Source organism: Synechococcus sp. N19, assembly GCF_900474045.1.
In the GTDB taxonomy this organism is placed as follows: Bacteria; Cyanobacteriota; Cyanobacteriia; order PCC-6307; family Cyanobiaceae; genus Parasynechococcus.
The window spans coordinates 1-56,764 of record NZ_UCNR01000010.1; the positions used below are offsets into that span (position 1 = coordinate 1).

The window sequence follows — 56,764 nt, forward strand, 5'->3', positions numbered from 1 at the left end:
GAGCAGCCTTGGCGATCGTCGCCATCAACAGCACCATCTGTTCATCGGTCAGGGGCCTGGTGATCTTGTCAGCGTGAAGAAGCGATCGAGGCGGCATCGGGTTACGCGGCACCCCCGTGACCGCTGAGCGGCTTGGTTCAGCCGCCCATCGGTACAGGGAACTGATGGCAGCGATCCGGCGATTGAACGTCCGGGGCTTCATGAGGCCGGCGTCCACTTGTTCCCGCAGGAGGGACACCCAGTCCTGACAGAAGGCGGGGTTGATCTCCCGCAGATGCAGATGTGGATGGTGTCGATCACGCCAGCGCGTGAACTTGCGGATCTCAAAGCGGTAGCCGTCCTGAGTGGCCTTGCTGCCGGTGCGACTGCATTGACTGATGAACCGCTTGATCAGCAGGGCATCGCCCCACACAGCAGCACTAGCCTGGGCGGCATCAAAAAGACGGGAGACATAAGCAAGCGCCTCCGCCTTATCCATGCCGTCCAAAACAGGCGGCAGATTTTTGCGAACGGTTTTGCGAATGGCCCCATTTTGGGCCTCCGTCTTAAAACCAAGATCGGTTGCGGTGGAATGGTTGAGGGGGGCTTCCACCCCCAAGCAGTCATTTGGGTGATAGCACTGAAACAGCTCCAGTGGCCGCAACGACTTTCAGCTCAAACCCAAGCTGGCACAGGGATTCTTGAAAGTAGTCAGTTGCATCTGAGAGCATCCGGAACTAGTTTTATCCGCAGATTTATCCGCAAGCCTTGCCCCGGCAGTCCAAAAAGCAGCCCTGGGAGAAAGCTCTGCAAGCCACTGCTCCATGGCGCGGATGGACCGTTTGCAACGAGAGGGGCAAGGTCCGCATCAAGCTCCAGTTCCCCCCTGGTGCGTGCATAGCCAACGCATCGGCAAGCCTTCCCTACGAGTGGGCTGAAAGCAGCAGACAGCCCGTCTATGCACTGCTGCTGAAGATCTACGAGCCGGTGATGGAAGGCGGCATCACCCTGAAGGCAGCCATCGCCGATGCGCTCGCCATCAGCGACCACAAGAGCCAGGAGGTTGTGACGCCATGGCCCGGCATCGTGGCCGCCTTCCGGGAGCACAAGCTCACCCTCGACAACCGCATCGCCGAGAAGACATTCGAGGCCAGCTACGGGCGTTATTTGAACGTGGCCCTGCTGCACCTCGACGGGCGCAATGCAGCCCAGACAGGGAAGGCGCTGATGGAAAAGGTTCTGACCCATCAGCGGGTCAACCAGAAGCCAGGCAAGAAACACGGCGAGGCTCTCAAGCCTTGGGTCGAGATGCCGAAGAGCCGGCTGGAGTGCTGCCTGGCGCTGAAGAAATTTCTGGAATACGCCGTCGCCGAACACCGGCAACCTCAATCGTTCCTGGTCCCCGAGGCGGACTACCTGAAGATCCGCGGCGCTGATGCCAAGAGCAGGAAGAAGGCTGTTCTCACTGATGCCGAGGTGCTGGAGCTGATCCGACTGCTCCCGGAGACCTGGGCCAACGTGATCAAGATCTGCCGAGTGTTTGGTGTCCGCTCCTGGGAGGTGGCGTTCATCACCCGGGCCACCAACGACGACGGCGAGCCCCAGCTCCGTGTCACCAAGGGCAAGACCTACAACACCCGCGGCGGGGTGAAGGAAGAGACCGATCCCCGCTGGCTTGAGGCCGTGGCTGTCGACGGCAGCACCTTTGGGCTGGTGGAGAGCTGGGACCAGCTCAAGCTGCCCCCCACCGTGACCGGGAAGTCCCTCGGGGCCGTGCTGCGGCGTCTGCCCTACTGGCAGCAGCTGATGGCTGAATACGAAGCCCGAGGCGAGTGGCTGCGGCCGTACTCACTGCGGGACACTTTCAGCGTCCGGGCTCACGGGATCGTGCAAGACGACACCTTGATCGCCGCGGCCATGGGGCACACGGTCGAGGTGCATCACCGCAGCTATCGGACGTCAGAGTGGAGAAGCGTACGGACTGCCTTCGCTGAAGCGAGCTAACCACACAGCCTCAAGAGCCCTCTAGGAAGATGAGCTACTTCAAGTGCCCTCAATGCAATTTTGACCCAGGCGCCCATGCTTGGTCAGGTATTGCACGGGCAAGCCACAAGTGGGAGGCACACCAGATCCCTAGCACCGCAATCTTTAATTCCAAAACCCACTACTACCCCGACAAAGAGACGTGGGATGAATATCAGTCGAAGTTGAGGGAGGCGAGGCTCTTCCCTGTGCTGTCGATGATTAAAAGGTGCGCGGGAGGGGTTCGGAAGAACCTTGACTTGTCCAAGTCCCAGCTTTTCTGGCTCACCTTGGGCATCGGTCTAGTACTCGGATACGCATTGGCGGTCTTGTTCCACCGCTGAGAAACAACTGATTTGGACTGGGAATCCGAACGGACCCAGGACAGACTGGCGATGGCTCAACCACCGCGATGAACGAGGGCATCGTCTACATCCTGACTAACCCCGCCATGCCGAAGATGGTGAAGATCGGGAAGACAGGCCGTGGAGTCGAGGCACGTCTTAACGAGCTGTACACAACAGGAGTTCCGCTGCCATTCGAATGTGCCTATGCAGCAAGAGTTGCGGATATGGACAAGGTTGAGAAAGCCTTTCACAACGCTTTTGGTCCCTACAGGATCAATGCCAAAAGGGAATTTTTTGATGTCGAGCCAGAGCAGGCGATTGGCCTGCTAGATCTCATGAAGCTGGAGGACGTGACTCCAGCGATTCAGGCTGAAGCCGAAAGGGTGGACGTTGAAGCGAAAGCCTCCGCAGAAAAGTTCAAGCGAGATAGGCGACCGCCTCTGAACTATTTGGAAATGGGTATCCCTGTTGGAAGCACGCTTCTTTACGAGGGAGATAGGCAGACAACCTGCACGGTCGCTGATGGGCGCAAGGTCAGTTTTGAAGGGCGGACGCTTTCCTTATCAAGGCTTACGCGTGAGCTACGAGGCGGTGCCCCAAGCAGCGGTCCTTCCTATTGGACGTTCAACGATCGGCCTTTAAATGACATCTATGAAGAGACCTACTCAGACGACTAATGGCACGGATCAACAACAAAAAAGCGGTCACCATCCACGTGAGCAACGAGATAGCGGCAATGATTGACCACAAGCGCAAGGAGTGGGGGTTAAGAAGTCGCGGCGAGGTCATAGAGCACCTTCTCGGCTGGATGGTGGAACCGAACAGCGAACAGAAGTAGCCATGGCGGCAGATAAAACATTCCGAGGCAACGCCAGCCAGTTCTTCGTTGCGGGAGAGCTGTGCCGTCGGGGGTATTACGCCGTGGTCACCCTCGGCAATGCCGCAAACACCGACATCCTCTGCAGCAACGTCGCAGGCACAAAGTTTGTACACATACAGGTCAAGACCTACATCCCTGGCAAAAGCACAACTTGCTCTGTTGGGTTAAAAGCTGAGAAACCTTATGGGGAAAACTTTTTTTGGGTACTAGGTGGCATCAGGGAGCCGGACGACGAACAACCAAACGAGTTCTATGTAGTCCCTGCGTCAGTGATGTCCAACCGAATACAAGCTGCTCACCAGAACTGGCTCAAAACCCCTGGTAAAGATGGACGCCCTCACAAAGACAGCAGTGTGAGGACGGTACACATCCCACCATCCAAAAACAAATATTCATGGGATGTCAGCCCCTACGCGAATGCTTGGCACCTCATTGAAGAAAAGCTGGCTGATTAGGGCTCCAACCCCTCCAGCTCGCACTGCATCCGAAGCTCATCGAGCGTCCTGACAAATAATCGGAGACGTTGTGGATTCGATGGCTCTTGCCAGTAAGCAGGACCAGCGCCCATGGAGAGACTGAGCTTTTGATCGAGACGGCTCCAGTAGTCCATCGCAATTTCTTTTGGCTGATTTTGTACATATTGCGTATGCAGAGAATTTGCGCTTTTGCATTGCGGTACATCAATCCGCGGCCTGGTTTTGCGTGCGAAGCGCATCTCAAGACCGGGACGATGCAGCAGGCGATTCTTAGGATCGGCGTACTCCAAACGCCCATCCTTGATCGCCCGAGACACAGCAGAAATACTGCGATTCAGGATGGCCGCGGCCTCTTTTTGGGTGATGAGATCGCCTATAGGCATGTAGGTGTCCTAAAAGACTCTAGTGGAGATTAATCAGATTTATTTGCGGTAATTGCTGGAGATCTACCTACTCAAACAGAGCGCGTCGAATTACCTCACATTCATAAAAACTCGGAAGGACCCTATTGCTTTTAATCTCAACCTTGGTTGAACCTGTACGTCCGCTGCAACGAGGAAGCGTTTTGCTTGCTGGATTAGGGCCACCTCGCAAGGACGAGTCAGTCCCTGATCAGCTGAGTGAACTGACTCTTATCGACAGCGACGCATCCGAGTGACGCTTCAAGCGTTTGCCTGTCAGGGAACAACGGACTCCCCGGCACCCACAGCTCGCAGCTGTCGCTGTTGTCCTCGTAATAGGAGGCATTGCAGGTCACGCGCATTTCCTCATCTAAGCCGGGCTGGGTCCAGGCAAAGTCGTAGGCACCGATCGGCCGAGCGCTGCAGCCCGGTGGAAGCAGCGACGGCTGTCTAAGGATCGCTTCGAGATCAGCCAGGGTGAGCGGTGAAGGCTGCAGGCTGTTCACCACTTCACGGATGGCATCAAGGTCCTGAAGGACATCATCAAGATCGAGGCCCTTGATCTCGGACTCCTGCTCAACAGCTGCCACCGCTGATGCCCTCGCCTTCTCCCGCTGATGACGGCTAACGAGGGTGGCCTGGGAGATGGAGCTGGAGGCCTTGGCCAGGATCGGCTGCAGCTTGCCCACCACCTGCTCGAACATCGCAATTCGACCTTTCAGCGCCCGATACACATCGGCCTCCACAGTTCCATCGAGATGCAGGTTCACGATCTGCATTTGCTCATGGGTCTGGCCAATGCGGTCGATACGGCCAATGCGCTGCTCCACACGCATCGGGTTCCACGGCATGTCGTAGTTGATCAGTGCACCACAGAACTGGAAGTTCAGGCCCTCGGCGGCTGCATCGGTGCAGAGCAGGATCTCGGCTTTGCCTTCCTTGAAGCCCCGTTTGGTGGCCTCACGGTTCAGGGCCTTCCAGACCCCGCCCTTCTGCAAGATCTCTCCGCCGCGACCGGTAAAGGCCATCAGGCTGGTTCGGCCTGCACTGATCAGCAGCTCCTTGAGGGCATCGACGGTGTCTGTGTACTGGGAGAAGACGATCACCTGCTTGTAGCCCTGGGCCTGCAGTTGCTCGATGGACTTGAGGAACTCGGCACCCTTGCTGTCCTGGCCGACTAGGGGCCTGGCCTGATCGAGCAACATGCTGATGGCATCGCGTTCATCCTGGAGCGAGGTCTCCTGCAAGGCGCTCTGCATGCCCTCCAGGTCGAAGGTCTGCTCCCCGCTGATGTCGTCGTCTTCTGCAGCTGCAGCGTCTTCCTCCAGCTGTTGCTGCTGGCCGGCCAGCCGGTTCTCCAAAGTAGAGACCAGAGCGGCCACACTGCTGGCGAGACGCCGCCGATAGATCGTCATCACGAAGCCCACCGCCGATTTCTTCTGGCCGGTTGCCTGGGCGTACTGGGTGGAGATGAAGTCCTCAACGGCGTCATACAGCGCACGCTCCAGCGGCGTGCTCTCCAGGAAGCAGTCGTCCACGTGGCGATTGCCGATGGCCAGATCCATCGATCCCTGCTGCTTGTAGGCCCTCAGCAGGTTGCGGCTGTGACGGGAGATCAGCCCCTGCACAGGAGTCCAGCGCTTCGCCAAAGCCAGCGAGGCCTGGCGGATCTCGACACTGAGATTGCGGCGGGAGAGGGGGTCCCTGTCATTGAGGGCGCGCAGGGCCTTGCGTTTGCGCAGCGGCGACCTACGCAGCTCTTCCGGCATGGCATTGCCTGGTGCCTCGCCAAACGCCGACACACTGCTGCGCCACAACCCAGCCAAGTAGGCCAGTGTTGCCTCATCCGGGTTCTCCTTTTCCACCCATTCGAAGAACCTCTCGAAGGCGTCTTCGGTCCACTCGGGGGGCATGCCCAGCAGGGCGAGCAGGTCCCACACTTCCAGCTCACTCACCTGCATGGGCGTGGCGGTGAGCAGCAGCAGACCGTTGGTACGCTGGCGCAGCTGCTGCATGAGCTGCATCAGGGTGTTGGGGCGGAGGCGCTCGCCACCGCTGCTGCTGTTCTCCCGACGGGTGCGGGCGTGGTGGGCCTCATCGAGCACTACCAGGTCGTAGGGCTCGGCTTCCAGCAGATCTTTGTGGCGGTCACGCCGTCGCATCAGGTGGCTGGAGACCAGAACAAAGGGCTCTGCTGTCCAGATGCTCCGGTCCACCGGCCGGGAGAGCCCAGCGGGACGGAAACGGGTGGGTTGCCAGTCGAGTGACTTGCCGCTGTAGATGGGCCAGTCGAGGCCAAACTTCTCGCGCAGTTCCCGCTGCCACTGCTTGAGCACCGACGCAGGTGCCATCACCAGCATGCGACGGGCCCGGCCGCTTAACCAAGCCTGACGGAGTAGTAGGCCGGCTTGGACCGTTTTACCGAGGCCCACCTCATCAGCGATCAGCAGCCTGGGCGGCCACTGCTGCCAGAGGCGCTGGAATGCGCGCTGTTGGTGGGGCCAAGGAGTGACAGCACTGGTGCCTTCACCAACCCGTTCGGCTCCGGGCAGATCGCTAGCGGCGGCCTGGAGCACGTAGCTCCACACGATGCGGCGCCGTTCATCGATGTCGGGAACGATCTCAACGACGGGCTCTGGCTGTGGTGCTGGCAGATCGTTGAGGAAAGGTTTGAGGCGACGGGGCAGTGCCTGCTCGGTCGGGGCATAGATGGCCAGTTGCTGGCGGATTGCCTCTGGGAGGGTGAAGGTGCGGGCGCCGGAGTCCTGGTTTTCCCAGAGCCGCAGAAAGCCGGCCTCCAGATCATCAATGGCTTCGGCACCACCTGGCCTCCAAGAGCAGAAGGTCTGGATGGTTTCGAAGTTGCTTGTCCAGCCGTTGGGGGTTTCGTTGACGCTGCCACTGAAGCCCAAACGCTGCCCGTCCTTGTCCTCGATCACGCCTTCCTTAGCGTGAAAGATGGCGCCGTCGTTGACGATCTGCCCGTTGATAAGGGGCAGCCCTACGCGGATCTCCAAGTGGCCCCGGTTCACCAGCCATGCCAGGAGCTCGGCTCCGAGAGCTGCTTCTCCTTGACCACCAGGCTCAACACCCTCGAAGGGGAAATGGGTTGAGAGGTGATCGGTGAGAACAGTTTCAGAGGGTGTTCCGGCTGCCAGAGCGGTGATGTCGGCCTCGCTTAAGAACACACCGGTGATCAACCGCATCTGGCCGCGGCCCAGGCCATCAGGTGAGGCAGCTACCAGGTTTTCCACCCCCTCAAGCACCTGAAGCAGGGAGCGACTGGTGAAGTAGCCCGTGACGCGCCAGTAGCGGACGGCATCCATTAAGGCCGGTTTGTAAAAGCCCTCCAGCAGGCTCTCCAGGGAGCTGCTGAAACGCCCTTTCCAGGTGTGATCGGCAAGGCCGGCCATGGCTGCCTAAACCTCAGCCAGTTCCGCGAGCACCAGCTCCAGCTGCTTCGGTGCCGGAACCTCCTCCGCCAACGCAAGCCGGCGCAGGTTCTCCAGGGCTTCGAAATCCGACGCGGCAGGAGCGGCAGCTTTCACCGGATCGAAGCCGGTGTAGCGAGCGGAAAGGGGCAGTACCTCCAGCACGGCCTCCAGAGCTGTGAGGAAGTCGGCGCTGTTGGCCAGGCCGTTGTCATCGAGCAACTGCTTGGCAGCGTTGAGGTCAATGCTGCGGGCGCGGTGGGCGCAATGGTGGATGGCATCGATCCAGGAGCGGGTGCCATCGGGGGAGCCGAGCTTGCCTTTGGTGGCACGGGTGGAGCTGTCCCAAAGGATCAGGTTGCTGGTCTTCTTCTCGGCCAACACGCCCACCACGTCTTTATCAAGGTCGAGACCGACTACGCGAGCGAGGCGTAGAGCTTCATCGAACGGGAACTGCGGAGCCTCAAAGGCATCCCAGGCCAGCACAAACCACTCGGTGAGCGGATCAAGCTGAGCGCGGCGAGAGCCGGAGGTGAGCTTCTCCATCCGCCAGGCCTTCACCTCGCGGCGAGCAGCATCAAGAGCGTCTTCTGGTGTGACGGCGTAAGGGTCGTCTTCTTTAAGAAGTTCATCGAGGGTGAGCTGAGCACGACCTCGCTTCTTTCTTTTTTCTTCGATGGGTTTGGGCTGGCCACGCTTGATCGGCCAGTGCAGGGAGAACTCCTCTAGCGCCGGACCGAAGCAAGAGAGGTAAAGGTCAACACCGCGAATGCCACTGGCTTGGAACTGCTCGATCCGCTGGCGTACAGCAGCTTTCACGCGGGGTTCAAGGTCTTCCCAGTACTGCACCCCGTCTTCTGGCTTCTGATCAAGGCGTGGCCTACAGACCAAAAAGATTGTGCTGTTGGCAGCAGATTTGTCCTTGATGTGAAGGGAGCCCTCGGCCTCGGTATTGATCGGCCAGGAGGCGGTGATGGCGAAGCCGGCATCAATCAGGCCCTTGGTGAGGGCATCCCAGGCGCCTGTGGCCTTGTGGGTGAACATCAGGGTCATCACGCCGTCATCCTTGAGGACTCGGCGGCACTCGGCGAAGATCTCAGCCATCTTCTGCTGGTAGTCAAGTCCTGCCAGAGCCTTGGCACCCTTCTTGCCCTTGTGCAGGGCTGGATTGGCGACGGCCTCGTTGTCTTTATCAGTGAGCGGTGCCATAAACAGCTCTGGGTAGAGCAGGCCAGCGGTGCGCTTGAGCCAGACATAGAAGAAGTCGCTCAGCTCCGCGTACATCACGTTGTCGTAATAAGGCGGGTCCATCACCACAGCGTCCACCGTGCCGTCATCGAGATGGGCGAGTGAATCACCAGAGCCGCAGGAGATCACCACCGGAGCTGTAGAGCTGGGCTGAGCGTTAGCTGTACTCGCTGAAAACAGGGGGCCTGCATTTGTGACAGCCCCGTCGGATGGAACGATGAGGTCGGTGAGCTCACCGAAACACTTCGCCACTTGCCCAAAAACCCAGCCGTAGCCATCGCCGACGATCAACGGAGGCATCTCGGCATAAGACCACTTGGTTGAGAAGTCATGTCGCTGGAAAAACTGAGCCACAACTTCACGCTGAAAAATCCAAGTGGAACCTCGAGAGTTCCTGTTCACTAATTTGTTCAGAGCCAGCGCTACGTATGCCAACGCCGCCCGCTGCAAGTCGCTGAGCCCTTCAGCTTTCGCCGACTCCTCATTCACCAGCTCCCTGAAGATCTCCACACTGGTGCCATGGCAGAGCAGCTGGCGTGGCGAGAACAGATTGCGCCAATAGGGCATTCCGTACTGAATGGGGCGGTCGTCATTGCAGATCTCGGGGAACTTCTCGTTCGGGACCAGATCCAGCGCATCCCATTCCGGAAGCTTGTCAGCCAAAGCGGCTTCGATTGCGCCGCTGTTGTCGTCTTCCAGCCGAGGGGAGCGGTAGCCCCGTTCCCACTTGTCTTTTTTCGGCTTTCCAGCCTTGGTGTACGTGGTGGGCAACTTGCGCTTGAACGCCACCGCAAACAGCTGCTCGCCCATGCCGCCGGCCTGGGCCTGAGCCTTCACCTGATCGCCATCGATCACGCGGCCGCAGTCGGGATAAGGGCAGGTAGCAGCACCGCCCTTCACCGTGCCGTCGCTCTGCTCGCTGGCACTGCCCACGATCTCGAAGCTGCAATGTCGGCTGGTGTCGCCCGGACCATTACCTAGATGAGGCAATAACTTCACACCAGTGCCATCAGGAGCCAGCTTCCAGTTCGGGGACAGGGGTACCCTGCCGGCGCAATAGGGGCAATGGATGGTGCGGGCCCAGAGGTAACCAAGCACCTGGGTGCCGGATGGCTCAAGCGGGTAGACGTACTGGAAACGGGGCTCTGCCAGCTCCAGAAAACGGCTAGTCAGGCGGTTGTACTCATCGAGCAACGCCCGACCGTGCTGAGAAGGCCACTCATAGGTGGCTTTCTGTACCAAGCATGCGACAGGGTTGATGTCATTGGCGAGGGTCTTGCAGCCCAGACGCACGCTCTCAAATGGGATGGACCCACCGCCAGCAGTGGGATCCAACACGGTGGGGTATTCGATGCCGAGTTTCTGGGTCTCCTCCAGCAGCCAGAACTCCTCCTTTTCGCTGGGGCAGTACTGGAATGCCCTGGGATAACCATAAACATTCAAGCCGAGATCCTCCCCGGTCTTCTTGGCCTTGGCGATCCGCTTCTTCGCGGCCACTGGATCCCCATGGATCCCGAGCATGTGCATGAACATGGTCCGATCAGCATCGGCCGGTAGTAACGACGCCAGCACCGCCGCCCGAGAGGCCACCAGCGGCCGACGCGCCCACCACACATGCAGGTAGTAAATCGGTGGGAGTGCCGTCATCGAGCGTCTCTCGCGCATGCTCTCTTCTCCGAGCTCGGCGATCGGTAGCCACTCTTCGATCAAACGTTTGGTCATGGTTCTGAACTCAGTTCGCAGAGAGAAGGAGTCGAAGGGCTGCCAGCACCCGTCGAGGATTCTTGCGATGCATCGCCATGCCCAGCCAATAGGCCGACTCTTCACGGGCCATGGCATCAATGCCTCGGGCGCAAGTTTCCATGGATGTCACGTTGCGCATGGGAGCCAACAGCTTGAACAGCAAACCCATCGCCATCGCGAGGTCTTCCGAGAGGGCGTCCCGCCGGCTCTCGCCCTTTTTGAGCTTGGCCAGGCTCACCTTCTCGGCTTTCAACTTCCGAAGAACAGAACCCTCAACGATGAGGAGTTTGTGTCCACTCAAACCAGCGAGACGCTTGGGCTCCTTGAGCTCCGGAGTAGCTGTGCTGGGCACCTGCCACACCTCTAGCTCCAGATCGCTGGGGCCGCGCTGCTTGCTGCGCAGTTCGTAGGCCGGGCGGCCGGAAGCGATCGCCTGCGTCATGGGTTAGTGAGCTCCAGGCGGATCGTGGCGGTCTGGGCGCTGAGACCTGCTCGGGTAAGGCGCGTAATCCAGGCCTCGCCGCCGTCATCCCAGCTCAAGGGAGTCTCATATTGGAGCTGATAGGTGATGTCGAGCGACTTCTCCCCGCCTCGCCGCCATTGGCCCTCGATGAAGCCCCGCAGATGAGTTGCCTCCTCGGGGGTGCCGTTGAAGTCGAAGCTCCATTCGGCGCTGCCGTCGCCGCTGCTCCAACCGCCCTCCATCATTTCTACGCGAACTGTGGCGTCAGGCTCGGCTTTAAGCAGGGCCATGGGAAGAAAGCCATCACCACTGTTCATACGCCATGTGAGGCGCTTGATCCTCTGGCCCGAGCTGCTTACTTGCTGGGCCAGCTGGGTGAGGGCTGTCTTCACGTTGTCGCTGCGCTCGATCACCCCAGGCCCTGCGGGTGGCGCAATGCCTGATCCCCCATCGCCGCCGCTGGTGGAGCCAAGCCCTATCTGAACAGTGGTCTCCGTCTCTTCGCCTCCAGTCACTGGAGTTGTTCCGCCTTCACCGCCAAATGCGGTTGTTTGAACCACACCTGAATCTGCGGCTGGAGCTGATGTTTTCGGCGGCCAGACGCTTAACTCCAGCGCCTTCTCCAACATGTAGACCTTGCCGTCTTCACTGATCGAGATGGAGCCGGGTGGTAAGCCCTGGCCTTCAAGGCGATCACCTTCCTTGTAAACGAATAGGCCCTGATCCAGGCCCATGCGCAGGCACTTCTTGAGCACCTCATCGCCCAGCAGGATCGGCAGCGCCGGGTCGCGGTAGTACTCGTTGCGCAGATCCCGCGTGCTCATCACACCCATACGTTTGAGGGGTGTCTTGTCGGCCATGTAATTCGGGGCCGGCGGCACGTCATCCGCCAACACAAGCTCACGGGCTTCCCGCAGCGCCCTCTCCACCTGCTTCTGGCCAAAACCAGGCTCACTGCTGGCGTTGGTGACGGTGATCGCAGCGTGGGTGAGAGGCACCTCGGGCCACTGGCCCCGCTCGGGATAGAAAACGTGCCGGTAGCACTGCTGCACTGCCAGGGCGAACCCCTGCTGCGCCTGGCCGTAGCGCTCTTTCACCTGGTCCTGTTGATGTGACTGGAGGCTCGCGAATAAATCCCCCTGCTGCATCTGCTGCAGCGCCAGGTAGGTGCGGGCCTTCCGCAGCATGTCGTCCACCTGCAGGGCATCGGCACAGACGAACACCAGGTTGTTGCGGTTCAGGCGCACATTGGCGTTGTCACCCTTCTCCTTGAAAAGCCTCTGCACCAGTTCCGGCAGCTGGATGCTCGCCTGTTCCACGGTGTGGCCTTCCCAGTGGATCACTGCCAGGTATGGCCCATCCGTGTCGTCAGGAATCTCAGCTGGGCTGGAGGGGAACAGCACAGGCTCTAGCCGTTGCTTGGCGAAGATGGTGCCGATGCGCCGGTTCAGCTCCTCGCGGACGCTTTCTAGATCGAATTGTCCCTCCCGTTTCCTCACCATTTGGTTGAGGTTGGCGTCGGTGAGGAAGCGCAGCTTGCTGGTGCCGCTGTCGTCGAGATACTCCGACTCTTCTTGGAGGAGGCGCACCGCCTTATCAACAAAAGCCGGATCCACCGCCGGGGCATAAAGGCTGTAGTTCAGCTCCAGGCGGCTAAGGCCCTTCAGCGGTTCGTTGAAGGCCAGGGAGTGAAACAGCACCGTGCGCGCTGCCATCGATCCATAAGGCTCCATCCCTGTGAACTCCTGGGAATCCAGCCGCTGGGAGAGGGCATTGCCTCCCTCGTCTTGTGTGGTGGACACATCTGCCCGGATCGCCGGGATGAAGGCCTGCAAGCCCAGCTTGGTGGAGAGCTCCAGCCGAATCCGCTCATTACCCGGATCGATGTGGTGGAGATGGACAGCCGTGACACCCGGTGGCTGTTCACGCCAGAGCTGGCCAACGGTCTGAGCCAACAGCCGCAGCATGCCCCGGACCCGCTGGAAGTTCTCCAGGGTGGAGGTCTTCTGCATCAGGGTGTCGATCAGCTCCGGGTGAAGCGGATACCCCTTGCGCAAATTGGCAGCGCGATCATCGCTTTGCCCCACCGGTGGCAAGGCCTCAGAGGTCCGGCTCCAGATTTCCTGATAGGCCTGCACCACCTCCTCCACCCGGCTGCGATCGATCGACTCGAAAAGGCGGCGTGTCAGCACCTGAACCGTTTCGTCTTCGCTTGTGGGGGTGAGGGCCGTGATCTGCCTGCCAGTGACTGACTTCAGCTCAGAGAAGATCCGATCGATCCGCTGGTTTTCCTCTCCATAGGCATCTACCGCCTGGCCGCCCTTGCCCAGGGCCAGAGTGAACACCAGCACCGCTTTAGGAGAGGAGTTCACCGCCTTGATCAGATCAGTGAGGAAAGGGGTGAGCTGCTCGGCCGCCTGGCCAGCGGCAGGGCCTTTGATTTTGCGCAAGTAGATCGAGAGCTCATCGATCAGGATCAGCACCGGCCGATCACCGATCAGCTCGCGCAGGGTTTCAGCGCCAGGAGGGGCCGCTCCAAGACGGTCGCTATTGCGAATGCGCTCGTAGCCCGCTGGGCCTGCCAGCTGGACAGCAAGTTCACCCCAAGGGGTAAAGGCGAGCACGTTGCCCTCCATGCGCCGGCCATTCATCGGGTCGGCGTTCTCTCCGTCGAAGGCCGCCACCGTGACCTTCTGGCTGGGCAGGCGGGCTGGATCAATGAACTCCGCAAGGTTTGAGATCTGATCGGCCGCCGTGAGGATGTGGTTCAGGCCGATCAAGGCATGGGTCTTACCCCCGCCGTAGCTGGTGTCGAGCCGCAGGATGCTGCCCAGCTGGCTGCCTGAGCTGGTGAGCCTGTCCACCACCGCCAAGAACAGATCCCTTAGGCCTTTGGTTGGATGCGTGTTCGCGAAGAAAAGGGCCGGATTCTTGTAGAGCTCCGGCGCCGTGCCCTTCAGCACCTGGCTCAGGTCGGCTGCAAAGTCCTCATCGCGGATCCGGCCTTCCAGCACGTCTTCTCTTGGACGGCAAGTTTCATAAATGCTCGGGAGACTCATGAGCACCTAGATGGCTCGAAGGGTTCGGGACATCTCAAAAATGACATCGCCGAGTCGATCTGTCTGCAAGCCTTCGATGGAACTTGTGCACCAGGCCTGGCTAAGGGACTTATCCAAGAGCTGGGCCTCACCAAGAACTCGAAGTCAGTGTTGATGACACCTTCCAAGGAGTGTTGGTTGATTGGCTTGTCTCGCGGCACATACGCACAGACCTTTTCGCACTTTCTGGAAGTCGCATTTCAGGCTTCCTCAGTAGTTACCCAGACAGCCCTATTTGTCTGTGTGTCTGTGTTGGGGAGGCGCAAAACGTGGGCCACGCGGGGCTTCTCGGCTGACACAGACCCTTGAGCTGACTCTGTGTCGTCTGTGCCGGTGAAGCGCCATTTCCTGGTGCGATCTGTGCCCGTGGGGTTGTCGTCACGCTCGAAGCCCAGCAACTTCAAGCACTCGGCCATGTCCTGCTGATCGACCTTGGTGGCCTGCCGCTGAACGACACGAACCCGACCGTCTTCGAGGTGTTCGACAGAAGCGCAGACCAGCGACTCTTCGATGGCCACCTGCAACGGGAAGCCCGCTGAGGCTTTGAGCTTTTCAAGGCACCGCATCTCAACGGCACTGATGAAACGGTTCTCGATGGTGAAGCCTTCGTTCTGCTTGTCGCTCTGACCTTGATGAGCGGAACTGAGCATCGGCTGCATGCCTGCACGGTATTGGGCGATTGCAGCCTTCCAGATGCGGTCTCGATCACGTTCGATGCGATCGGTGTCGATCACGTCGACATGCTGCTTCTGGGGCAGATCCACAACCCAGAAACGGCGGTTACCGGTGGTGTCTCGAAGGAAGTCGTCGCCGTTGACGCTGGCCGCCAACACTGACCGCCTGGGCATGAATTGATAGGCCCGGCCATATGGCACCCGCTGCAAGTCGCGAGGGTTGGTGATGAGGTTCTTGAGCGCACCGGCTGAACGTTTGCCGGTGTGATGCTCAAGCTCACCCAGCTCAGTGATCAGCACTCTGTGAAGGGCAATGGTTTGATCCTTGAGCTGGTCATGACTGCTTGAGCTGAACCACTCCGGATCAGGCACCAGAGCCCTCAGTGCGCTGGTCTTGCGAATGCCCTGAGGCCCTTTAAGAGTCAGGACTGCATCGAACTGACACCCAGGGTTGAGGACACGCCAGACGGCGCCTCTGAGGAAGGCGAGGAACATCTCGTTCGCCAGCTCGCCGGAAACCCCGAAGTAGTCCCGAGCAAATGTCGACAAGTCCACCATCTGAATGGATTTGTCCTGCTCAATCCGCCTTAAGTACTGTTCGATTGGATGGAAGCGACTCTGTTTCGCCACCTGAAGGATCGCGTCGTAGGCGTCGTTTTTCTTGGCCTTCCATCCCCGTTCTTGGAACTCGACGTACGCCGTCTCCATCCATTCGGAGGTGACGTGCTCACCATCGAGCTGGACCTCCATCGACAGTTCGTTGAAGCGCAGCTCGTAGGGGGCTGCGTAGATGAGTGATGTGATGTCGCCCGCAGCGCAGGCACTGCGCTGCGGAGGGCCTTTGTCGGGGTAAAACCACCCCGATGCGACCTGACTAACGAGCTTGTGCATCGTTCTGCCTCTTCAATTTTTCGGGGTCGTGTTCGCCGAAGACGTGCACCGGTCCGTCTGGGGTTGGCGTGATTTTTTTCAGTGCCCAGCCGTTGACCACATCGCCGATGCGGAGTCCTGCTGGAGCCGAGAACGTCGTGCCAGGCATGCAGAACAACAGCCCGGATTTGCTGTGTTCACACCAGAGGTTTGAACCACCAGGGCCGTCATGCCGACCGCAGACCGGGCAAGGGTTTGCGCTACGCGTGTTGCTCTTCAGGCCCGGGCCTGAGCGATGTTGTCGCTGTGGCGGTTGCTGTGCCCTTGAGTGGCACTCCTTGATGAACTCCCACCACTGCGCGTCTGGTGCGGCAAGAGCTTCAGGACCACAACCTTCGAACCAGATGTAGTTCTCGCCTGATGGGTGGCGGCCACCAACGATCACTTGCCTTCGACGTGTGGCGAACACTTCAACGGCTTCGCCTTTGGCGCCATCGGCTGCGGGCTTGGTGTGTGTCTTCCCTTGGAAGGGCCCGATTTCAGCAGCCTGCTCAGGAGTGAGCTGGAACTGAAGCTTCAGCCGGTTGGTGTCACCGAGACGGCCAACAATGAACGTCCCCTTGAACGGGTCGAGGCCGTATTCGCAGACCTTGTCGACAGCGGTTCCGCCATCAATGTCGATGGAAACGATGCGGCCATCTTCTGGACCAGTGCGAAGGCCAACAGCCTTCACACCGGGGTAGTTGCACAAATCAGTGAGGGAAAGGCCCTCCGAAGAGGGCCAGGACTTGATCAGGGGGTTTTTGTTTGCGCCGCAAGGCAGCAGACAACAGCCCTTGTCAATGAGCGTCTGGAGGCGCTGGAGCTGAGGTTTGGGAGTCTTCACTCAGAACAGCTCCTCACTGGAATCGATGGACCGGCCCTTCAGTTCCGAATCGATCTCTTTTCTGAGGGCAAGCGCCTCTTTTCTGACTTGCGCGAAGCGACGGATCAGGTCTTTGAAAATCGCCTGCCGCTGAGGGCTGACTCCTGAGAAGTGCTCATCGATGGTTCTCGTCAGGTCCCACTCGAAGGCAACGCACATCTGCAGCGCCTGGGACATTTGCCAGTCATGACTTTTGACACGAGCGGCTTTCAGCTCTGGGCTGGGAGATGCTTGGTTGGTCCGCATTAGATTGAAGGTCAGGTTTTTTCTTTTGGGGCTCTCGCGGCTGCAACCGCGGGGGTCTTTTTTGTCAGCGAGCGACCGCACCGAAGGTTTCCAGCTCAGCGGCGGGCATGCGGCGGGCATTAGTGAAAGTGCTCTCAGTGGTGGCGACATGCCACTGAAGATTTGAGTTCGTGGTCATCCCGGACCAACGAAAATCACGGCCTTCTACGAATGGAGAAAAGCTGCTTCTGCGCAGTCGCAGCAGTGTTTGACGATGGATGCCGAGAATTTCCGCCATGACAGGCGACGGCACCCAGGAGTGGGTGGGAGTTTCCACAGATAGTGCTGATTCGGTTGGACTAATCAGTCGCCGGTAGGTGTTTGCCAGCCATTGATGAAGCCAACGGACTTATCCGTCGGAACACTTATCTGTGTAGAGATAGACAAGCGAGGAGGTTTTTGGGCTGGGAAAGGACCTTTTGATCCGGTACGTCGATTAATGAGCAAAATATAGCCTTGGCATCTCCACGTCAATGCTCAATTCCTGAAATTCGATCTTATTTAGCCAGCAAAGATAACGAGGTCTTAAGCATGCTCAAGCATGCGCATATCTGATATAGCTCTGTATAACTTTCGGCAGCATCAGGCAATTACAGCCTCCGCAGCCCACTTCCGGCGCTCACGAGCAGGCAGCGCAAGTTATCCGCAGATTTATCCGCAGACCGTCTTATCCGCAAACAGCTGATCCCTGAGATCGCTTGTCCTGGAATGTTTGAGGGGGCCTTCCAGCCCCCATGAGTCATTTGGGTGATAAGGCTGACTTCACCCCATCTCCCTTAATGGGTCAGGCAGCAACAGGGGCTGCTTGACGGGAGAAACGAACGATGTTGTTCGCAGTTACGGGTTTGCTCTCACCGAGCAGGCTTCAGTCACCCTCCTCATGCCCCGTCGAAACCATTGCAGCCCCGTGAGGGGGAATGGAGCTGAGCGGAATCGAACCGCTGTCCGAAACACTGGTGTGGATCACCTAGTCCGACGAAGCCGGACCCTGTCATTCTGACAGGAGTGGTGACCTGGAGCACAACGCCCTTGGGTCGAACAAACCGGCTATCCGCCGTGGCAGTCGTGCCACAAGGCCTGGAAGCAGCCGCTGGCGACGAACTCAGCACCCTTGGAGCCCATGCCGTGAGGCCCGGCAGGCGTGCCGTCAGCTTCCAGGCAGACATGGCCTGCCTCTACCGGCTGCACCTGCAGGCTCGACTGCCCTTCCGGCTGCTGCGCCAGGTGGCGCGCTTCCCCTGCCAGGGCCGGGACGACCTCTATGACGGCATCCGCGAAGCGCTCGACTGGGAGCGCTGGCTGCATCCCTCAATGACCTTCCGGGTGGATGTGACTGGAACAGCACCAGGACTGAACCACAGCCATTTCACGGCGTTGCAGGTGAAAAACGCCCTTGTTGACGCACAAAGGGATCTCTGGGGTGAGCGATCCTCGATTGATCTGGACGACCCCGATCTCTCATTACACCTGCACCTCAGCCGCGGAGAAGCCCAGCTGAGTCTCGATGGCAGTGGGGGCAGCCTGCACCGTCGTGGCTACAGGGCCGCCATGGGAGCAGCACCGCTGAAAGAAAATCTGGCCGCTGGACTGATCCGCCTCACGGGCTGGGATGGAAGCCAACCCCTTGTTGATCCGTGTTGTGGATCCGGAGTGCTCCTGATCGAAGCGGCCCTGGCCGCCTTGCAGCAGGCCCCGGGGTTGGAGCGCAACTTTGCCCTCGAGGGCTGGGCCGATTTCCAGCCGGAGCTCTGGGACAGAGAAGCTGATCGCGCCCGGCAACGGCGCAGGGGGGACCTCACCCTGCCGCCGCTCCTGGGGATTGAAGCGGATCCCGCCATTGCCGATCAGGCCCTGGCCAATGTGGAAGCCGCTGGGCTGAGTGGAGTCATCCGCATCTGCACGGGCACTTTCAGCGATCAACCCCTCCCGGAGGGGCCGGGGGTGTTGGTGTGCAATCCCCCTTACGGCCAACGGATCGGTGATGAAGCGGAGCTGGAGGCGTTGTATCGAGAGCTTGGCAACTACGCCAAAGGCCAGGCCAAGGGTTGGAAGCTCTGGTTGCTCAGTGGAAATCGCAACCTGACGGGAGCCCTGCGTCTGAAGGCCGAGCAACGGATTCCCGTGAGCAACGGCGGCATTGACTGCCGCTGGCTGCACTACGACATCCGCTGATCACACCCGTCCCATCACTGCCCGCACCGTTTTCATCAGTCCCTCCAACGTCTGAGGCAGGAACGGGCCCTTCAGCACTTGGCCGCCAATGCGCAAGCTGATGCCCGCCAGCACCAGGTTGGCCACCGCAAGGCTCAACAGTGCGCGGATCCAATCCAGATCCCACTTGGCCTGAATCCAAAGCAGCAACGACGCTTCGCCCGCCAGCAAGGCCAGGAACATGGCCGTGCCTCCAATGGCGAGGAACAGGCCACCGCTGATCAGTCGGCGTTTTTCCCGATCCACTTCCTGCAGGGCAATCCGCACGTGCAGATCCATCACTGACGCCGCCAGTGCTGTCACCCGAGCTGCCGCTCCAAATCCGCGGGGAGAGTTCTGATCGGCCATCAGGAACGCCGCCCCCCGCGAAGCATGCTGCCCAGCAGCAACCCAACACCAAGGGCAACACCCACAGCCAGCAGTGGTCGCTGACGCACAGGCGCCTCGATCTTCGGCCGCAGGGTGCTGTTCAACTCATCCAGCAACTGTTCCAGTTGCTCTTCGAGGGGATCCAGGCTGTCGGCCCAGTCGCGGCTGCGATCACCGGCGCTGTGGAGAAGCTCTTCCAGTTGCTCCCGAACCCCTTGGGGCGTCAGGCCTGTGTTCTGTTCAATCAAACGAACCAACTCATCCACACTCCCCCGTGTGGCTTCAAGGGTGTGCTCAGCAAGATCCGGCCAGCGCTCCTGGATCGTCGGCAGCAGGCTTTCAAAGCGCTCACGGAAGTGGTGCTCGAATCTGCCGTTGAACTGCGGCGATGGCGAGGCCATGAAGACCGTTGGCAGGACGCTTTAGAAGGGTAGGGAGACTGAAGGCTGAGGGAAAGTCTTTGCCGCGATACGCCCTCCTGCGTCACACCGGAGCACCGGACGACCCCAGCAGATGCCACATCGATCTGCTGCTGGAGGACGGGGACAGCTGCCGATCTTGGCGACTGGCCACAGTGCCGCAGCTCAACGCAGCAGCCCAACCAGCGGTTCCCCTGCCTGCCCATCGAAAGGTCTGGCTGGAACCCCGCAGTGCTGCCGTTTCGGGCAATCGGGGCTGGGCCGAACGCATCCATGCCGGCAGCTACAGCGGAGTGCTCCCCAACGCCACGGATGCAGACGTCACCCTGCAGCTCGAGGGCGACCTCCACGGCTGCCTGCGCATCAATTCCGGGCACTGCTCCTTGTCGAACCCTTGAGCTTTTCGTGGGTTCCGCTAATTTCGACATGCTCACAGCCCTAGATCCTGTTGGTTCATATCAATCAGGTTGGGCTGACCCACTTCAAGTCGTTCGGCGGAGCGATGACCATCCCTCTTGAAGAGGGATTCACCGTCGTCACCGGACCCAATGGCTCCGGCAAAAGCAACATCCTTGATGGAGTTCTGTTCTGCCTGGGCTTGGCCACCAGTCGTGGCATGCGGGCTGACCGCCTGCCGGACCTGGTCAACAGCGGCATGCTCAAGGCCGGCAAGGCCGCTGAAACAACCGTCAGCGTCCGCTTTGACCTGAGCGACTGGACACCCGATGCCGCCGAGGAAGGCCTGGAGGCACCAGCGGAGGGGCCCTGGATTCAACCGGGACAAACGGAATGGACGGTGACCCGCAAACTGCGGGTGATGCCGGGGGGTTCCTACAGCTCCAGCTACAGCGCCGACGGGGTGCCCTGCAACCTGCAGCAGCTGCAAACCCAGCTGCGCCGCCTTCGGATTGATCCCGAGGGCAGCAACGTGGTGATGCAGGGGGACGTCACCCGCATCGTCTCGATGAGCAACCGCGACCGCCGCGGCCTGATCGATGAACTGGCCGGTGTTGCCCTGTTCGACACCCGGATCGAACAGACCCGCCGCAAGCTCGATGACGTGCAGGAGCGCCAGGAGCGCTGCCGGATCATTGAGCAGGAACTGCTGGCCAGCCGCCAACGGTTGGAGAAGGACTGCGCCAAGGCCCGGCAATACCAGGACTTGCGGGAACGGCTGCAACTGGGGCGCCGCCAAGAAATGGTGCTGGCCTACGAAGCCGCCCAGCAGGCCCTCAAGGATTTGGCCACGCGCCAACAGGCGCTGGAAGCCCAGGAACAGAGGGACGCCTCGGCCATTGCCAGCGGCCGGGAGCAGCTGAACAAGGCCGTGGCCGAACTGGACTTGCTCCAGGAGCAGGTGAAGGCCCTTGGGGAAGACCAGCTGCTGGCGGTTCAGGCGGAACTGGCTGGCCTCGACACCAGCAGCCGTGAACTGGAGCGCCAGGCCAGCCTCCACCAGGACGAAGGCCAGAAACTGCAGGCGCAGCGCCAGGACCTCTCCACCCGTCGTCAGCAGTGGCAGCTGCAATCACGGGAACTGGAACGCGATCCCCATCAGGACGCTCTCAGCGCCGCCGAAGACAACTGCAGGGCCGCTGAAGCCGCGGTGGAAATGTCCCGCCGCCGGCTGGCGGATGTGGTGGGCCGCTCCGGCGCCTGGGTGGAGGAACAGAAGCGCCGCAGCGGTCGCCGGCAGGAGTTGCAAAGCAGCGTCGCTCCCCTACTGGAGGAGCAGCAGCAGTTGCAGGAACGGCTGCGCCAGGAACGGGAACGGCTGGAAGAGCTCACCCAGGAGCAGCACCAGGACGGCGCCGACGGCGACGCCGTGCAGCAACAGCTCGCAACCCTGGAGGAGACCTGGCAAACCCTGCTGCAAGCCATTGCCGACGGCAAGCAGGAGCTCCAGCAGACCGCCGAATCACTGGCCATCCAACAGCGCACCCGCAGCCGGCTGGAGCAAGAGCAGACCCGCTTGGAACGGGAGATCGCTCGGCTGGAGAGCCGGCGGGATGCCCTTCAGGAAAGCCGCGGCACCGGAGCCCTGCGCCTGCTGCTGGAGGCCGGCCTCGATGGCATCCACGGCCCTGTGGCCCAGCTGGGAGAGGTGGAAGATCGCCATCGCCTCGCCCTGGAAGTGGCCGCGGGGGCCCGTCTCGGCCAGGTGGTGGTCGACGACGACCGCATCGCCGCCCGCGCCATCGAACTGCTCAAGAGCCGCCGTGCTGGCCGGCTAACCTTCCTGCCACTGAACAAGATCCGCGCGCCTGGAGGCGGGGGCTCTTCAGCCGCCTTTGCCCGGGGTGCACGCCCCGGTAGGGACAGCGGTTCCGGCCTGATCGGCCGGGCCGTGGAACTGGTGCGCTTCGAACCGGTCTATGACCAGGTGTTTGCTTACGTCTTCGGCGACACCCTGGTGTTCTCCGACCTGGCCAGCGCCCGTCAACAACTGGGCCGCTCCAGGGCGGTGACACTGGATGGGGAGCTGCTGGAGAAGAGCGGCGCCATGACCGGCGGAAGCCTCTCCCAGCGCAGCAGCAGCCTCAGCTTCGGCCGCAGCAGCGATCAGGACGAAGCTGAACCCCTGCGGCGGCGCCTGCTGGAACTGGGGGAATCCCTGGTGGCCTGCCGGCGGGAAGAGTCGAAGCTGGCCCAACTGATCGAACAGCAGAAACCCCAGCTGCGCGAACTGGAAAAGCAACAGGCGGCCTTGATCGCCGAGCGCAATGCCGCCCGGCGCAACCACGGCCCCCTGCTCGAGCGCAGCCGCCAGCGGGCCGAACGGCTCAGCAAATTGCACCAGGACCAGACCGAGCAACAGCAGCGGCTCGAAGCCATCAGCACTGCACTCACCCCACTCACCGCGGAACTCCAGGCCTTGGATGAGGCGGAGCGCAACAGCGGCAACAACGACGATGCCGCCGCCTGGGCCCAACTTCAGACGGAACAGGAAGCCGCCGATCAACGGCTGGAGACGGCCCGCCGCGAGCGCGACCAGCTGCTGAATGCCCGCCGCGAGCGGCAGCTGGCGATCGAACGCCTGGGGGATCAAGAAAAGGCTCTGGCCGCCGAAGAAACGCGCTTGCAGGAGGCGGTGAAGGCCCTCGCCAGTGCCCATGGGGCCTGGCGCCAGCAGCAGAGCGACCTCCAGGAGAAGCGCAAAGAGCTCGAGCAGCAGCAGACCGACCTGCAGGAGCGCTTCGGCAGCCAGCGCCGGGCACGGGACGCCGCGGAAGCCGAGGTAGGCCGCCAGCGTCAGGCACTGCAGCAGGCCGAATGGAATCTGGAGCGGCTCAAGGAAGACCGCGAAGGATTGATCGAAGAACAGCGCAGCGGTGCGGTGCGCCTGCAGGAGATGGAACAGGCCCTGCCGGACCCGAGGCCGGAGATCCCGGAAGCCCTGCGGCTGGCGGGCTTGGAAGCCTTGCAGACCGATCTGCAGGCCATCCAGCAACGCATGGAAGCGCTGGAGCCCGTGAACATGCTGGCGCTGGAGGAACTCGAGGCCCTCGAAGAGCGGCTCAACGAACTCAACGAACGGCTCGACGTGCTCAACAGCGAGCGGGAGGAACTGCTGCTGCGGATCGAAACCGTGGCCACCCTGCGCCAGGACGCCTTCATGGAAGCCTTCACCGCCGTGGATGGCCATTTCCGCGAGATCTTTGCCTCGCTCTCCGATGGTGATGGCCACCTGCAACTGGAGAACCCGGAGGAGCCGTTGGAAGGTGGCCTCACCCTGGTGGCCCATCCCAAGGGCAAAACCGTGCGGCGCCTGGCCTCGATGTCGGGGGGAGAGAAATCACTCACCGCCTTGAGCTTCCTGTTCGCCCTGCAGCGCTTCAGGCCGTCGCCGTTCTATGCCCTCGACGAGGTGGATAGCTTCCTCGACGGCGTCAATGTGGAGCGCCTGGCGGCTCTGATCGCCCGTCAGGCCGAGGCAGCCCAATTCATGGTGGTCAGCCACCGCCGCCCGATGATCGGCGCAGCCCAGCGCACGATCGGGGTGACCCAGGCCCGCGGCGCCCACACCCAGGTGGTGGGTTTACCGGATGCCGCCTGAACGATCGGAGTTTTCGCTGTGCAATCTGAACGTGACAGGCGGAACCCCTGCGCCACAATGGTCTGAATGTCCATGGCCGAGGGCCCGCGCTTGACCCCGACCCCTACCCCAAACGACGCCATCACCACTGGCGTACCCAGCGATCGCCTCTGGTTGCGCTCCGAACTGATGGGCACCCAGGTGATCACCCGTGATACCGGCCGCCGTCTTGGGGTGGTGGGTGAAGTGATCGTCGATATCGACCGCCGTGAAGTGGTGGCTGTGGGGCTGCGGGACAACCCCCTGACCCGTTTCCTGCCCGGCCTGCCGCGCTGGATGCCGCTGGACCGGATCCGTCAGGTGGGCGACGTGATCCTGGTGGATTCGGCCGACTCCCTCAGCGAAAACTTCAACCCTGAGCGCTACAGCCGGGTGATCAACTGCCAGGTGATCACCGAGTCCGGTGAACAGCTGGGGCGGGTGCTCGGCTTTGCCTTCGACATCGAGACCGGCGAGCTCACCACCCTGGTGATGGGCGCCCTTGGCGTGCCCCTGCTGGGGGAAGGGGTGCTGAGCACCTGGGAAATGCCGGTGGAGGAGATCGTCAGCAGCGGCCCGGACCGGATCATTGTTTACGAGGGAGCCGAAGACAAGCTCAAACAGCTGAACAGCGGCGTTCTGGAAAAACTGGGAGTCGGTGGCCCCAGCTGGGAAGAGCAGGAGCGGGAGCGCTACCGGGTCAACCTGGTGCCCGTGGAAAATCAGCTCACCTCCGGACAACCCCAGGAGCAGGAGCAACGGCGTCTCCAGGCTTCAGAAGCCGAGCGGTTTGAGGCTGATGCAGAACTGGAATATGTGGAGCTGGAGGACCGGCGGCAGGAGTCCATGCAGCAACGCCGTTACCTCGATGAGCCCCAGAGGTACGACGAGCAGCGCTACGCCGAACCTGCCCGCTACGACGAGCAGCGGGCTGAGCGAGCACAGACCTACAACGAGCCCGCACCCTTCGATCAGCAGCCTGCCTACGAGGAACAGCCTCCGCGGCGTGCCATGCCTGCCTCCCGTCGCGCGGTTCAGCAGTCGGGTGAACCCCTGGATGTGGAACCGATGGAGGATGCAGCGCCCCAGCGCCGGAGCCAGGATCTCGATGATCCCTGGTGATCGGGCCTAAGGCGCTGAACGGTGTTCAGGACGCTTTGAAGTTCAACGATGCGCTGTTGACGCAGTAACGCTGGCCCGTGGGGGCGGGACCATCCGGGAAGACGTGTCCGAGGTGGGCATCACATTGAGCGCAGTTGATTTCGGTGCGCACCATCCCGTGGGTCAGATCCTCTTTGGTGGTGATCGCCTCGGCACTCACACCGTCCCAGAAGCTGGGCCAACCCGTGCCTGAATCGAACTTGGTCTCAGAGCTGAACAGCGGCGCACCACAGCAGACGCAGTGGTACATCCCCGTGGCCTTGTTGTTCCAGTAAGCCCCGGTGAACGCCCGCTCGGTACCGCCGCAGCGAGCCACCTGGAACTGCTCCGGCGTCAGGGATTGCTTCCACTCCTCGGCGCTGCGTTCGACCGGATTGGACGGGGACATGGTCGTCGGAACCAGAGTGGGGCGCAGACTAGGAAGCGTTGAGCTCTCGGGGAAGCAAACCCCTCACCTCGGCGGCCAATGCGGCCACCGCCCCGGGTTCTCCCCGCAACGCCTGGAGGTCCTGGCGCTGGCCCTCAAGCCGCTCGGGGGCGTTCAGCCAATCGCAGGCCTCCTTCGCAATCTCCTCCGGGGTGATCGCCCCCACCCGCTCCGGCACCACAGCACGGCCTGCACTGATGTTGGGCCAGGCCATAAACCCGTTGTTGCGCAAACGCCAGAGGGTCAATAGAACCCCGATCAGACGCCGCAGACCCGGCATACGCGCCAGCAGCCCCAGCCCGCCGTCCCAAGCCTGCATCACCTCCAGGTGCTGGGTGGGAACAATCACGATCATCGGCACCGCAAGGGCGCCGAGTTCAGCCGTGTTGGCGCCGACCGTGGTCAGGGCCAGGGCGCACTGGCTCAGGGGGCCATGGGCCGGATGCTGCTCCAGCAGACGAATCCGTGTGCCCGCACCCGTCACCAACTCCGTCCCCAACTCCCCTTGCTCCGCAGATGCAACGGAGGCGCCATAGCGGGCAGCAATCGGGTTGGATGCGCCGGCGAAACGCAGCAGTTCATCAACGCTGGTGGTGGGAGCCAGCGGCAGCAAAAAACGGCATCCGGGTTGCAATCGGGCCAAACGATCGGCGGTATCGAGCAGAAACGGCATGCCGACGCTCAACTTGGCCGGCTTCGATCCCGGCAACAGGGCCACCCACTGACCCTCGGGGAGAGGCTCCTCGCGACGAGCGAAGGACGACAGATCCGCCATCAGATCACCGACCACGCGGCACCGAGGCTGGTAACGAACAGGCAGCTGACGCCGCACCGCGTCCGACATCGCCGCAATCCGATCGTTCCAGCCCGGCCAACGCGCCACCCACTCGGCATAGGTGATGTGGCGGTAGCCGAGACGAGCCGAAAGCAGAACAGTCCAGAACTGATCACCGCCCAGGAACACCACCACACCCTTCTGCGGCAATGGGCCGTAGCGCTGGGGACGCAGCAGCAGCGACCAGAAGCGGCCTGCCGGCACGATGCGCTCGAACAAACCCCAGGGCTCCGCGGCCGCACGCTCTTGGCCCGTGGCATTGGGGCAGGGCACCAACACCAAATGCAACGAAGCTGGCGCGCTCTGAGACCGGGGACGCAGGCGAAGGCTGGCGTGCAGCCGTTCGGCCAGAGGTCGAACCCAGGTGGTCAGTTCACCGGGACCGTTCGAAACGAGAAGAACCGCCGGTCCTGGTTCAGCTGCGCGGGGACGGGCCAAAGAGAAAAATGCGGATGGCGAGACTTGAACTCGCAAGGCCGAAGCCACACGCCCCTCAAACGTGCGTGTCTACCAATTCCACCACATCCGCGTGGTCGACTTCACCGCTCGGGTGCTGTCGAGGTCAGATCATACCGGGCGGGGTCTTCGCTCCTCGGCAACTTCGGTCGGCGCTGATACGATCCGGCGTCAGGCCTGAACATGGTGCGGGATGCCCATCGGCAAAGTGCTGATCGCCAACCGCGGCGAGATTGCCCTCCGGATCATTCGAAGCTGCCGCGAGCTCGGCATCGCCACCGTGGCGGTGTACAGCTCCGTTGATAAGGACGCTCTGCACGTGCAGCTCGCCGATGAAGCGGTCTGCGTGGGCGAAGCCCTGAGCAGCAAGAGCTACCTCAACATTCCCAACATCCTGGCGGCCGCCACTTCCCGCGGTGCTGACGCCATCCACCCCGGCTACGGCTTCCTGGCGGAGAACGACAAGTTCGCCGAGATGTGCCGTGATCACGGCCTCACCTTCGTTGGGCCGTCCCCCCACGCGATTCGCTCGATGGGGGACAAGTCGACCGCCAAATCGACCATGCAATCGGTGGGTGTTCCCACGGTGCCCGGCAGCGAGGGTCTGCTCAGCAGCACCAGCCAGGCGGCCGCCCTGGCCGAGGAAATGGGCTATCCCGTGATGATCAAAGCCACCGCTGGCGGTGGTGGTCGCGGAATGCGCCTCGTACCGAACGCCAGCCAGCTGGAGAGCCTGTACAAAGCGGCCCAGGGGGAAGCGGAAGCCGCCTTCGGCAACCCCGGCCTCTACATGGAGAAATTCATCGATCGGCCCCGCCACGTGGAAGTGCAGGTGCTGGCCGACCGCCACGGCAACGTGGTTCACCTGGGTGAACGGGACTGCTCGATTCAGCGCCGTCACCAGAAACTGCTGGAGGAGGCCCCCAGCCCGGCCCTGGATCCCGACCTGCGCCGCCGCATGGGCGAAGCCGCCGTTGCTGCCGCCCGAAGCATCAATTACGAGGGCGCCGGAACGGTGGAATTCCTGCTGGATCGCAGCGGCGGCTTCTACTTCATGGAGATGAACACCCGGATCCAGGTGGAGCATCCGGTGACTGAGATGGTGACGGGTGTGGATCTGATCGCTGAGCAGTTGCGCATCGCCGGTGGCGAACCCATCAGCGTGCGCCAGGAAGATATCCAGCTCACCGGCCATGCGATCGAATGCCGGATCAACGCTGAGGATGCCCGGCACAACTTCCGTCCCGCACCCGGACGCATCACCGGATGGCTGCCCCCCGGCGGACCTGGTGTGCGCGTCGACAGCCACGTCTACACGGGCTACGACATCCCGCCCTTTTACGACTCGCTGATCGGCAAACTGATCGTGTGGGGCAAGGACCGCGACCACGCCATGACCCGGATGAAGCGGGCCCTGAATGAATGTGCCGTCACCGGGATTCCAACCACGGTGGAATTCCATCTGGAGATGCTGGATCGGCCGGAGTTCATCAACGGCGACGTGCACACCAAATTCGTTGAGCAGGAGATGCTCCCCTGAGCTCAGGCCACTGCCTGGGCGTGCATCAGGATTTGAGAAAGCAGCCCCTGCTGGCCAACCAGCAACTCACGCACGAGGCTGATCAAGCCCACCCAGATCACTGGGGTGACGTCGACTCCACCGATCGGTGCGATCACGCGGCGGCTCACCGAGAGCACAGGTTCCGTTGGCCATGCCACCAGGGGCCAGGCGCCCTTGCTCAGATCGACCTGGGGGTACCAGGTGAGCACGATGCGCAGCAGAAACGCCAGGGTCCAGGCCGCTAGCAGCAAGCCCAGAAGCAAATGGAGGACTGGCAGGGCCTGCAGCAGCAGCGGCGTCACAAAGCTCAAAGCAAATCGTCCCCTCATCGTAGAAAGACGGCATCGCTTCTTAAGATCGGCGCGGCTTTGAAGCAGACGGCAGCAACCCCATGACCCCCTCCCTCTCCAACTTCCTGAGCAGCCTCCTTTGGGGAGGTGTGATCGTCGTGATTCCTGCCTCCATCGCCCTGTTCCTGCTGAGCCAGACCGACCAGGTCGACCGCAAGCTCTGATCCGCCCCTGGCGCCCCTCGTAGACTGACTCCTAAGCGGGAGCAGAGCTTTGGTTAACGCCAGTCTCAATTGGGCCAGCATCGTCGGCATCGTTTTGGCCGTCGGCGGCGCTCTGCTCTATTTCATGCGGTCGTTCAAGCCCGCCCTGGCGCGGGACTACGACGTGTTCTTTGCAGCCATCGGGCTGCTATGCGGCGGCATCCTGTTCTTCCAGGGATGGCGCCTCGACCCGATTCTTCAGTTCGGCCAGTTCCTGTTGGCGGGAACCACCGTTTTCTTCGCCTACGAAAGCGTGCGACTGCGTGGCGTGGCCACGGAGCAGGCCCGGCGTTCCGCCTATTTCGATGACGAACCAGCACCGGCCCGGGGCGGAAGCCCTGGGGGCCTACGGGGCGGCTGGGATGAGGGCGGTTACGACCGTTTTGATGAGCCCCAGCCGGTGCGGCGGCGCTTCTCAGGCCGTAACGATGACGCCGAAGAACGTCCTGAAGAGGAGTTCTACAGGCCGCGCCGCGCCAGCCGTGCCGCCATTCCTGAGGAAGCCGCCAGCCGTCGCTCCGCAGACCGTGATCAAGGCGATTCCGGCTGGGACCAAAACGACGAGCGCTCCCGCCGCATGGCTCGCTTCCGTGCCGGCGAAGCCCGGGATGAGCGACGTCCCGACTTTGGCTCCAGACGGACGGATCGAGAGGAACAACGCCGTGGCAGCCGTCCCATGGGGCGGCCTGAGCGTCCTTCCGGCGAACGCGCTCCTTCAGGAGCCGAGGATGCCGCCTTTGCCCCCAGCCGCAGTTCAGCGCCGAGCAGTTCGGCCCCGAACCGGGGACGCCCCAGCGCCAACCCGAACGCCGCGAGCGACTCCAGGCGATCCCCTGAGCCGCCCCTGGCGTCGAACCGGCCCAGCAGCAACCGCCAACCCCCCCGCAGCTCACGGCCTTCGTCCGGCAGACCACGGGACAACAGCTCCCGCTTCGACGACTGAGCGAGTTGCCTCGTCTGCTGCTGATCCTGCTCGCCAGCCTGGCGCTGACGGGCTGCAACGGTCGTAGTGAACGGGCCGGTGGTGGCTTGCTCGCCACCAGTCAGGAGGCCCCAGCCCTGAGTGGCAGTGGTGAGTGGCTGGCGGTCGTCAGCGATCGCGGCGGCCGACCCACGGTGCAGCTGCGCCGCCTGAGCGACGGATCGGTTGTCTCCGTTCCCCAGCTGAGCCGACATCAGCCCCACAGCTCGCCCTCCCTGAGCTGGAACGGCCGTTACCTGGCAGCGATCACACAGCGGGGGCGCCGCCGACTCGCGGTGGTGACCGACCGCCTGAACGGACGCATGCATCCCCTGCCGCTGCCGGGGGGGAGAGACCCGGTGCAGCTCAGTCTGGCGCCGGATGCCCAGCAGATCGCACTGCAGGTGACGGATCAGGGGAGGTGGCGCGTGGAACTGCTGGATCTGAGTGATCTGCTCGAGCCGGACCGTCCTCCGGGACAGAGCCTCTCCACTCCGGCGCTGTCGTCAGAGCCATGATCCGCGTCGCTCTGCTTTTCAGCCTGGTGTTGGTGAGCGGGTGCAGCAGCCCCAGGCCCACTCCCCGGCCCGACCTCAACGGCCTACTGCGTCAATCCGTGAACAGCCGGCGGGGTCCCTCCCTGGGGGGACGCTGGCTGGCCAGCCTGGGCCAACGCAATGGGCGGGAGCGGGTCGAACTGATCGACCTGCGCAGCCGCAGCCCCGTCCCGTTGCCGGGCCTCAACCGTGCTGATGCCCAACCGATCAGCGTCAGCGTCAGTGCCGATGGACAACGCCTGGCCGTGGTCCAACAACGGGAGGACCGCACGGAACTGGTGCTCTACCTGCTCAAGGTCGGGGCGACGCAACGGCTGCCCCTGGACCCACCGGGTGTACCCCGCAGCGTCAGCCTGGATGGCTCGGGCCGGCGGCTGGCGGTGCAGGTGAGCCGCAACGGACGCTGGGATGTGGATCTGATCCGCCTGCCCTGATTAGGGCAGCAGCCCTGCCCAGTGCAGAAAGGTGTCGCCGCTGAGCACCTCGATCAGCAGCACCGCCACAAAGCCCACCATGGCGAAGCGTCCATTCACCCGCTCGGCATAGCCACTCCAGCCGAAAGCAGGCACATCGTTGGTGGTGGCGGACGTCTCCGGAACGGACGTGGTGTCAGGGGTCTCGCTGGTGGAGGTCATCCGGCCGGTTCAAGAACGCCCGAAGTCATAGCTGGTCGCCGGGATCAGCCGCCAGTCGTGATCACCGCTGAGCTCCAGAACAGTGTCATGGAAGTCCTTCAGGGTTGGCCGGTGGCCCACGCTGATGAACGCCACCTCCCGATCCCGTAACAGGGAATAAAGGCGGGATTCGGTCTCGACATCCAGGGCACTGGTGGCTTCATCCAGCACCACGACCTTGGGCGAATTGAGCAGCAGCCGCGCAAAGGCCAGTCGCTGCTGTTCACCCAGAGAGAGCAGCCGCGGCCAGTCCTGCTTGATGTCGAGGTCGGGATAGCGCTGCAGAAGTTTGCCCAACATCACCTGATCCAAAACAGCCCGTAGCTGTTCATCGCTGAAACGGGCCTGATCGAGGGGATAACAGAGCTGTTCGCGCAGAGATCCCAGTGCCATGTAGGGCTTCTGGGGGATGAAAAGAAGATCGCCCTGCCCCGGTGAATAAACGGTGCCCGTCGGCGAGCCCCAAAGGCCACTCACCACCCGCAGCAGAGACGTCTTGCCACAGCCGGAGGGTCCCACCACCAACAGCCCCTCAGCGTTGCCCAGGGAAAAACTGAGGTCGCGCACCAGCACGTTGTCGGTACGCGGTGTTTTGACCGTCACCCCCTGCAGCGCCAGGCGCTCAGAGGGCACGATCCGCGGCACGTAATCACTCCACTCCTCCGGATCGAGGTTGGAGATGTTGGATTGAAAGCCTTCCAGCCGGTTGATCGATGCCGAGAACCGGGCCAGGGCTTCGATGTTGTAAATGATGAAAAACAACGATCCCTCAACCAGGTTGTAAGCGACGTTCGCCTGGGCGAAGCCGCCGTAATCCATCTCACCGGCAAGAATCGGAGCTGCAAGGATCAGATAGGGGATGAAATTGCTGGCGTAAATACTGGAGCGCTGCAGCACCCGCAGCAGCACTTCCCAGACAATCAGCAGATTGAAGTTTTCGACGACGGTGGCCAGGCGACGCGTCACCTCCTTGGCTTCCTGCTGCTCACCGGCGTAGAATGCAATTGATTCGGCGTTGTCTCGCACCCGCACGAGGCCATAGCGGTAATCCGCCTCAAAACGCAGTTGGAAATTGTTCAACCGCACCAACTTGCGGCCAGCCACAATCATCAGGCCAGACACCCCGGATGCATAGGCTAGAAGGGCAAAGGTGAGCCCCTCACTCACCGAATAGAGGATGAGGATGTTGAGGGAAAAGGTGAGGATCGAATCAAAAATATTCAGCGCAAAACCAAGGGCCTGTGCCGTGAAATCACGCACATCCTCAGAAATCCGCTGATCGGGATTATCAACATTGGTGGCCGCTTCATCATTGGGATTGAGCACGTAATAAGCACGATCCCGCAGGTAATCGTCCACCAGGCTCAACGACAACCATTCGCGCCAGAACAGCCCCAGTTTCTGGGTGAAATAAAACTGCAGGCTGCGAATCGGCAGTGCCACAGCAAAACAGGCGCCGTAGATCCAGAGGTTGCGATACGACGCATCGCCATCCCTGGCGATCAACGCATTGGTCAGATCCCTGGCGAGGAATGTGATGCCGGCGTTGATGCCGTTCACGCTTAACAGCATCAGGATGATCAGGCCAAGAAAAAGCCAAGGCAACCAGCGGCGATGCCTGAGTTGGCCCCGCACGGAGGCAAACACCACAGCCCCCAGCACGAACAGGGCACTGATGCCCGCCCCCCATCCACGGGACCAGAGCATGGCCAGGGACGACTGGACACCACCGAGGTACTGGCCGGACAACTCCGGAAACAGCCACGACAGGCTGTTCATCAAGCCGGTGACCAGGAACAGCACGATCCCGGCCACACAGAAGAGCAGGCTCACCAGCAGTCCAAGGAACTGCCAGCCGTTGTCTTCGGTGTAGGGGAAGAAGTAGGGCTGCGAAAGCCGACGCAGCTTGGCGGCCTGATTGCGCAGGTTCTGAAGCTGGTGGGTCATGCCACTGCTGAACTGTGCTCAGTCTGGCTGTCGCCGCGCCGCTTCGCCGCTGACCTCAACCGGGAGGCCACGCCAGAGGACGTCCACCGATCACATGCACATGGAGGTGAAACACCGTCTGGCCAGCACCGGCGCCACTGTTGATCACCGTGCGGAAACCGTCCAGACCCTCCTGTTTGGCCACGCGGGCAGCCACCAGCAAGAGGTGGCCCAGCAGGGCCGCATCCTCAGCAGCACCGGAGCGCAAGCTCTCGATCGGCTTGCGCGGAATCACCAGCACATGAACGGGTGCCTGGGGCGCGACATCGCGAAAGGCCAGACACTGCTCATCGCTGTAGACCTCATCGCACGGGATCTCGCCACGAAGGATCTTCCCGAAGATCGTGTCGTCTGCCATGGGCCTTGAAAAGAGGGAACAGCCGGACCGGTGTGACAGCAGGGGCATGAATCTCCTGCGTCACCCTCCACAGAATGCTGGCACGTTGTCTCAGTGCATCCCTGCAAGGTCTGGAGGCCAGACCAGTGGTGGTGGAAGTGGATCTTGCCCCGGGCCTGCCGGGCGTTCAGCTGGTGGGTCTGCCGGACAAGGCCATTCAGGAATCACGGGAGCGGGTCCGATCCGCCCTGCGCAACAGCGGCTTCCGCGGCCCCCTCGTCCGCATGGTGATCAACCTGGCTCCGGCCGATCTGCGCAAGGAAGGCCCCTCCTTTGACCTCCCCATCGCCCTGGCCCTGTTGGTGGCCAGCGGGCAACTCGCCCGCCCTCAGCTGGAGGGCCTCTGGTGTGCGGGCGAGTTGGGGCTCGACGGCAGCCTCAGGCCCTGTCGCGGGGTGATTGCCCTTGCTGAAAAAGCGCATCAGCACAAGGCCCAGGCCCTGGTGGTTCCCCCTGAGAACGCTCAGGAGGCCAGCCTGATTGAGGGGCTCACCATCCGCACCGCAGCCAACCTGCGCACGCTGGTGGAGCAGCTGAAAGGTGAGCGCCCCTGGCCGGCGACCGGCAGCACTCGAGCTCTGGGAACAGCTGATCAACCAGCGTGGGCTGAGCACGCGCAGCAGCCTTCAACTGTTGCGCGTGGCGCGCACCATTGCCGATCTCAACGACCGGGCCAGCGTCGATCGAAACGCCGTGGCGGAAGCGAGTTGCTTCCGCTGCACTGATCTGCTCAAGCAGCCTGGTGCTCAGTAGTCGCGGGCTCGCTTGTCGGGAGTGTCCCGGTAGGGCTGGGTGCCGATCGGCGGGGGCTGGAGATGGCGGTCGTTGAACGAACCCAGGGCATGGGTCATCGCTTCACCGAACCACTGGAACCACTGAACAACCGTTGTTTTCATCACGTCCTCCGGGGTCTGTCTTCAGTGTGAAATCACTGACAGAGGACGACAACAGGTGTTTTCACCGGTTCTGCGCCACCTCAGTAAGACGGAGCTACGGAACTCTCACTCTGTTCAGTCTCAACCGGCTCGCTTGCTGGGCTGGATCCGGCCACTGGCGCACTGTCCCGATAGACATAGAGATGGCCGAGGCTCTTCTCGCCATAGGCCCGTCGCTTCAAGGTCCAGCCCGGCTCAAGCTTGAGCTGAACGAATCCGCTGGCGGCACCACCGGCCCGGGCCACGAGCATGGTCGGTTGGGAGGGATTCTTGGTGGGCGTGGCCAGCAATTCAATATCCCGACCCGTGTTCACCACGCTGAGCCGGTAGCGGGTGCCGAGGTCGTCACCACCGATCCGCAGGGAATAGCCGTTGCCATCGATGTAGCGGTTGCAGACCCCGCTGAAATCAAACGTGGACAACAAAGGATCGACCATGGCCGGTGATCCCGCAGCCACAGCGAAACAGGGGCGTTTTGTGGTGCGCTGCTCGTAGATGTTCAACTGAGAACGCTCGCCCTGACCGATCGGGGCCGACACCAAAACGAAATTGCTCAACTCGACGGGCACTGCCGTGAACAGCGAACCCTGGGCCAGGGCCACCGGTGCAGAGGTCGCTGCGAGAGCGAGGCCGGCAGCAGCCACGGTTCGAAAGCGTGCCATCACGTCCATGGAGGAACTGAGCGGATTAGTAAAAGTGATGCCTGGATCGGTCGCCCCCAATCAGGCCGGTTTGTTCAGGCGAATGGCGAACAGAAGGGTCCCCACGGTTCCAGGGGCCGCCAGGGCCAGGATCCAGCTGGTGGTTTTGACCCCGAGATCGGGATCGCCGTAGGCCAGTTCAAACACACATCCGGTGCTGGCGATACCCAGAACACAGGCGAGGGCCAGAAAAACGCCGGCCAGGGGTTTCATCGGCATAACTCAGGCGACGCTACGCACATCTTGGCGCTCGAAGCCCTTTTCCTTGAGCTCCTTCTGCAGACCGTCTTCATCAGTGACGCGATCGACAAACAACACGCCATTGAGATGATCCATCTCGTGCTGAATGCAACGGGCCATCAGGCCATCGGCCTTCATCTTCCTGGGCCGACCCATCTCATCGCGGAAGCTCAATTCAATCGCGGTGGGGCGCACCACATCGAGATACACCCCAGGGATGCTGAGACAGCCCTCTTCGTAGGTGTCGAGCCCGGCGCTGGCCGCCGTGATCTCCGGATTGATCAACACCAGGGGCGGCGTGGCGGCATTTTCAAGGTCGAGATCAATCACCAGCAGCTGCTGGTGAATCCCCACCTGAGGAGCCGCCAGGCCAATGCCCTTGGCGGTGTACATGCTGCGCAGCATGTCGCGAGCCAGCTCCCGCACCTGCTCATTCACCTTGCCGATGCGGCGCGCAGGCTGCCGCAACACCTCATCGCCCAGGGTGTGAATCTCCAGCGGCGGGGTTTCCAGAACCGTCTTGGGCACCAGCATCGTGTCCCGCGACTTATCGGCCTGACGGGCCAACTCTGCAAAGCTTCCTGCCAAGACCAACGCCGCGTTGATTCAGCATGGTAAGCGGCCTGAATCAGCCGTTATGGGAGCCGCTCCGTTATCCGCGCAACATGCCGTCGGCCGTTTGCCGGGTCTCAAGGAACCGGCCCTGGTCAGTGGCCCCGATGCAACGCTGTGGCTGATCTGGCTGGAACAGCGCCCCCAGGAGCGCGGCCGCACCACTGCCTTGATCAGGCGTTTCGGTGATTCCGAAGCAGAACCACAGGAGCTGACGCCGGCCCCCAGCAATCTGCGCAGCCGCGTGCACGACTACGGCGGCGGCGTACTCGCCACCGCGGTGGAGCAGGACAGGCTGATCCTGGCCTGGATCGAGCGCGGCTGCCTCTGGCGTCAGGACTGGCACTTGCCGCAAACCGGCCCTCAGCAACCCACCCCCCTGGCTGCACCCCAACGGCTCAGCAGGGAAGGGGACTGGGAGCTGGCGGATGGCGTGCTCGATCTGCCCAGGCAGCGCTGGATCGGCATCCGTGAAATCGAAGGCCGTGACGAGCTGGTGAGCCTGGCGCTGAACGCAACGGATCAGACGCCGCTACTGCTGCACCAGCCGACGGACTTTGCCGGCTATGGCTGCTTGAGCCCCGATGGCCAGCGCTTCGCTTGGGTGGAGTGGCAGCAACCCGCCATGCCCTGGGACAGCAGCCGTCTCTGGTGCGCGGAGTTCAGCGACACGGGCGGGCTGGTCGAGACCCGTCAGCTGGCCGGAGGCGATGGCATCTCAGTGTTTCAACCCCAATGGCTGCCCGACGGGCAGTTGCTTGTGGCGGAGGACAGCTCCGGTTGGTGGAACCTGATGCTCCAGCCCAGTGCCGACGCCGCCTGGGAGAGGCCCTGGCCAATGGCTGCCGAAACGGCCATGCCCCAGTGGATCTATGGGATGAGCACCACGGCCTGGGATGGCGAGCAGCTGGTCGCCGCCGTCTGCAGCCGCGGGGCCTGGTCGTTGCAACGGCTCAGCCTGGATGGAGCGGTGCAGCCGTTGCCGCAACCGTTTGACGACCTTGCGGGATTAAGCGCCTGCAACGGCCGCGCCGTGGCCGTGGCCAGCAACAGCACCAGCGTGGCCGGGCTGCTGGAAATCGATTTGCGACCGGCCACCCCGATCTGGAGCCACAGCCCAGCTATCACGTCACCGTTGTCGGTTGAGGCGATCAGCGTGGCCGAACCGCTGTGGTTCAACGGTCACCAGGGTGAACGCACCCATGCCTGGTACTACCCCCCGAGCGGCAAACCACCAGGGCCTGCGCCGCTGCTGGTGAAAAGCCACAGCGGACCGACGGCCATGGCTCGCCGCGGCCTCAGCCTGGCGATTCAGTACTGGACCTCCCGGGGTTGGGGCGTGGTGGATGTGAATTACGGCGGCTCAACGGGGTTTGGCCGGGACTACCGGGAGCGCCTCAACGGGGGCTGGGGCCTGGTGGATGTGGCCGACTGCGCCGCCGCAGCACAGGCCCTGATCGAGACCGGTCGCGCCGATCCCGGCCAGATCGCCATCGAAGGTGGCAGTGCCGGCGGCTTCACCACCCTAGCGGCGCTGTGCTTCACCGAAGTGTTCAGGGCCGGCGCCTGCCGCTATGCGGTGTGTGATCTCACAGCCATGGCCAAAGACACGCACCGGTTTGAGGCGCGCTACGTGGATGGTCTGGTGGGGGAATGGCCCGCAGCGCGTGCTTTGTACGAGCAGCGGTCGCCACTGCTGCATGCCGATCAAATCCGCTGTCCGGTGCTGTTCTTCCAGGGTTTGCAGGACAAGGTGGTGCCTCCGGAACAAACCGAACGCATGGCGGAGGCGCTGCGCAGCAACGGCATTCCAGTGGAGGTGCGGCTGTTCGAGGAGGAAGGCCACGGCTTCCGCAGCCAAGCCACCCAGATCGAGGTGCTCGAGCAAACCGAGGCCTTTTTCAGTCGGGAATTGGGGCCAACAGACGGTTACAAAGCACACAACCCCGTTCAGCAGATGTGATGGGTTGAGCGAGCAACCAGCAGGAACCATCAACCTGTGCTCCACGGAACCCATCAAGAAGCGGTAAGCCTGAAAAGCTGACAGCTGTTTCGACAGCACCGATGCGGATCCTGCGTTATCGCGGCAACAGCTATGCCAGCCCTGAACCGATCAACGCGGCTCCCCGTCCCGGCGCACGCTCCTACCGCTGGGTGAAGTACGCCATCGAGACCAACAAGGTTGTTCCCCTGCGTCAACGCGAGGCCGCAGCAAGCAACGATCAGCTGGCGGCCTGAGCCAGGTCAGCTGTGCTCGCGCAGGAAAGCGACCGTGGAAGCAAGCTCTTCGCTGAAGCGGTCGATCTCTTCAAAGGTGCTGGTGAAGCTCAGGCTGGCCCGCGCTGAAGCCGTCACGTCGTACATGCGGTGCAGGGGCTGACAGCAGTGGTGACCACTGCGGATGCAGATCCCGGACGCATCAATCAGAGCGGCAATGTCGTTGGCATGCACGCCATCCACAAGGAATGTGGCGAGGGCACCTCGCTCGGGCTGCTGATCCGGCGTCGGCCCGAGGACCCTCACACCATCAATGGCCTGCAACCGGGTGAACAGATGTCGAGTGAGCTGAGCCTCCCAGGCCTGAATCGCTTCCAGACCCACCGCCTGCAGGTAGCGAATCGCGGCACCCATGCCCACCGCCTCGCCAATGGCAGGGGTGCCCGCTTCGAACTTATGGGGCAACACCGCCCAGGTGCTGTGGTCCAGGAAAACGTCCTGAATCATCTCCCCGCCGCCCAAAAAGGGAGGCATCGCCTCCAGAAGCGACTCCCGCGCCCAGAGGAAACCCATGCCAGTAGGGCCACAGAGCTTGTGGGAGGAGCCAACAAGAAAGTCGGCGTCTATGGCCGCCACATCAATCGGCTTGTGGGCCAGGCTCTGGCAGGCATCCACGAGCACACAGGCGCCAACGGCATGGGCTGCGGGGATCACCTGATCCAAGGGATTGCAGCAACCGAGGGAATTGCTGATGTGCACTAGGCTCACCAGTCGGGTGCGCTCGTTGAGCTGGGCCCTGAAATCCTCCAGATCCAGCTCACCGGATTCGGTGATGCCCACATGGCGAAGCACGCAGCCGGTGCGCTGCGCCAACAGCTGCCAAGGCACCAGGTTGCTGTGGTGCTCCATCACCGTGAGGAGAATTTCGTCCCCCTCCTGGAGGCTGGCGTCCCCCCAGGTGCGCGCCACCAGATTGATGGCTTCGCTGGCATTGCGGGTGAAGACAATCTCGCGGGAACTGGCCGCACCCACGAAGGCCGCCGTCGTGCTGCGGGCCGCCTCAAAGGCATCGGTGGCACGGGCACTGAGCTGGTGCGCACCGCGATGCACGTTGGCGTTGTCGCAGCTGTAGTACTGCTGCAGCGCTTCGAGCACCTGACGGGGCTTCTGGCTGGTGGCAGCGTGATCGAAATAGATCAGCGGGCGGCCATCCGGAGCCAGCTGCTCGAGAATCGGGAAATCAGCACGATATCGAGATGATAAATCCACGAAATCAGCACTGGATCGTGCTTCGGCGATCGTCATGGGACGAGGCTCTCCATCACGCGCTCCAGGGGGCGCCACGCCTGCGCGGCAGCAGGTAGCTGGGCGATCACCTCCTGGCAGGCCCCGCGCAGCAGCAGCGCCGTTGCATCCGCCGCAGCGATGCCCCGGCTCTGGAGATAGAACAGCTCATCGTCCTGAAGCTGCGACACGGTGGCGCCGTGGGCGCAGCGCACATCGTCCGCCACGATCTCCAGCTCGGGCTTGGTGTCCACCCGGGCCCGATCAGACAGCAGCAGGTTGCGGCTCAATTGGGCGGCATTGGTGCGCTGAGCATCGCGGGGAACACTGATGGCGCCGTTAAAAATTGCGTGGGACTGGCCGCCGGCCAGGCATTTCTGCAACTGATCCAGCTCCCCCTCCGGCCCGTCGAAGCGGACCGCGGTGTGGGTGGCCAGCTGCTGCTCGGCGCCGGTGACGGCCAGACCTTTAAGCACGGTCTCTGCCTGGCCATCCACCTGCACCACCCGGGGCTCCACCCGTCCCAGATTCCAGCCCTGAACCACCGAAGTGAGGGCATAGGAGCTGCGGGGCTCCTGCTCCACAGCCAAATGGGCCATCAGCGATGACGCGCCATCCGCCGTCGCCAGCACGCCATGGCGCAGTTGGGCCTCCTGCCCCAGATGCACTTCCAGCACATGGCTGTGGGCCGACGCCCCCTCAGCCAGCAACACCTGCATCAACTCAAGCTCAGCTTTTTCCTCCAACAGCAGCAGCACCCGCGTGGCGTTCAACCCCGCACCCGCCGCCAGCACCAGCTCCAACGGGCCAACCCGTCCCCGCACCCTGAGGGCCAGGATCTGTTGGGCTTTGGCATGGTTGAACTCCACGGGCCAGACCTGGGCACAACCGCAGCGATCCAGGGTGTGGCCAAGGGCTTGCTCCAGCTCTTCGGCATTCAGCGCCGTGATTCCTTCCGGAAGCACCTGGCCGGCCAGGGGATCATCAAAACCATTGAGCACCAGACGGGTCACCCCGTCCAGGCTGGCCGGCAAAGATGTGGACAGTGGCGAGGCACTGGCCGGCAATTCCGAGACCGCCGCAAGCCGTTTGAGGTCGGTGAGGCGCCAGGGCTCCTGGCGGCGATTGGGCAGACCAAGCTGTTCAAGCGCGGCTCGACCGCGCTCCTGCACTGGCGCCAGCACACTGCTCGCCATGGTCAAGCGGCTCCTTGAGCGGCCAGCTCCTGATCCACCCAGTCGTATCCCGTCCGCTCCAGCTCAAGGGCCAGCTCCCGTCCACCGGTGCGCAGGATCCGGCCTGCAGCCATCACATGCACATAGTCCGGGGTGATCTCGTCGAGAAGACGTTGGTAGTGGGTGATCAGCAGCGTGGCGTTGTCTTCCGTCGCCAGCTGGTTCACACCACCGGCCACGATGCGCAGGGCATCGATATCAAGGCCGGAATCGGTTTCGTCCAGGATCGCTACCACGGGCTCCAGCAGCGCCATCTGGAGAATCTCGTTGCGCTTTTTCTCGCCCCCGGAGAAGCCTTCATTCACGCTGCGCTCAAGGAAGGCAGGGTCCATCTGCACCACCTTGAGCTTGTCGTGCACGTGATCCTCGAAGGCAAAGGTGTCGAGCTCCTCTTCCCCCTTTTTTTCCCGCCGGGCATTGGTGGATACCCGCAGGAATTCCAGGTTGCTGACACCAGGGATTTCAACGGGGTACTGAAATCCAAGGAACACCCCCAGACGGGCACGCTCTTCAGGCTCCAGCTCAAACAGATCCTGGCCGCGATAACGAACGCTGCCGCCCGTGACCCGGTAGGCCGGATGCCCGGCCAACACCTTGGAGAGCGTGCTCTTGCCACTGCCGTTGCGACCCATCACGGCATGGACTTCACCAGCCTTCACCTGCAGATTCACCCCCTTGAGGATGGGCTTGTCCTCGACGGAGGCATGCAGGTCTTGAATGTCGAGCAGCAGCTCAGCGTCAGGGCGAATCACGGAAGGCGTCGTTAAAAAACAGAGACAAGGTGGGGGAGGGGATCAGCCCACGGACCCCTCAAGTTTGAGGGCCAGCAATTTGTCGGCCTCAGCGGCAAACTCCATCGGCAGCTGATTAAAGACGTCGCGGCAGAAGCCGCTGACCATCATCGAGACGGCCTCTTCAAACCCGATGCCACGGCTCTGCAGGTAGAAGAGCTGATCTTCGGAGATGCGACAGGTGCTGGCCTCGTGCTCGATGGCCGCCTGCGGCTGCTGAGAACGGATGTAGGGATAGGTGTTCGCGGCGGCTTGATCGCCGATCAGCATCGAATCGCACTGGCTGTAGTTGCGGGCGCCCTTGGCATTGGGTCCCATCTGCACAAGACCGCGGTAGCTGTTGCTGGAGCGTCCTGCACTGATGCCCTTGCTCACAATCGTGGAGCGGGTGCGCGGTCCGACATGAACCATCTTCGTGCCGGTGTCGGCCTGCTGGCAGTTGTTGGTGAGGGCCACGGAATAGAACTCACCCACCGAATCAGCACCCTGCAGCACGCAACTGGGGTACTTCCAGGTAATGGCTGAACCGGTCTCCACCTGGGTCCAGCTGATGCGGCTGCGATCACCGCGGCACTGGCCTCGTTTGGTAACGAAGTTGTAGATTCCGCCGACCCCATTTTCATCACCGGCATACCAGTTCTGAACCGTGGAATATTTGATTGAGGCGTCGTCGAGGGCCACAAGTTCCACCACCGCCGCATGCAGCTGATTGGTGTCGAACATCGGTGCCGTACATCCCTCGAGATAACTCACCGAAGCACCCTCTTCGGCCACGATCAAGGTGCGCTCGAACTGTCCGGTGTCGCCGGAATTGATTCGGAAGTAGGTGGAGAGCTCCATCGGGCACTCAACGCCCTTCGGGATGAAAACGAAGGATCCGTCGCTGAACACAGCTGAGTTCAGGGCGGCGAAATAGTTGTCGTTGCTGGAGACAACCGTGCCGAGGTAACGCTCGATCAGCTCGGGATGCTCCTTGACCGCCTCACTGAAGGAGCAGAACACCACCCCGTGTTCGGCCAGCTTCTCCTTGTAGGTGGTGGCAATCGAAACGCTGTCGAAAACAGCGTCCACTGCCACGTTGCTGAGGCGCTTCTGCTCGCTCAGCGGGATACCGAGCTTGTCGAAGGTTTCCAGCAGCTTCGGATCCACCTCGTCGAGGCTGGCCTTCTTCTCCTGCTGCTTGGGAGCCGCGTAATAAACGATGTCTTGGTAATCGATCTCGGGATAACCCAGAGCAGCCCAGTCGGGCTCTTCGAGGGTGAGCCAGTGGCGAAACGCCTTGAGCCTGAACTGCAGCAGGAAATCCGGCTCTTCTTTCTTGGCCGAGATCAGGCGAACGACCTCTTCACTGAGACCCTTGGCGATCTTGTCGGTCTCGATCTCGGTGACGAAGCCGTACTTGTACGGCTGGCTGACGAGATCCCGTGTGGAGGTACTGGTCATTCAGCTCAGCCGGCGGTGGCGTTGATCGTTTCGGTGGTGATGGTCTGCGTCTTCTCAGGGCAAGCGAAGGGGTTGTCCTCAGTGAGAAAGAGCATGCAGTGGCATTCCTTGCGCTCGCGCATCGGAACGCAGGGGCAGTTCCAGAAGGCTTGGGAGACCTCGGCCTCTTTGTCCTCGTAATGGCGGCAAGGACACAGCGCTCCCCCCAGATCATCCTTGTGACGCGCCAGACCCTTCAGAACAACTGCGGTGACGCCGGGGTCGGCACAGAAATATGTGCCGGTGCGCTGGGCGTAGGTTTCAGCGAACTTGCGGATGACCTCCAGGCTTTCTGCTGTCGGCTCTTGAGGGGCGTCGGACATGGAAGTGGAGGGAGCGGCGAATTACGAAACCCCGCGGTTTCCTTACTGGAAGCCTAGGCCAACAAGCCTCCGGTCAGCGGGCTCCCCATTGTGACCCTCAACACGGCCAACATGACGTGGCAATTCGATGGCATCGTGTGGGGAGGTTTCGCCTCCTCATGAGCGCCTCGGCCCCCGCCAGCACCCGCGACGCCGTGCTCTCCATGCTCTTGGAGCGCGGGGAGGAAGACGCTGGCGCCCTTGCCGATGCCGTGGGCATTTCGGTTCAGGCCATGCGGCGACACCTGCGCTCACTCGCCGACAGCGGCTTGGTCTGCGCTAGCAGCAATGCCAGCGGCCCAGGTCGACCCAGCAACCGCTGGTGCCTCACCGACGAAGGACGGGCCCAGTTCCCCGATGGCAGCGGCCGCTTCGCCCTCGGCCTGCTGGATTCGATGCGCAGCCATCTCCCCGAAGCGACCGTCCGCCAGCTGCTCAATCAGCAGGCGGAGTCGAAGGCCAGCCAGTACCGGCAAAGCCTTGGCGAAGCCTCCTTGGAAGCTCGCCTCGAACACCTGGCACGGCTGCGGCGCGACGAGGGCTATGTGACCGTCTGCAGCCGGGACGACGACGGCGTGAGTTGGCGGCTCGAGGAGGCCCACTGTTCGGTGCAGCGCATTGCTGAAGAATTTCCCGCGGTCTGCGACCAGGAATTGCTGCTGATTCGGCGCACCGTGCCGGACTGCCGGGTGGAACGGGTGCATTGGCGGCTCGAGGGCGGCCACGCCTGCGGCTTCCGCATCACTCCGTTGGCGCAAGGCTGATGGCCATCGACCGAGCCGCGATTGAACGCATCGACTCCACCCTGCTGCCCCAGCTCGATCGCCATCACCTGCGGCTGCTGAGCCACTGCCTGGACAGCTTTCAATCCATGGCCGCTCCGAGGAGCACTGGTGCAATCCCCGACGAAAACCAACGGCGCCGCTGGTGCCAGAATCAACCCGTGGTCGCTGAGGACCCGGCGTTCCTCCACACCTTGCTGCTGCAGCTCAATGCTGCCGCCGATCAGCTGGATCAACTGGCGCTTGAGCTGGGCAAGCCTCCATTGGCGCTGACCCTCGACGATCTGATCAGCGCCGCCGAAGCCCGCTGCCGTGGCTGACATGGCCGTCGGGGGTGGCCTGGCTGTCGTGACTGACCTGGTCGGGCTGCCATCATCACTTCACTTCCTCAAAGCCGGCGATGCTTGAGATCTCGGACGCCCTCAGCTTCTTTCGTCTGAGCTGTGGCCGCTGGACCTCACAGCGCAGCCAGCACCACCTGCTGCATCGCCGCGCCGAAGCCGGCGCCTCCTTCATCGTTGTGGAGGAACTGCTGAAGGGCGACGAACGCCTTGCGGAGATCGCCGAACGCAACAACGCCAGCGTTGAGCAGATCGTGGGGGGCTGCTGGGTGCGCTGGAGCGGATCGATGGCCTGGGATCGGGCCGGTGAATCCCACGAAGACCAGACCATGTTCGGACTGATCCCCGAAGACGAAACGGGGCGACGGGGACTGCTGCTGCGGGATCGCGGTTACGCCGAGAAAGCGCCGGTGGCGGGACAGTTCCGCATGGACGAAGAAAACGGCCTGATCCTCACGACCGACTACGAAATGATGAGTTCCCTGGAGCGCTTCTGGTTCGCCACCGAGAACGTGCGGCTGCGCACCAGCACGGTGCAGGGGCTCTCCAACAACGCCTCCTTCTGCATCGAGACCCGGCAGCTGGACGATGTTGATCAGCCCAGCCCAGCCATAGCTACGAGCGGGGCCGCCCTCGCCCCCTTCGGCTGGTAAGCAGAAGTACTTAGAGAAAGTATTACGGCATGTAATCGCTGCAACAGCAGCTGAAGGGGGCAAGACCCAGCACTTCTACGATCGCCAGCAGTGGATGCTGTAGCTCGCGTGGCCATTCCTCTTCTGGAGTACTCACCGATCACCCAGAACTCCTTGAGAGCGGGTGTTCCGAACCTCCGTGTCGGCTCCGAAGAGGGATCACGGGCTTACTCCCTGGAAATTGCAGACGACCGGGACAACCTCGACACCGTTGTGGAAGCCGCCTACCGGCAGATCTTCTTCCACGCCTTCAAAACAGACCGGGACGTCAACCTTGAGTCCCAGCTGAAGGATGGCCAGATCACGGTTCGCGACTTCATTCGCGGCCTGGTGCTCTCTGACACCTTTAAGCGCACCTTCTACGGCTTCAACAGCAACTACAAGGTTGTTCGCCATCTCTGCGAACGGATTCTTGGCCGCAAGGTGAACGGCAAAGGCGAAGAGCTCTCCTGGTCGATCGTGATTGCGACCAAAGGCCTTGAAGGCCTTGTCGATGTGTTGCTCGACAGCTCCGAGTACCTCGACGCCTTCGGCTACGACACGGTTCCTTACCAACGCAACCGCGTGCTTCCTGGCCGGGAGCTGGGCGATACGCCGTTCAACATCACAACCCCCCGCTACGACGAGTACTACCGGGGAATCCTGGGCTTCCCCCAGATCGTCTTCACCGGCGGCCCCGCCAAGAAAGTTCCTGCCCGCGCCAAAATCCGCAAAGGCGGCTCACCTCAGGACTACATGGCCTGGGTGGCAGAAATGGGCGGACCCCGTGGAGTTGCCCCCAGCGGTGGCGCCGACATGGACTACATGTCGAAGGTTCCCTACCGCAGCATCGGCCGCTGATCCTGGCCTAAAGCATGTTCAAAAAAGCGGGGCTTCGGCTCCGCTTTTTTTGTGTCTCTGACTGTGATCCCCGAGGTCGACGTTCACCCAGTGGTCAGCATCCACTGACCCTTGGCCGCTTCACGCTTCGAAAAGGAATTTTTCAGATCACAATGATCCCAAACTAAACCTGGAGTTTTTGGACGTGTCCCAAACCCTGTCATCCCTGGCACGTCTCACCCTTCGTCAACTGCGTCAGATCGCCAGCGACCTAGGGGTGCCGCTCTACAGCCGCAAAAGCAAGGAGACCCTGGTCGACGAGGTTGCCCAGCGTCAGCAAAAGCGTGGTGGAGATCTGAAGGCGATCGAGGCGGAACTCAATGCGCCGGCCATGGGCAGCAGCGACACCCGCGTGGTATTCCTGCCTCGCGACCCCCAGTGGGCTTACGTGTTCTGGGAGATCTCTGACGCCGATCGCAAGGTGGCTCAGAAGGATGGCGCCAGCCGACTTTGCCTGCGTCTGGCTGACGTAACCGGCATGCAAGACGGCAATGCCCATCCGCACACCCTTCAGGAAGTTCCCGTCGACAGTCACAGCACCGAGTGGTACCTGCCTGTGCCCCTCTGTGACAGGGATTACCGGGTGGAATTGGGCTACCGCATCGGCGCCACCTGGATGTCCCTAGCCTTCTCCTCGGTGGCCCGCGTGCCAGCTCTCCACCCGAGCGAGCAGATCCTTGATCAGTTCGTGCCATTCAGCCTCGAGGCTGCACCGGCCCAATCCGCTCCAGCTCCCGTCACTCCGATCGAGTCGAGCAACAGTGGCTTGCATGAGCGGCTCTACCAAAGCGCCACGGTTCACTTCCGCCGCCGTCGGGTTGGCTCGGAAGAATTCCAGGAGGGCTTTGACGTCTCCGGCGACAGCATTGGCTTGAACGACTCGGGGGCTGGCCTCTGGGCCAGTGGCCGCAACGAGTCCGGCCTTGGTGGTGTGGCCCCCCGCCAACGCTCCTTCTGGCTGGTGGCTGACGCCGAACTGATCGTCTATGGCGCCACCGACCCTTCCGCTCGCCTCACCATCGGCGGCGAAGAAGTTCCTCTTTCCACCGACGGCACCTTCCGGATTCAAGTGCCCTTCCGGGATGGCGAGCAGATGTATGCCATCGAAGCCACCGCCTCCGATGGAGAGCAAAAGCGCAACATCACGCTCAACTTCAAGCGTGAGACACCTGAAGACAACAGCAACCCTGCCAGCGAAGCCCGCGCCGAGTGGTTCTGAACCCTTCCGATTCCAAAGCATCAGCGTCACTGCGCTGGTTCGTGGCCATCACCCCCCTAGCGGGGGCGATTGTTTTTCCATTGGTGGTGCCATTGGTGATGGCCCGGGTGGGCATCGGAGCCGGCGTTGGCGTCGCCCTCGTACTCAGTGGGCTTTGGTTTGTCGCGATGCTGAAGACATCGGAGATGCCCCACTGAAGATCGGGGAACTCTGATTACGCCAAGTTCTTCATCTGAACATTGAGCAGCTCTGGGACAGCACTGGGCTGGAGGTCCCAGCAAATGTCCAATGAAATTCGATCGTCCAAAGGTCCGTAGAGGTCGGAGTCTCTAATAACTGAAAAACCAGATCAAACGAAAGATAATGAGCGCCATGAACTTCCCTGTCCTGATCCGCATCTTCATGGTGTATCCATGACTGACCCGTCTACGGCTGCTGAGCCCTATGTGGCTTGGCCCAGCAAAGAGCAACTGCGAGGTATCGAACAGGCCGCCTACGCATGTTCCCGAGTCAACTCAACAGAGGCCTGCAAGCGAGTAAGGCAACTCGCTGATCCTTTGATGGATCACTCCAGGTTGCCCGAGCGCTGCAAAGACGTGTTGTGGATGTTGATGGACGAAGCCAAGGTCGCCAACAACAACGACTTCAGGCGCAAAGACACCATTACGAACACAGCCCGTCGTATCCCAAGGTTCTGCGCAGAGCCGGTGACCAAAAACGAGAAACTCAAATCGCGTCAGGCTTGAGAGTGATCCAAAACTTGTGGCAGTCAATGCCTCCCAAAAAGGCACCGCCAAGCGAATGGCTCGCTTCAAGCTCTGCGTTGCATAGTCCTCAGGTGTGGTGCGGGCCACAGGGGTAACGACATCAACTGGTCGCGACCGACGCATTACAAATGGATTTCCATGTTTAGGTTCCGCATATAGCCCTCATCCGTTGTGATGACCATCTCGGCCCCTGCGGAACCGACCCAACGCCAGGTGCGCCTGGCCACCCCTTTCACCGACCAAAAGCCAGGGACCTCCGGCCTGCGCAAGAGCAGTCGCCAGTTTGAGGAGCCCCACTACCTCGAAAGTTTCATTGAAGCGTCGCTTCGCATGCTGCCAGGCGTACAGGGCGGCACCCTTGTGGTGGGGGGCGACGGCCGTTACGGCAACCGCCGTGCCATCGACGTGATCCTGCGGATGGGCGCCGCCCACGGCCTCAGCAAGGTGATCGTCACCACCGGCGGGATCCTCTCGACGCCTGCCGCCTCCAATCTGATCCGGCAACGTCAAGCCATCGGGGGCATCATCCTTTCCGCCAGCCACAACCCGGGTGGTGAGAACGGTGACTTCGGTGTCAAGGTCAATGGTGCCAACGGTGGCCCCACCCCCGCCTCCTTCACCGATGCGGTATTCGAATGCACCAAGACCCTGGAGCAATACACGATTGTTGAGGCTCCAGAAATCCCACTAGATTCCACTGGTCTTCACAGCATCGGCACGATGCAGGTGGAGGTTGTCGACGGCGTCGATGATTTCGTTGCTCTGATGCAGGAGCTGTTCAACTTCGATCAGATCCGCGATCTGATTCGCAGCGACTTCCCCCTGGCCTTTGACGCCATGCATGCCGTCACCGGGCCCTACGCCACTCGCTTGTTCGAGGGGCTGCTGGGTGCACCGGCGGGAAGCGTGCGGAACGGCACACCCCTGGAAGACTTCGGCAACGGTCACCCCGACCCCAACCTCACCTACGCCCACGATCTGGCTGAACTGCTGCTCGAGGGAGATGAGTATCTCTTCGGCGCTGCCTGCGACGGCGATGGCGATCGCAACATGATCCTGGGCCAGAGTTGCTTTGTGAATCCCAGCGACAGCCTCGCCATTCTCACCGCGAACGCCACGGTGGCTCCGGCCTACGCCGAAGGCCTGGCCGGGGTGGCGCGTTCGATGCCCACCAGCGCTGCGGTGGATGTAGTGGCCAAGGGGCTGGGAATTGACTGCTTCGAAACCCCTACTGGCTGGAAGTTCTTCGGCAACCTGCTGGACGCTGGCAAGATCACCCTCTGCGGTGAAGAGAGCTTCGGTACCGGTAGCAACCACGTGCGTGAAAAAGATGGTCTCTGGGCCGTGCTGTTCTGGCTGCAGATCCTGGCCGTGCGCCGCTGCAGCGTCGCCGAGATCATGGCTGAACACTGGAAGCGCTTCGGACGCCACTACTACTCGCGTCACGACTACGAGGCCGTCGCCAGCGACGCCGCCCATGGCCTCTACGACCGCCTCGAATCCATGCTGCCCAGCCTGGTGGGCCAGGCCTTTGCCGGACGCACCATCAGCACCGCAGACAACTTCAGCTACACCGACCCCGTCGATGGTTCCGTGACGTCAGGCCAGGGTCTGCGCATCCTGTTGGACGACGGCAGCCGCGTTGTGGTTCGCCTCTCCGGCACCGGCACAAAGGGAGCAACGATTCGCGTCTACCTGGAGAGCTATGTGCCCAGCAGCGGCGACCTCGACCAGGATCCCCAGGTCGCCCTGGCCGAGATGATCAGCGCTATCAATGACCTGGCGGAGATCAAGCAACGCACGGGCATGAATCAACCCACCGTGATCACCTGATCCGGGTCCATCACTCCTGACATGCCAAAGCCACCCCTCTGGGTGGCTTTTTGATTGCTGTGGATAAACACCCAGCGACCACGACCGTGATCGAAAGACTGCAAACCGTGCTGAGAAGCGGTTTGGTGATGAAGTTATTGGAAGCAGACATCGATCAACCTCAGTTCGCCTTGGCGGGTTGCACCTGCACAGGAATCCCATGTCTGAGGTTCAGCAGGTTTGTGGTAGCCACCCTCTGATTCAGCTTCAGGCCCTTGGTAATGGGATACAGGTTGTTCTGCAGCTCGCCCACCGTGACCGGCGTCTGTAAGGCGAACTGCGCGTTCGCGGGAAGCTTGCCGGCCTTGATGTCCAGCTCCAGCCTCTTTAAATCCGCCTTGCCAGGGTTCTCCCTTAGCTCATCAAAACTTCCGAGCCGGAAGACAAAACTCTGACCCGAGGTTTGAGTAACAGCGGCAAAGGGAACGGCCAGTTCTTCCTCGGCCTTGATCTGCACTCGCGTATGCAGTCGCAAACCATCCCGAAGTGTTCTGTCGGTATTTGGAAAAACCGCCGTAACGAGCAGCCCTTGAGTGTTGGGGGTGATGCGTGGATCAATTGATTCCACTGCACCTGTGGCAATTATTTCTTCACTGCCAGGGGCCATCAGCAAAACAGGCTGGCCCTCCTGCAGCCGGGTCGAGAAGATCGCCGGCACTTCCACCCTTGCTTCCAGCTCATTGTTCTGGACCAGGCTGGTGAAGACCTGGCCCTGCTGGATCACATCACCCACTTTCACCTTCACGTCTGCGACCGTGCCGGCGGAGGGTGAAGTGAGATTGCTGTAACTGAGCTTGGCCTTCGCTTCGATGTACTGAGTCCTGTAGCGATCCAACTCCTTCTGCGACGTTGCTCCCAATTCAGCCAGGTAGGCGTAGCGCTCGTAATTGGCTTTGGCAGTGTCGGCGTTGGCCTTTTCCTTGTCTTGATCAAGCACCAGCAGAAGCTGACCAGCCTCCACCTCATCACCTTGGCGAATCTGCAGCTGCTCAATTCGTCCACCCGATTGGGCAGCCAACTCCACGAGGTTGCTTGCCTCGAGCGTGCTGACGGTATCGATCCCCTCAGTAAATTCCACCAGCCGAGTATCAACAGCCTGAACTTTCGGCGGCGGCGGCAGCTTCGGTGCTTCGCTCCTGCAGGAACTAACCGTGATCAGAGCCGCGACGGTAAGCAGGAGGCGCTGCAGAGGAAGCACGGCAAAAAGGCTTGGAAATGGATTATGAGGTGGTCATAAGGTAAGAACCGGGCCGCGAAGATTTGCAAGCCTGAAAACAGGCAGACTCAAAAACCGTCCGATTTGGACCAGCTCAAGCACTGATTGAGAACTTCAGGGACACTGGGGCATTGCCGATGGTTTGTTGGCTCAGGACCTCTTCGCTTTTCACGGTGAGCAGCAACGAAGGATGCTTGCCCCCCTGGCCGATCGCATGCGTCCGCGCACGCTTGAGGAATTTGAAGGTCAGAGCGGAATCCTGGCTGACGGACGGCTCCTGCGCCGTGCCATCAAGGCCGATCGGGTCGGCAACCTGATCCTGCATGGCCCGCCCGGGGTCGGCAAAACAACCCTGGCGCGGATCATTGCCAACCACACCCGCGCCCACTTCAGCAGCCTCAACGCCGTGCTGGCCGGCGTCAAAGACTTACGAATCGAGGTTGATGCTGCACGCCAACGCCTTGAACGGCATGGCCTTCGCACGATCCTGTTCATCGACGAAGTACACCGCTTTAACAGTGCCCAGCAGGATGCACTGTTGCCATGGGTGGAAAACGGCACCGTCACCTTGATCGGGGCCACCACAGAAAACCCCTATTTCGAAGTCAACAAGGCACTGGTCAGCCGCTCGCGGCTGTTTCGTTTACTGCCTCTAGAACCAGAGGATTTACAGCAGCTGCTGCAACGCGCCCTTGCAGACAAAGAGCGGGGCTACGGCGACCGCACCATCGCCATCAGCAGCGATGCCGCCAACCACCTCGTTGATGTGGCGGGCGGAGACGCCCGCAGCCTGCTCAATGCCCTTGAACTAGCGGTGGAGAGCTCCGAACCCGATGGCCACGGCGTGATCCAAATCACTCTGGCCATCGCCGAGGAATCCATCCAGCAGCGGGCGGTGCTTTACGACAAGCACGGTGATGCCCACTACGACACCATCAGCGCCTTCATCAAATCGCTACGGGGCTCGGATGCCGATGCGGCGATGTTCTGGCTGGCGCGCATGGTGGAGGCCGGTGAGAACCCACGTTTCATCTTCCGGAGGATGCTGATTGCAGCGGGGGAAGACATCGGCCTGGCCGACCCTCAGGCCATGGTTGTGGTGGAAGCCTGTGCCGCAGCCTTCGAACGGGTAGGGCTACCAGAGGGCTTGTATCCCTTGGCCCAGGCCGCGTTGTACCTGGCCGGCACCGAAAAAAGCAACAGCGTTCTGGGCTTCTTTGATGCCCTGAAAACCGTGCGCGATACGCAAAAGCAGGACGTGCCAGGGCACTTGCGCGATGCCAACCGGGATGGAGCCGCCTTCGGCGATGGCGTGGGCTACCGCTACCCCCATGCCTACGCAGAACACTGGGTGGAGCAGCAATACCTCCCCACACCCCTGCAAGGCGAGGTGTTCTGGCAGCCCGGACAACTCGGTTGGGAGGGGGAACGACGCGAGCGGATGGCGGAACGCCGGGCAGCCCAACTCGCCGCGGCCGCGGAACTGGCGGCCGACCAGCCTTTGCTTTTGAGCAGCGGACCCGACCGTCCGGGCGTGGACCGCTGGGTCCAGCGCCAACTAGGACAGGAGGGGGAGCGACTGCAGCGCCTGCGAGAGCGGCTCTGGCGGGAGATCCCCTGGACCCGTCGAGATCGAGTGCTGCTGCTGGGGGTGCGCTCGCTGATCTGGGCCCTCGATCCATTGAGGGCCACCCCGGAAGGAGGAGTGACCGTGCTTTGCGAGAACGAAGCCGACCGCAGCCGGCTGGAAGCGCAGATGGATTTGCTCGAGCCGGAGCATCGACCAGAGCTGTTAACAGGCAACCTCGACGCTCTGCCCGAAAGCCAAGCCTTCGATTGGATCGGGGGACGGCTCGCCGCTGCCGACCTGCAAGGGCAGAACTGGACGGCGCTGCTGAAGACAATCAACCAACATACCGAGCAGACAACAGGCTTACGGCTGCTGATCAGCCGCGCCGAACTGGGGCCCGCCGGTGCATTGCTGCAAGACGGCGAGCCAACAGAGCTGTTCAGCGATCTAGTGGCTCAAGAACAGCAGTGGCTAAAGCTGCAGCAGCGTCCGGAAAAGTTGTTGGCGAAGGCTGGCTGGCAGCTCCGTTGTGAAGAGTGGCTGGAACATCTCATGCTTCCAGGGGGCACCGAACTGGCTGAGCGATGGCTAATCGATGGGTCGCCCTACCGGCAGGCCATGGGGGAGATCAGCAAGGAGGTGATGACGCAGTTGCGCCAATCGTTGAACGACCTGGGCGAGGTCGGCCTGCGACTGCCGATGCGCCATCAATTGATCCAAGGCAAGTGCGGCATGCCATGAAAAAAAACGCCGAAACCTGGTCGCAAATAAAGAGATCAGAGCTCTGAATTGGCTTTGATGCAAGCAGGCAGAAAGACGTACCAGGACAGCAGCGAAGTGGACTGGGCTCCGCTCACCTTGTCAGGAGCACAAACCCTCTGCCTGCCATCATTCGGTCCGTAATTGGATAAACGGAAGGCGACGGGCAGCTGTTTCATGATGCCGATTGAGCTAATGAGCCCATCATTGGCATCCGCGATGATGGCGGCCCGTAGAGCCGTTATCGCCGTCGCCTTTTGGCGCCAATAAGGGACATAAGACCTTGTTTGATCATCCAGGAAGGCTTTACCAGCTTGGGAATAAAGAAACCGGGATACACCGGCCAGGTCAACTGCATAGCTCTTGTTCAAACCAAAACGGAGCTCCTCAGCGGTCCAGCCAGACATCCGAATGGCGTCCTGAAGAGCACGATCTGTGACCTTGCCGTCAACAAGAAAGGATTCGAGCTCTATGTAAGTGGTGGTGCTAACTGAGCCACCCGTGTTCCAGCGCACCGGTTGCTGAGTACCTGCTTTTGAAAATGGTCCAGGAATGACCGCGAGGTACGTACAAAAAACAAGAGATGCAAGGGAACCTGCGATGTGCTCGACCCTGATCCGCGATGCCATGGCCCAACAGCTGCAGGTTGATTACAACGTAGGCAGCACGGACAGCCTTGGCCTGAGGGCCGTACGCTGCCGCCACTGACCAAGCCCATTCCGTGAGTCTGCAAATCGGCGACGCCGCACCCGACTTCACCCTTCCCGATCAAAACGGTGATCCCATCAGCCTCGCTTCACTGCGCGGAAAGAAGGTTGTTCTGTACTTCTATCCCAAGGACGACACCCCTGGCTGCACCAAAGAAGCCTGCAACTTCCGCGATCGCTGGGAGCAACTGAAAGCCAACAACATCACCGTTCTGGGCGTCAGCAAGGACGGAGCCACCTCCCACAACAAATTCATTAACAAGCACGAACTTCCCTTCACCCTGCTCACCGATCAGGAGCCCTGCGCCGTAGCCAGCCTCTATGAGAGCTACGGGCTGAAGAAGTTCATGGGGCGTGAATACATGGGAATGATGCGCCACACCTTCCTGATCGATGAAGAAGGAAAACTCGAACGGATTTATCTCAAGGTGAAAGCGGCCAGCATGGCCGACACGCTGATCAGCGATCTCGGCCTGAGCTGAGCCCAGACCCCAGGCTCAGCAGTGCTTGCAACTGAAGATCACCCTCCATCTGCAACAGCTCCGTTGCACCGGACCAATGACGCTTCAACAGGGCAGTGTCACCACCGCAGATCCATAACAAACCCTGGGCATGCTGCTGAGCCGCTGCAATGGAAGCCAACATCGCTTCCAACACACCGCGCTGCATGGCGGCCACTGTTTGTTGTGGGAAAACCTCTTGCAGAGCCTCTTGATCGAGATCCTCAGGGGTTAATGGCAAGCCGAGGGTTCGCTTGGTCATGGCCTGGAGCTGGAGCCGATAGCCCGGGATCAGCTGGCCGCCTCCAAAACAACCGTCCGCCGTCACCCGGGTAAGGCTCAACACGGTGCCGGCATCCACCAGAAGCAACCCCCTGGAACAGTCGAGCTGTTGCTCTTGACTGCAGCGCCAGGCCATCCAAGCCCCAAGAGCTCTGTCCACCCCCAACCAAGGAGGAGCCTTGGGCAAGGGCACATCCTCAAGGCGAATGCGCAGATCTTGGTGGGCCATGAGCGGCTCGGGCACCGGCCCCACCGCCGCCCAAACCGGAGGGTTGGTCCCGATGCGAGCAGGATCGGGAGGACCGTGCTCAATACGGACCGTGTTGCCTTGCCGTTGGGCCCAATGCCAACGGCTGTTACCAATCAGCAGAGCGCGGCCGACGTCCCGTACAGACCCGGTCACTCAGATGCCTTCACCCATCAGCCCTTCATTCACCTCCTGAGGCAGATGAATTCCACACTCCTGTTTCAATCCACCGAAGCGGGTGTCACGGCCACTGAGATCGCCAACATCAGGACCACTGGAATGCCAGTCACCGACCGTGGAATAACCCTGTTCAAACAATGGATGCTGGGGAAGACCGTTGTCCTGCATGTAGTAGTACACATCGCGCTTGGTCCACTCGAGCAGGGGGCGCAATGACCAACGCTCCCGAATCGGATCCAAAGCTGTCATCGAGCGGCGGTGATCGGTCTGGCCACGCCGCACGCCGCTGGCCCAGCAGAGTGTGTTCAGGTCGTTAAGCGCTCGCTCCAGGGGTTCAACCTTGCGGATCCGGTGATACGTCTCCAGGTCTTCCACGCGACCGGACTCCCAAAGCCGCCCGTGCAGGGCCTCCATCCGAGCCGGGGACATCTCGCTCTGACTTACCACCAGACGAATCCTGAGCTGCTGGGTGAGTTGATCGGCGTAGGTGTAGGTCTCTGGAGGCAGATAACCGGTATCGATCCAGATCACCGGCACAGCATCACCGCCGGGGAGGGTGCTCAGCATGTGCAGGAGCACAGCCGATTGGATGCCAAAACTCGTGGTGAGAGCAAACTTCTCACCGAACTGCTCCAACCCCCAGGCCAGACGCTGCTGCGGCTCCATTGCCTCCAGCAGCTTGCGCCCTTCGAGCAACTCGTTTTGCACCGCCATGGGCACCATGGCCTCAGGAGCCTCCGTCATCACGCCATCTTCCCCTGTCGTGGGACCGGGTGTGGTTCCTATCGTCTAAGAACCGGCAGATCCGTTCATGCGTTCACCCTCGTCCCCGTTGGATGCCGTGGTGATCGTTGGCGGTGGATTCGGCGGTCTGTTCACAGCACTTGCTCTTCAGCGACGGCAGCCCACCTGCCCCATCGTTCTGATCGAGCCGCGGGATCGCTTCCTGTTTCAACCGCTGCTGTACGAACTGCTCAGCGATGAACTTCAAGGATGGGAGGTGGCCCCACGCTATGAACAGCTGCTGAACAACGGCATTTGCTGGATTCAAGACAGCGTTGTTGGCATCGATCAAACCAGCCAAAGCATCGAACTGGCCTCCGGAGACCGTTTGAGCTGGTCACAACTGGTGCTGGCGACGGGATCGAGAGCCAATGATTTCGGCATTGCAGGCGTCAAGGAACACAGCTCCGGCTTCCGTGACCTCAGCGATGTAAGCCGCCTCAAGCAATGGCTCAACAACCTGCAACAGCGACGGGATGAAGAGGCCGGGCTGATCATTGTTGGCGCGGGACCCACCGGCGTGGAACTGGCCTGCAAGCTGGCGGACCTGATCGACGGTGCTGTCAGCGTTCAGCTGGTGGAAATGGGCGATGAAATCCTTCCCGGCAGCACAGCGTTCAATCGC

General features: G+C 61.6%; 58 protein-coding genes, 1 tRNA gene and 1 pseudogene (1 of these 60 cut by a window edge). 28 read left to right on the forward strand and 32 right to left on the reverse strand.

Annotation, left to right across the window (positions count from 1 at the left end):
* Positions 1–478: site-specific integrase (locus DXY02_RS06900; RefSeq protein ID WP_170951509.1), on the reverse strand; the 478-nt coding region annotated here is incomplete at its 3' end.
* Between the two features lie 269 nt (positions 479–747).
* On the opposite strand from DXY02_RS06900, the gene DXY02_RS06905 reads away from it, so the two are divergent.
* The 4 genes from DXY02_RS06905 (at position 748) to DXY02_RS06925 (ending at position 3,683) form a co-directional block, all read left to right on the forward strand.
* The gene (locus DXY02_RS06905) at positions 748–1,983 is read left to right on the forward strand and encodes a hypothetical protein (protein WP_114988651.1); all 1,236 of its coding nucleotides are present in this window, start codon (positions 748–750) and stop codon (positions 1,981–1,983) included.
* A 430-nt stretch (positions 1,984–2,413) separates the two neighbouring features.
* A complete protein-coding gene (locus tag DXY02_RS06915; RefSeq protein ID WP_114988653.1) occupies positions 2,414–3,025 on the forward strand; it encodes a GIY-YIG nuclease family protein in 612 nt (203 codons plus the stop codon).
* On the forward strand, positions 3,025–3,186 hold the full coding sequence (locus tag DXY02_RS06920; protein ID WP_114988654.1) for a ribbon-helix-helix protein, CopG family: 162 nt from the start codon (positions 3,025–3,027) through the stop codon (positions 3,184–3,186). The genes DXY02_RS06915 and DXY02_RS06920 overlap by 1 nt, the downstream gene beginning before the upstream one ends.
* 2 nt (positions 3,187–3,188) lie before the next feature.
* On the forward strand, positions 3,189–3,683 hold the full coding sequence (locus DXY02_RS06925) for a hypothetical protein (RefSeq protein ID WP_114988655.1): 495 nt from the start codon (positions 3,189–3,191) through the stop codon (positions 3,681–3,683).
* On the opposite strand, the gene DXY02_RS06930 is transcribed toward DXY02_RS06925, so the two are convergent.
* From DXY02_RS06930 to DXY02_RS12230, 9 genes are all read right to left on the reverse strand, one after another.
* Positions 3,680–4,087, reverse strand: coding sequence for a hypothetical protein (locus tag DXY02_RS06930; RefSeq protein ID WP_114988656.1), 408 nt, complete (start codon positions 4,085–4,087; stop codon positions 3,680–3,682). The two genes, DXY02_RS06925 and DXY02_RS06930, sit on opposite strands and share 4 nt — an antisense overlap.
* 218 nt (positions 4,088–4,305) lie before the next feature.
* Complete coding sequence (locus tag DXY02_RS06935) at positions 4,306–7,518, reverse strand: DEAD/DEAH box helicase (protein ID WP_114988657.1); 3,213 nt, start codon at positions 7,516–7,518, stop codon at positions 4,306–4,308.
* Positions 7,519–7,524: 6 nt separating this feature from the next.
* Positions 7,525–10,506 (reverse strand): DUF1156 domain-containing protein, encoded by a 2,982-nt coding sequence (locus tag DXY02_RS06940; RefSeq protein WP_114988658.1) that lies wholly within the window; start codon positions 10,504–10,506, stop codon positions 7,525–7,527.
* Positions 10,507–10,516: 10 nt separating this feature from the next.
* Positions 10,517–10,969, reverse strand: a complete 453-nt coding sequence (locus tag DXY02_RS06945; RefSeq protein ID WP_114988659.1) for a hypothetical protein — start codon at positions 10,967–10,969, stop codon at positions 10,517–10,519.
* Entirely contained in the window at positions 10,966–14,049 is a 3,084-nt protein-coding gene (locus DXY02_RS06950) for an ATP-binding protein (protein WP_114988660.1), read from the reverse strand. Before DXY02_RS06950 ends, DXY02_RS06945 begins: the two co-directional genes overlap by 4 nt.
* 239 nt (positions 14,050–14,288) lie before the next feature.
* Entirely contained in the window at positions 14,289–15,653 is a 1,365-nt protein-coding gene (locus DXY02_RS06955; RefSeq protein ID WP_114988661.1) for a VapE domain-containing protein, read from the reverse strand.
* Positions 15,637–16,518 (reverse strand): hypothetical protein, encoded by an 882-nt coding sequence (locus DXY02_RS06960; protein ID WP_114988662.1) that lies wholly within the window; start codon positions 16,516–16,518, stop codon positions 15,637–15,639. Before DXY02_RS06960 ends, DXY02_RS06955 begins: the two co-directional genes overlap by 17 nt.
* Positions 16,519–16,884, reverse strand: coding sequence for a hypothetical protein (locus tag DXY02_RS12225; protein ID WP_137024466.1), 366 nt, complete (start codon positions 16,882–16,884; stop codon positions 16,519–16,521).
* The gene (locus DXY02_RS12230; RefSeq protein WP_137024468.1) at positions 16,868–17,080 is read right to left on the reverse strand and encodes a hypothetical protein; all 213 of its coding nucleotides are present in this window, start codon (positions 17,078–17,080) and stop codon (positions 16,868–16,870) included. Before DXY02_RS12230 ends, DXY02_RS12225 begins: the two co-directional genes overlap by 17 nt.
* A 791-nt stretch (positions 17,081–17,871) precedes the next feature.
* Between DXY02_RS12230 and DXY02_RS06975 the strand changes: the two genes are divergently transcribed.
* Positions 17,872–19,014: a class I SAM-dependent RNA methyltransferase gene (locus DXY02_RS06975; protein WP_114988664.1), complete on the forward strand. Its 1,143-nt coding sequence runs from the start codon at positions 17,872–17,874 to the stop codon at positions 19,012–19,014.
* Here the strand turns inward: DXY02_RS06975 and DXY02_RS06980 are convergent, their stop codons facing one another.
* Positions 19,015–19,401 carry a phage holin family protein gene (locus DXY02_RS06980; RefSeq protein ID WP_114988665.1) on the reverse strand — a complete coding sequence of 129 codons (387 nt, stop codon included), beginning with the start codon at positions 19,399–19,401 and terminating at the stop codon, positions 19,015–19,017. It abuts the gene before it with no gap.
* The gene (locus DXY02_RS06985) at positions 19,401–19,823 is read right to left on the reverse strand and encodes a YqjD family protein (protein WP_114988666.1); all 423 of its coding nucleotides are present in this window, start codon (positions 19,821–19,823) and stop codon (positions 19,401–19,403) included. Before DXY02_RS06985 ends, DXY02_RS06980 begins: the two co-directional genes overlap by 1 nt.
* Before the next feature lie 59 nt (positions 19,824–19,882).
* Between DXY02_RS06985 and DXY02_RS06990 the strand changes: the two genes are divergently transcribed.
* The 3 genes from DXY02_RS06990 (at position 19,883) to DXY02_RS07000 (ending at position 25,038) form a co-directional block, all read left to right on the forward strand.
* Entirely contained in the window at positions 19,883–20,239 is a 357-nt protein-coding gene (locus DXY02_RS06990) for a hypothetical protein (RefSeq protein ID WP_114988667.1), read from the forward strand.
* A gap of 50 nt (positions 20,240–20,289) precedes the next feature.
* The gene (gene smc, locus DXY02_RS06995) at positions 20,290–23,898 is read left to right on the forward strand and encodes a chromosome segregation protein SMC (protein WP_114988668.1); all 3,609 of its coding nucleotides are present in this window, start codon (positions 20,290–20,292) and stop codon (positions 23,896–23,898) included.
* Between the two features lie 90 nt (positions 23,899–23,988).
* Positions 23,989–25,038: a PRC-barrel domain-containing protein gene (locus DXY02_RS07000; protein ID WP_371640023.1), complete on the forward strand. Its 1,050-nt coding sequence runs from the start codon at positions 23,989–23,991 to the stop codon at positions 25,036–25,038.
* A 25-nt stretch (positions 25,039–25,063) separates the two neighbouring features.
* On the opposite strand, the gene msrB is transcribed toward DXY02_RS07000, so the two are convergent.
* From msrB to DXY02_RS07015, 3 genes are all read right to left on the reverse strand, one after another.
* On the reverse strand, positions 25,064–25,465 hold the full coding sequence (msrB, locus tag DXY02_RS07005; RefSeq protein ID WP_114988670.1) for a peptide-methionine (R)-S-oxide reductase MsrB: 402 nt from the start codon (positions 25,463–25,465) through the stop codon (positions 25,064–25,066).
* A gap of 28 nt (positions 25,466–25,493) precedes the next feature.
* Positions 25,494–26,777, reverse strand: coding sequence for a glycosyl transferase (locus tag DXY02_RS07010; RefSeq protein ID WP_114988671.1), 1,284 nt, complete (start codon positions 26,775–26,777; stop codon positions 25,494–25,496).
* A 9-nt stretch (positions 26,778–26,786) separates the two neighbouring features.
* A tRNA-Leu gene (locus tag DXY02_RS07015) sits at positions 26,787–26,868 on the reverse strand.
* Between the two features lie 120 nt (positions 26,869–26,988).
* Between DXY02_RS07015 and accC the strand changes: the two genes are divergently transcribed.
* The gene (gene accC / locus DXY02_RS07020) at positions 26,989–28,335 is read left to right on the forward strand and encodes an acetyl-CoA carboxylase biotin carboxylase subunit (protein WP_114988672.1); all 1,347 of its coding nucleotides are present in this window, start codon (positions 26,989–26,991) and stop codon (positions 28,333–28,335) included.
* A 2-nt stretch (positions 28,336–28,337) separates the two neighbouring features.
* Here accC and DXY02_RS07025 read toward each other — a convergent pair whose 3' ends face one another.
* A complete protein-coding gene (locus DXY02_RS07025) occupies positions 28,338–28,658 on the reverse strand; it encodes a YggT family protein (RefSeq protein ID WP_244275843.1) in 321 nt (106 codons plus the stop codon).
* Positions 28,659–28,747: 89 nt separating this feature from the next.
* Here DXY02_RS07025 and psbX point away from each other — a divergent pair, with 89 nt between their 5' ends.
* From psbX to DXY02_RS07045, 4 genes are read left to right on the forward strand one after another with little or no spacing between them, the layout of a single operon-like run.
* Entirely contained in the window at positions 28,748–28,870 is a 123-nt protein-coding gene (psbX, locus tag DXY02_RS07030) for a photosystem II reaction center X protein (protein WP_006851281.1), read from the forward strand.
* Between the two features lie 49 nt (positions 28,871–28,919).
* A complete protein-coding gene (locus tag DXY02_RS07035) occupies positions 28,920–29,852 on the forward strand; it encodes a Ycf66 family protein (protein WP_114988674.1) in 933 nt (310 codons plus the stop codon).
* A 5-nt stretch (positions 29,853–29,857) separates the two neighbouring features.
* On the forward strand, positions 29,858–30,388 hold the full coding sequence (locus DXY02_RS07040; RefSeq protein ID WP_114988675.1) for a hypothetical protein: 531 nt from the start codon (positions 29,858–29,860) through the stop codon (positions 30,386–30,388).
* On the forward strand, positions 30,385–30,861 hold the full coding sequence (locus DXY02_RS07045) for a hypothetical protein (protein WP_114988676.1): 477 nt from the start codon (positions 30,385–30,387) through the stop codon (positions 30,859–30,861). Before DXY02_RS07040 ends, DXY02_RS07045 begins: the two co-directional genes overlap by 4 nt.
* On the opposite strand, the gene DXY02_RS07050 is transcribed toward DXY02_RS07045, so the two are convergent.
* Genes DXY02_RS07050 through DXY02_RS07060 form a run of 3 tightly spaced genes read right to left on the reverse strand, consistent with a single transcriptional unit; the run spans position 30,862 to position 33,445 of the window.
* Positions 30,862–31,062 (reverse strand): chlorophyll a/b-binding protein, encoded by a 201-nt coding sequence (locus tag DXY02_RS07050; protein WP_114988677.1) that lies wholly within the window; start codon positions 31,060–31,062, stop codon positions 30,862–30,864. It abuts the gene before it with no gap.
* 9 nt (positions 31,063–31,071) lie between these two features.
* A complete protein-coding gene (locus DXY02_RS07055; protein ID WP_114988678.1) occupies positions 31,072–33,048 on the reverse strand; it encodes an ATP-binding cassette domain-containing protein in 1,977 nt (658 codons plus the stop codon).
* A gap of 55 nt (positions 33,049–33,103) precedes the next feature.
* Positions 33,104–33,445, reverse strand: coding sequence for a histidine triad nucleotide-binding protein (locus DXY02_RS07060; RefSeq protein WP_114988679.1), 342 nt, complete (start codon positions 33,443–33,445; stop codon positions 33,104–33,106).
* Between the two features lie 74 nt (positions 33,446–33,519).
* Here DXY02_RS07060 and DXY02_RS07065 point away from each other — a divergent pair.
* A pseudogene (locus DXY02_RS07065) lies at positions 33,520–34,023 on the forward strand (magnesium chelatase domain-containing protein); the annotation flags it as partial.
* Position 34,024: 1 nt separating this feature from the next.
* On the forward strand, positions 34,025–34,237 hold the full coding sequence (locus DXY02_RS07070; protein ID WP_114988680.1) for a hypothetical protein: 213 nt from the start codon (positions 34,025–34,027) through the stop codon (positions 34,235–34,237).
* Here DXY02_RS07070 and DXY02_RS12500 read toward each other — a convergent pair.
* The 4 genes from DXY02_RS12500 to def all read right to left on the reverse strand — a co-directional run bounded on the left by DXY02_RS12500 (position 34,231) and on the right by def (position 35,948).
* Entirely contained in the window at positions 34,231–34,380 is a 150-nt protein-coding gene (locus DXY02_RS12500; RefSeq protein WP_006851286.1) for a hypothetical protein, read from the reverse strand. The two genes, DXY02_RS07070 and DXY02_RS12500, sit on opposite strands and share 7 nt — an antisense overlap.
* 80 nt (positions 34,381–34,460) lie before the next feature.
* Entirely contained in the window at positions 34,461–35,090 is a 630-nt protein-coding gene (locus tag DXY02_RS07075; RefSeq protein WP_114988681.1) for a DUF3747 domain-containing protein, read from the reverse strand.
* A gap of 51 nt (positions 35,091–35,141) precedes the next feature.
* Positions 35,142–35,339: a hypothetical protein gene (locus DXY02_RS07080; RefSeq protein WP_006850702.1), complete on the reverse strand. Its 198-nt coding sequence runs from the start codon at positions 35,337–35,339 to the stop codon at positions 35,142–35,144.
* A gap of 3 nt (positions 35,340–35,342) precedes the next feature.
* Complete coding sequence (gene def, locus DXY02_RS07085; RefSeq protein ID WP_114988718.1) at positions 35,343–35,948, reverse strand: peptide deformylase; 606 nt, start codon at positions 35,946–35,948, stop codon at positions 35,343–35,345.
* A gap of 49 nt (positions 35,949–35,997) precedes the next feature.
* On the opposite strand from def, the gene DXY02_RS07090 reads away from it, so the two are divergent.
* On the forward strand, positions 35,998–37,935 hold the full coding sequence (locus DXY02_RS07090) for a prolyl oligopeptidase family serine peptidase (RefSeq protein ID WP_114988682.1): 1,938 nt from the start codon (positions 35,998–36,000) through the stop codon (positions 37,933–37,935).
* A gap of 101 nt (positions 37,936–38,036) precedes the next feature.
* A complete protein-coding gene (locus DXY02_RS12505; RefSeq protein ID WP_006849765.1) occupies positions 38,037–38,210 on the forward strand; it encodes a hypothetical protein in 174 nt (57 codons plus the stop codon).
* A gap of 6 nt (positions 38,211–38,216) precedes the next feature.
* Here DXY02_RS12505 and DXY02_RS07095 read toward each other — a convergent pair whose 3' ends face one another.
* From DXY02_RS07095 to DXY02_RS07115, 5 genes are read right to left on the reverse strand one after another with little or no spacing between them, the layout of a single operon-like run.
* The gene (locus tag DXY02_RS07095; RefSeq protein WP_114988683.1) at positions 38,217–39,494 is read right to left on the reverse strand and encodes a SufS family cysteine desulfurase; all 1,278 of its coding nucleotides are present in this window, start codon (positions 39,492–39,494) and stop codon (positions 38,217–38,219) included.
* A complete protein-coding gene (gene sufD / locus DXY02_RS07100; protein ID WP_114988684.1) occupies positions 39,491–40,669 on the reverse strand; it encodes a Fe-S cluster assembly protein SufD in 1,179 nt (392 codons plus the stop codon). Before sufD ends, DXY02_RS07095 begins: the two co-directional genes overlap by 4 nt.
* Before the next feature lie 2 nt (positions 40,670–40,671).
* Positions 40,672–41,460: a Fe-S cluster assembly ATPase SufC gene (sufC, locus tag DXY02_RS07105; protein ID WP_114988685.1), complete on the reverse strand. Its 789-nt coding sequence runs from the start codon at positions 41,458–41,460 to the stop codon at positions 40,672–40,674.
* Between the two features lie 42 nt (positions 41,461–41,502).
* Positions 41,503–42,942: a Fe-S cluster assembly protein SufB gene (gene sufB, locus DXY02_RS07110; protein WP_114988686.1), complete on the reverse strand. Its 1,440-nt coding sequence runs from the start codon at positions 42,940–42,942 to the stop codon at positions 41,503–41,505.
* A gap of 5 nt (positions 42,943–42,947) precedes the next feature.
* Complete coding sequence (locus tag DXY02_RS07115; RefSeq protein WP_114988687.1) at positions 42,948–43,304, reverse strand: ferredoxin-thioredoxin reductase catalytic domain-containing protein; 357 nt, start codon at positions 43,302–43,304, stop codon at positions 42,948–42,950.
* A 158-nt stretch (positions 43,305–43,462) separates the two neighbouring features.
* Here DXY02_RS07115 and DXY02_RS07120 point away from each other — a divergent pair, with 158 nt between their 5' ends.
* The 8 genes from DXY02_RS07120 (at position 43,463) to DXY02_RS07155 (ending at position 49,856) form a co-directional block, all read left to right on the forward strand.
* The gene (locus DXY02_RS07120) at positions 43,463–44,107 is read left to right on the forward strand and encodes a metalloregulator ArsR/SmtB family transcription factor (protein WP_114988688.1); all 645 of its coding nucleotides are present in this window, start codon (positions 43,463–43,465) and stop codon (positions 44,105–44,107) included.
* Entirely contained in the window at positions 44,107–44,445 is a 339-nt protein-coding gene (locus tag DXY02_RS07125) for a hypothetical protein (protein WP_114988689.1), read from the forward strand. The genes DXY02_RS07120 and DXY02_RS07125 overlap by 1 nt, the downstream gene beginning before the upstream one ends.
* Before the next feature lie 80 nt (positions 44,446–44,525).
* A complete protein-coding gene (locus DXY02_RS07130; protein ID WP_114988690.1) occupies positions 44,526–45,119 on the forward strand; it encodes a phycobiliprotein lyase in 594 nt (197 codons plus the stop codon).
* A 108-nt stretch (positions 45,120–45,227) separates the two neighbouring features.
* Positions 45,228–45,998: a phycobilisome rod-core linker polypeptide gene (locus tag DXY02_RS07135; RefSeq protein WP_371640017.1), complete on the forward strand. Its 771-nt coding sequence runs from the start codon at positions 45,228–45,230 to the stop codon at positions 45,996–45,998.
* A gap of 184 nt (positions 45,999–46,182) precedes the next feature.
* Complete coding sequence (locus tag DXY02_RS07140) at positions 46,183–47,256, forward strand: DUF4912 domain-containing protein (protein WP_114988719.1); 1,074 nt, start codon at positions 46,183–46,185, stop codon at positions 47,254–47,256.
* Positions 47,247–47,453: a hypothetical protein gene (locus DXY02_RS07145; protein ID WP_114988692.1), complete on the forward strand. Its 207-nt coding sequence runs from the start codon at positions 47,247–47,249 to the stop codon at positions 47,451–47,453. The genes DXY02_RS07140 and DXY02_RS07145 overlap by 10 nt, the downstream gene beginning before the upstream one ends.
* Positions 47,454–47,669: 216 nt before the next feature.
* Positions 47,670–48,002, forward strand: coding sequence for a hypothetical protein (locus DXY02_RS07150; protein ID WP_114988693.1), 333 nt, complete (start codon positions 47,670–47,672; stop codon positions 48,000–48,002).
* Positions 48,003–48,197: 195 nt separating this feature from the next.
* On the forward strand, positions 48,198–49,856 hold the full coding sequence (locus DXY02_RS07155; RefSeq protein ID WP_114988694.1) for an alpha-D-glucose phosphate-specific phosphoglucomutase: 1,659 nt from the start codon (positions 48,198–48,200) through the stop codon (positions 49,854–49,856).
* A 160-nt stretch (positions 49,857–50,016) separates the two neighbouring features.
* Here DXY02_RS07155 and DXY02_RS07160 read toward each other — a convergent pair whose 3' ends face one another.
* Positions 50,017–51,093 (reverse strand): efflux RND transporter periplasmic adaptor subunit, encoded by a 1,077-nt coding sequence (locus DXY02_RS07160; protein WP_114988695.1) that lies wholly within the window; start codon positions 51,091–51,093, stop codon positions 50,017–50,019.
* Between the two features lie 163 nt (positions 51,094–51,256).
* Between DXY02_RS07160 and DXY02_RS07165 the strand changes: the two genes are divergently transcribed.
* On the forward strand, positions 51,257–53,422 hold the full coding sequence (locus tag DXY02_RS07165; RefSeq protein ID WP_114988720.1) for an AAA family ATPase: 2,166 nt from the start codon (positions 51,257–51,259) through the stop codon (positions 53,420–53,422).
* 35 nt (positions 53,423–53,457) lie between these two features.
* Here the strand turns inward: DXY02_RS07165 and DXY02_RS07170 are convergent, their stop codons facing one another.
* Positions 53,458–54,069, reverse strand: a complete 612-nt coding sequence (locus DXY02_RS07170; RefSeq protein ID WP_114988696.1) for an alpha/beta hydrolase — start codon at positions 54,067–54,069, stop codon at positions 53,458–53,460.
* 92 nt (positions 54,070–54,161) lie between these two features.
* Between DXY02_RS07170 and bcp the strand changes: the two genes are divergently transcribed.
* Positions 54,162–54,629 (forward strand): thioredoxin-dependent thiol peroxidase, encoded by a 468-nt coding sequence (gene bcp / locus DXY02_RS07175; protein WP_114988697.1) that lies wholly within the window; start codon positions 54,162–54,164, stop codon positions 54,627–54,629.
* Here bcp and DXY02_RS07180 read toward each other — a convergent pair.
* Entirely contained in the window at positions 54,607–55,332 is a 726-nt protein-coding gene (locus tag DXY02_RS07180) for a type III pantothenate kinase (protein ID WP_114988698.1), read from the reverse strand. The genes bcp and DXY02_RS07180 overlap by 23 nt on opposite strands.
* Positions 55,333–56,100: a phosphoadenylyl-sulfate reductase gene (locus tag DXY02_RS07185; RefSeq protein WP_114988699.1), complete on the reverse strand. Its 768-nt coding sequence runs from the start codon at positions 56,098–56,100 to the stop codon at positions 55,333–55,335.
* Between the two features lie 67 nt (positions 56,101–56,167).
* On the opposite strand from DXY02_RS07185, the gene DXY02_RS07190 reads away from it, so the two are divergent.
* Positions 56,168–56,764, forward strand: the 5' portion of a protein-coding gene (locus tag DXY02_RS07190; protein WP_114988700.1) for an NAD(P)/FAD-dependent oxidoreductase. 549 nt of this gene lie beyond the right edge of the window; the window shows 597 of its 1,146 coding nt (coding positions 1–597); it begins with the start codon at positions 56,168–56,170; its stop codon lies off the right edge, out of view.

Excerpts from the sequence above, each read along its gene's own strand:
- DXY02_RS06915 (WP_114988653.1), top strand. The coding sequence starts at position 2,414 with ATGAACGAGGGCATCGTCTACATCCTGACTAACCCCGCCATGCCGAAG.
- DXY02_RS06920 (WP_114988654.1), top strand. The coding sequence starts at position 3,025 with ATGGCACGGATCAACAACAAAAAAGCGGTCACCATCCACGTGAGCAAC.
- DXY02_RS06925 (WP_114988655.1), top strand. The coding sequence starts at position 3,189 with ATGGCGGCAGATAAAACATTCCGAGGCAACGCCAGCCAGTTCTTCGTT.
- DXY02_RS06930 (WP_114988656.1), bottom strand. The coding sequence starts at position 4,087 with ATGCCTATAGGCGATCTCATCACCCAAAAAGAGGCCGCGGCCATCCTG.
- DXY02_RS06935 (WP_114988657.1), bottom strand. The coding sequence starts at position 7,518 with ATGGCCGGCCTTGCCGATCACACCTGGAAAGGGCGTTTCAGCAGCTCC.
- DXY02_RS06940 (WP_114988658.1), bottom strand. The coding sequence starts at position 10,506 with ATGACCAAACGTTTGATCGAAGAGTGGCTACCGATCGCCGAGCTCGGA.
- DXY02_RS06945 (WP_114988659.1), bottom strand. The coding sequence starts at position 10,969 with ATGACGCAGGCGATCGCTTCCGGCCGCCCGGCCTACGAACTGCGCAGC.
- DXY02_RS06950 (WP_114988660.1), bottom strand. The coding sequence starts at position 14,049 with ATGAGTCTCCCGAGCATTTATGAAACTTGCCGTCCAAGAGAAGACGTG.
- DXY02_RS06955 (WP_114988661.1), bottom strand. The coding sequence starts at position 15,653 with ATGCACAAGCTCGTTAGTCAGGTCGCATCGGGGTGGTTTTACCCCGAC.
- DXY02_RS12230 (WP_137024468.1), bottom strand. The coding sequence starts at position 17,080 with ATGGCGGAAATTCTCGGCATCCATCGTCAAACACTGCTGCGACTGCGC.
- DXY02_RS06980 (WP_114988665.1), bottom strand. The coding sequence starts at position 19,401 with ATGGCCGATCAGAACTCTCCCCGCGGATTTGGAGCGGCAGCTCGGGTG.
- DXY02_RS06985 (WP_114988666.1), bottom strand. The coding sequence starts at position 19,823 with ATGGCCTCGCCATCGCCGCAGTTCAACGGCAGATTCGAGCACCACTTC.
- msrB (WP_114988670.1), bottom strand. The coding sequence starts at position 25,465 with ATGTCCCCGTCCAATCCGGTCGAACGCAGCGCCGAGGAGTGGAAGCAA.
- accC (WP_114988672.1), top strand. The coding sequence starts at position 26,989 with ATGCCCATCGGCAAAGTGCTGATCGCCAACCGCGGCGAGATTGCCCTC.
- psbX (WP_006851281.1), top strand. The coding sequence starts at position 28,748 with ATGACCCCCTCCCTCTCCAACTTCCTGAGCAGCCTCCTTTGGGGAGGT.
- DXY02_RS07045 (WP_114988676.1), top strand. The coding sequence starts at position 30,385 with ATGATCCGCGTCGCTCTGCTTTTCAGCCTGGTGTTGGTGAGCGGGTGC.
- DXY02_RS07050 (WP_114988677.1), bottom strand. The coding sequence starts at position 31,062 with ATGACCTCCACCAGCGAGACCCCTGACACCACGTCCGTTCCGGAGACG.
- DXY02_RS07055 (WP_114988678.1), bottom strand. The coding sequence starts at position 33,048 with ATGACCCACCAGCTTCAGAACCTGCGCAATCAGGCCGCCAAGCTGCGT.
- DXY02_RS07060 (WP_114988679.1), bottom strand. The coding sequence starts at position 33,445 with ATGGCAGACGACACGATCTTCGGGAAGATCCTTCGTGGCGAGATCCCG.
- DXY02_RS12500 (WP_006851286.1), bottom strand. The coding sequence starts at position 34,380 with ATGAAAACAACGGTTGTTCAGTGGTTCCAGTGGTTCGGTGAAGCGATG.
- DXY02_RS07075 (WP_114988681.1), bottom strand. The coding sequence starts at position 35,090 with ATGGACGTGATGGCACGCTTTCGAACCGTGGCTGCTGCCGGCCTCGCT.
- DXY02_RS07080 (WP_006850702.1), bottom strand. The coding sequence starts at position 35,339 with ATGCCGATGAAACCCCTGGCCGGCGTTTTTCTGGCCCTCGCCTGTGTT.
- DXY02_RS07090 (WP_114988682.1), top strand. The coding sequence starts at position 35,998 with ATGGGAGCCGCTCCGTTATCCGCGCAACATGCCGTCGGCCGTTTGCCG.
- DXY02_RS12505 (WP_006849765.1), top strand. The coding sequence starts at position 38,037 with ATGCGGATCCTGCGTTATCGCGGCAACAGCTATGCCAGCCCTGAACCG.
- DXY02_RS07095 (WP_114988683.1), bottom strand. The coding sequence starts at position 39,494 with ATGACGATCGCCGAAGCACGATCCAGTGCTGATTTCGTGGATTTATCA.
- sufD (WP_114988684.1), bottom strand. The coding sequence starts at position 40,669 with ATGGCGAGCAGTGTGCTGGCGCCAGTGCAGGAGCGCGGTCGAGCCGCG.
- sufB (WP_114988686.1), bottom strand. The coding sequence starts at position 42,942 with ATGACCAGTACCTCCACACGGGATCTCGTCAGCCAGCCGTACAAGTAC.
- DXY02_RS07115 (WP_114988687.1), bottom strand. The coding sequence starts at position 43,304 with ATGTCCGACGCCCCTCAAGAGCCGACAGCAGAAAGCCTGGAGGTCATC.
- DXY02_RS07120 (WP_114988688.1), top strand. The coding sequence starts at position 43,463 with ATGAGCGCCTCGGCCCCCGCCAGCACCCGCGACGCCGTGCTCTCCATG.
- DXY02_RS07125 (WP_114988689.1), top strand. The coding sequence starts at position 44,107 with ATGGCCATCGACCGAGCCGCGATTGAACGCATCGACTCCACCCTGCTG.
- DXY02_RS07130 (WP_114988690.1), top strand. The coding sequence starts at position 44,526 with ATGCTTGAGATCTCGGACGCCCTCAGCTTCTTTCGTCTGAGCTGTGGC.
- DXY02_RS07150 (WP_114988693.1), top strand. The coding sequence starts at position 47,670 with ATGACTGACCCGTCTACGGCTGCTGAGCCCTATGTGGCTTGGCCCAGC.
- DXY02_RS07155 (WP_114988694.1), top strand. The coding sequence starts at position 48,198 with ATGACCATCTCGGCCCCTGCGGAACCGACCCAACGCCAGGTGCGCCTG.
- DXY02_RS07170 (WP_114988696.1), bottom strand. The coding sequence starts at position 54,069 with ATGGCATCGCGGATCAGGGTCGAGCACATCGCAGGTTCCCTTGCATCT.
- DXY02_RS07185 (WP_114988699.1), bottom strand. The coding sequence starts at position 56,100 with ATGACGGAGGCTCCTGAGGCCATGGTGCCCATGGCGGTGCAAAACGAG.